Origin of the sequence: Paenibacillus sp. FSL R10-2782 (assembly GCF_038592985.1) — a bacterium.
Classification (GTDB): Bacteria; Bacillota; Bacilli; order Paenibacillales; family Paenibacillaceae; genus Paenibacillus; species Paenibacillus terrae_C.
In genome coordinates, this window is record NZ_CP151951.1 from 5,212,699 (window position 1) to 5,270,369 (window position 57,671).

Here is a 57,671-nt window from a genome sequence, read left to right on the forward strand (position 1 = left end):
AATCGGGTAGAAATAGCAAAACGATAATTATAAGTCGCTAAATGTCTGGAAAGCTGGATTATTGTTAATAAAAAGTGGTAAAATGGAAATAAGATTTGTATTAGAAAATCTTCTGCCGTTAGAGGAGACATGCCTTACAATCGACATGGGGGGTGAGCTTTTTGGACCTCGAACAATTGGAAAAACTCATGGAAAAAGAACGCTGCGAACTAAATCGTATGGCAACCTTACATGGGCTAAAGGATGAACGTGTATTGGTCAAATCCTCTCGGCTTGACCGAATTATGGACAAGTATCTCCACACCAAGCGAGCGATAAATGGTGACAATCAGGCACATCCATAGAAAAAAGCTACACCGCTGCCCTTTACGGGCAGCTTTTTTGTCTTCCCTTACTTCCCTACTTCCTCGCTTACTACTTTCTTCGGTACTCCGTCCGCAGTAGTTCCTGCGTAAACGTAATCCATTCTCTCGCGGCAAAGGACAGATACCGATCCTTTCGCCAGATCATCCCTAGATGCCAGGGAATGACGGGATCAACGAGTGGAATAACACGCAATCGTTCAGAATCAAGTTCACGGCAAATCGCTTCCGGCAGCAGCGCTACCCCCAGGTTCGCAGCAACCATTTCGCTGATCAGGTCCCACTGTGAGCTTTCATAGACGACACGCGGCTGGAAGCCAGCCCGGACACACTCTGCAATAATACGATCATGCAGTGTAAAATCCTCGCGGAACAGCACAAATGATTCCTCCGCCAGTGCTGCCAGCGGTACCTCTGTACGTTCTGCCAGTACATGCGTGGGATGAACCAGCAAGTTCAGCTTTTCCTCCACGAACAGAAACGTCTCGAATATATCCCCACTCGCTGGCAGCACAATGACGCCGATATCCAGTGCACCCGCACCTACGTCCTGTTCTACTTTTTTTGCCCCATCCTCAAATAGCTGAATGGTCACATCGGGATATGCCTTGTGAAATTCCCCAATGACACGCGGAAAAAAGCTCGATCCGACCATGGGGGGCAGACCGATACGGATGTGCCCTTTTTTCAGGTTCATCAAATCACTCAGCTCGGAGGACAAGCTCTGGAAGGACTTCACAATCGCTTGCGCCTGAAGCTCAATCACCTTGCCCGCGTCCGTCAGCTCGATTCTTTTGCCGATCCGGTCAAACAAAGCGACACCCAATTCATCCTCTAGGCTTTTAATCGTCTTGCTGATCGTCGGCTGTGTAATGAACATGCTCTGGGCCGCCTTCGTAAAGCTGCGCAAGCGCGCGACCTCCAAAAAATACTGCAAATGTCGGATATCCATCCCATCACCTTCTTCCATAGACAAATGGAATACATCGTATTCTTTATATGCATTTTACTCATGAAAACTTGTGATGTAAAATTTCATTACAGTTTGAAAAATAACGGAACTCATAGATAGGAGCCATTATATATGAAAAGCTTCATACGCGGTGTCCTCCAGATCGCCGTCCTGATGGCCTTTTCGCTCATCCTGAACGCGGTGGTCTCCTGGCTCCACCTGCCTGTACCCGGTAGCATTATCGGCATGCTGATTCTCTTTATTCTGCTACAAACGGGCGTGCTCCGTCTAAGCTGGATTGAGATCGGCGCAAACTGGCTGCTGGCCGAACTGCTATTATTCTTTATTCCCTCCGCTGTCGGCGTTATGAATTATTGGCCGATGCTGGAGCACGATGGGATGAGCATTATGCTGGTCGTACTGCTTGGTACCTTTCTCGTGATGGCCTGCACGGGCATGATCGCCAGTCTGCTCGGCAAACGAAAGGAGCACAAATCATCATGATCGGTCTTCTATGTATTGTATTGACGCTCGCTATTTACTGGATGGCCAAACGCATGTACCGCACGCTCCCCAAGGTGTATATGTCTCCACTACTCATTACACCGATCATTATTATTTTAGTTTTGACGCTTTCAGGTATAAATTACCGTTCCTATAATTCGGGTGCCCACTTGCTCTCCATGCTGCTCCAACCAGCCACGATTGCATTTGCCGTCCCTTTGTACCGATATTTCCCTGTGCTGAAAAAACACGCGGCCCAAATCGTACTTAGCGTGCTGTCCGGTTCAGTCGTAGCCGTAATATCCTCCATGGTACTCGCCAAATGGATGCATCTGGATTCCTCGCTGATGAGCAGCCTGATTCCTCGCTCCATTACGACACCGATTGCCATGAATGTTTCACAGACGATTGGCGGTAATCCGACAGTCACGGCTGTGTTTGTTATTTTAACCGGATTGAGCGGTCTCATTATCGGTCCGATGACCGTGAAGCTGTTCCATATCGAAAATGAAGTTTCGCGCGGTGTACTGCTCGGTACCGGAGCTCATGGTACAGGTACCTCCAAAGCGTTCGAGTTCAGTTCGCTGACGGGCACTATTTCCAGCATCTCTATGGTGCTCGCCGCCCTCTTTACCTTGGCGGCTGCGCCGTTCCTGTTCCACTTGATGCTGTAAGCTCAGTAAAGCGCAAGATATTAAATGGACACTGCCCCTGATATACAAAACGAAGAAGCTCCGTTCCACTAGCCGTAGTGGGACGGAGCTTCTTCGTCTATTTGGAAGTAAGGCCCCTCATCTTTCATGCAATCAAATTGCTTTAACAGCGCCGGGTTTATCATCTTCTTCAACAGGTGTCACGGCTTCACGTAAATAAGCGTCCAGTTCTGCCGCATATTGTCGCTCTTGCGCGGCGCTCCAGCCTGCATGCTCAGACATCAGCGCAATGACGGGCTGCTTCCAGCGCTTTACTCCGTCAATCTCAAAAAACAACGCTCCGGTGCGGCGTATGAAAAAATCAGACGGTGTCACCGTCATTTCCTGCTCCATGGCATACAGGAGCGGGACACGCATTTCCACAGGCAGCGCCGCTTCCGTCTCGCTGGCCTCCCTCATGCTGCGTGCCGCTATGGCAAACAGCCGCTCCGCATTGGAGCCGTAGCGGGTGGCCCACGCTCTGGTGGTTTCTGGCGGCAATCCGAGCGCAGCACCTGCTGCCGCTTGCCCGCTCACGAAGGCATCCCAACCGGCGGAGCCGCCTACGTTACCGCCCGAGATCGGGATGTGCCTGGTGCGGCATGCCCGGAAGGTCTGCCCATGCAAACGCCCCAGCTCCCGTACCGCACGGTCTACAACCAGCTCGGACATTTTCCGGTAGCCTGTCAGCTTGCCGCCCGCAATCGTGATCAGGCCCGAACGGGATTCCCAAATTTCATCCTTGCGCGAAATTTCCGAAGGGCTTTTGCCGTCCTCATAAATGAGCGGCCGTACACCTGCCCAGCTCGATTCCACATCCTTGACGGTCAGCTTCACATCAGGGAACATACCGTTGATCGCTTGGAGCACATAGGTCCGATCTTCAGCGGTCATTCGGGGATGAGCTGTATCCCCTTCATATACCGTGTCGGTCGTACCTGCGTACGTTTTCCCGTCACGGGGAATGGCGAATACCATCCGTCCATCCGGTGTATCAAAATAAACGGCCTGTCTGAGCGGGAATCGCTTGGCATCGAACACCAGATGGACACCTTTAGTCAGACGAAGCACCTTGCCTTCTTTGGACCGATCCATCTCCCGCAGCGTATCCACCCACGGTCCGGCAGCGTTAATAACTAGCGAAGCCCGGATTTCTAAAGGTTGCCCCGTTACCCGATCCGTTACACTCGCGCCGCTGATTCGTCCATCATCATACAGCAGCTTGTCGGCCTTGGCGTAATTTACAGCCAAAGCCCCTCGTGCAACAGCCTCCTTCATAACCTCAATCGTCAAGCGGGCATCGTCCGTACGATACTCCACATAGCTGCCGCTTCCCTTGAGTCCTTCCCGCTTCAACAAAGGCTCCCGCTCCAGCGTAGCCCGAATATCCAGCATTCGGCGACGTTCGCTATGCTTAACCCCGGCCAGAAAATCATATACCAGCAGTCCCACAGAAGTGGTAAATGCGTTAAACGTGCCTCCCTTGTGAAACGGAAGCAGCATACGCTCTGGCGTGGTCACATGCGGGCCATTTTCAAATACAATTGCCCGCTCCTTCCCGACCTCGGCTACCATTTTAACCTCAAACTGCTTCAAATATCGAAGGCCGCCATGCACCAGCTTCGTGGATCGGCTGGATGTGCCTGCTGCAAAATCCTGCATCTCGACCAGAGCTGTCTTCAAGCCGCGGTCAGCGGCGTCCAGCGCAATCCCTGCCCCTGTAATGCCGCCGCCAATAATTAAAATATCAAAATGCTCACGCCCCATATGCTCCAAAACAGCCGTTCTCTTCTGCGCAGCAAATCCCTGTTCTCCCATCATCTATCCCTCCAGCTTTATAATCATCCACCGACCCTATCATCAAAAATACAAAAAAAGACCACGAACATCGCTACGGCACATGCCGAGCGGTTCATGGTCTCTCCAAGTCTCCTGACGGGTATTAACTTAACTATATCCTAGCACACACCGTACTCCGTGAAAAGGGGTTATTAGCTATTGCCTATAATGCTCAAAAAGCTGTTTGTTGGATGTCGTAACTGCTGTAGCTCCCGCGGCGAGAGCCGCTTCCACATCCTCCGGGGTACGAATCAGTCCTCCTGCCAAGATGGGAATCCCTGTGCGTTCACTGACCTCTGTAATCATGGGCGGAACAACGCCGGGCAGTACCTCGATGTAATCGGGTCGCGTTTTTTCCACCAGTGCGTAGCTTTTTTCCAGCGCAATCGTATCTAGCATGAATACCCGTTGTACAGCGAGAATCCCCTTCTTTTTGGCGGTCGCAATCACACCAGATCGAGTCGAAATAATACCGAACGGCTTAATCTCCTGACACAAATATTCAGCGGCATATTCATCATTCTTCAAGCCCTGTACCAGATCGGCATGCAATAGCATCTGCTTGTTGCGACTCCTGGCTAACTGGTAAAGGCTGCGTAGCTGCGCTACATGCGTATCCAGAAAAACCGCATACTCATAGGAGCTGTCCAAAATTCCCTCCAGCTGCTTCATGTGCTTGGCAGCAGGCAAAATGCGTTGTCCCTGAAATGGCATGGATACCCCCCTTAAATCCCTAAGCTAAAATGTCGATCAAATCTTTCAAATTTTATATTATCACTCTGTTCAACGAACGTGAAGCGGCTTCATTTTAGGCATATGCCCAGCACAAGGCTTGACTTTCATTTTATTTTGTAACTATAATAGTTACATATCCAAGTTTGTGAATGAACAGGATGAGCTTACGATCAAACTGACGAATCATCCAGATCATATTTATTAGGAGGCTATTTATTATGAAAATTGCAGTTATTGGTGCAAGTGGTAAAGCAGGAGGCAACATTGTTAAAGAGGCATTGGACAGAGGCCATGAAGTAACGGCGATCGTTCGTGACCCTGCCAAAGTCACAGACAGCCGCGCGACTGTGGTACAAAAAGACGTTTTCGATCTGAAAACAGACGACCTGAAAGGCTTTGACGTTGTCGTTAACGCTTTTGCCGCTCCACTCGGTCAAGAGCATCTGCATGTAGATGCAGGTAACGTTCTGATTGAAGCACTGCGTAATGTGTCCGGTACTCGCCTGATTGTTGTGGGCGGCGCAGGTAGCCTGTTCACAGATGAGTCCCAAACCTTGTTGGTAAAAGACACGCCCGGTTTCCCGGATTTCGTATACCCAACGGCTAATAATCAAGGAAAGAACCTGGAAATTTTGCGTGGAACCAGCGATCTGAACTGGACTTTCATTAGTCCTTCCGCTGAATTTGCTCTCGGCAAACGCACAGGCTCTTATAAAATTGGCAAAGATGTGCTGCAAGTCAATTCCAAAGGCACAAGCTATGTCAGCTATGAAGATTATGCGGTGGCTGTAATTGACGAAATCGAGAAACCACAGCATCTGAACCAACGCTTCACTGTGGTATCCGAGTCCTAATCCCTGCCAATTATTCGAATATACACGAATGAAAAAGACCCTTCGATCATTTCCCATAGGACATGGAAAGTCCGGTTTTGCTACAAATCGGACTTTCCATACACACTGTGAGAATATGAACCCGATGGGTCTTTTAGGTATGACTAGTTATATTATCAGGCCTCGGCTTCCTTCTTCTGCTCATGGCCGGAAGACTTCTTATCGCTAAAACACAGCTTGAGGATTGGGGGTGCAGCCAAAGTCGTCAGAATGACAGCAATGATGACGGATGTAAAATATTGCTGTGCCAGCAGACCCGTTTGCAGCCCGGTAGCTGCGATAATAAGCGCGACTTCGCCGCGAGATATCATACCGGAGCCAATCGCGAGCGAAGAACGGTTATTAAAGCCGGTCAGACGCGCCCCGATCCCGCCACCGATCAACTTCGTCACCATTGCAACCAGTGTCAATGCAACGACAAATCCGATCTGCTGCCCTACACCCTCGAAAGAGACATTTAATCCAATGCTGACAAAAAACACAGGGACAAAGATGGAATAAGCGATAGGCTCCACTTTTTCTTCCACGACATGCTTAAAGCTCGTTTGCGAAATGGCAATCCCGGCAGCGAAGGCTCCGATAATGCCCGCCATACCCAACATATCTGCAAAATACGCAAACCCGAAGCAAATGATCAAAGCAGCGGTAATGGTGGCCTCTGTCACCTTGAGCGGAGCAAGTATTTTCATGATCCAGGGAACCACAAACCAACCTCCGAATATAGCGACGACAAAGAAAAGAAGCTTTTTGCCGACAAGAAGCCCCAGAGAGGTTCCCCCTCCTACCCCGAATATACTCATCAGCACTGCCAGCAGCACCACAACAAGCACATCATCCAACACCGCTGCGCCTAAAATCGTCGAGCCTTCTCGGGTGTTAAGCTTGTTCATATCCTTTAACACCTGCACCGTAATGCTGACGGAAGTAGCGCTCAGGATAACTCCGAGAAACCATCCTTCATGCACCGAAAATCCAAAGGCTTCTCCGACTGCAAAACCGCAAATGAGCGGCAAAATAATTCCCCCGACTGCTACGGCTACCGCAGGTTTCCAGTTACGACGAAGCTGATCCAGATCCGTCTCTAGCCCAGCAATGAACATCAGCAGCAGCACTCCGATTTCAGACATATCATGAATAAGTGTATTGTCCTGAACCCATCCCAATACCGCCGGACCCAGTACAATACCGGCAATCAGCTTCCCTAGCACCGAAGGCTGACCGAGCCTTACCGACAGATCACCAGCCACTTTAGTAAACAGCAGAATCAGCAAAAGATACAATATAAATTGCATGGCTCATATACCTCCTTTAATCAGCAAATGGTAGACATCTAATATTGATAAAATGCTAAAACTTTGCGCAAAATATGTGTCTGACGTGCCCTGAACACAACAAAAAAGGAACCCGTAATTACAGATCCCCTTAAAAAAGACAAAGAGGAGCCTTGGTGACAGGCTCCTCCGGTAATCATTTTCATTTTATGTTGTTGTTCAGTAACCTACGTTAGTTGCACATAATATGCCTTTATTATACCTTTTCATTAAACCCCTGTAAATGCTTTGAATCAGTTCTTTGCTTTTTCTACATAGCGGACACGGTATTCAGAGGACAGCATACTCATCAGGATCGAGTCATGGTATTGATGATTATAAAATAACGCGTCCCGTTGCACGCCTTCACGTTGAAAGCCTATTTTTTCATAGCAGCGGATAGCCCGTTCATTAAAATCATACACATTCAGCTCGATTCGATGCAGATTACAGATACCAAATCCATAATCAAGCATAAGAACAAGTGCTTCGGTTCCGTAGCCTTTTCCCATATTCCCCTGTTCATTAATGGCAATGCGGATGTTGGCACTTCGGTTCAGGCTATCCATATCCTGAAGGGCGATGTCACCGATGATACGATCATCTTCCTGAAGGGCAATCAGCAGCAGAAGGCTGGACGTATCCTGCCCTTTGGATTCAATGTAACGACCAATTTGATTCTTGGTAAAGCTGCGCTGTGTGCCTGTCAGCCTCCTCACATCCTGATCAAACAACGTATTATAGTATAATTCGGTGTCCTCTACATGAATCGGACGCAGGTACACCCGCGATCCCTCCAGTAACCGTGCCACTGGTGTTGTGTGCAAAGATTTTTGAGTCATAATCATTCTCCCATTCTGGAAATATTTATTCAAAAAAGGAAGCCAGCTACTGCTGCGCAGGGTCGGCATTTTTTACTGCAGAATTGTTAAAATCAGCAGGTGACTCACGCCAAATGAAGGATTGAAGCATGAGTCCGACTAAACCCAAAGCCCCAATCGTCACTCCAATCCAGACAAAGGTAGTGCCTGGTCCCGTCAGACGAATCATTGCACCCCCGATAAGCGGTGAGACGATCATGATCGCTCCGGTCACGGTACTTTGGATACCGAAGACGCGCCCTACCATATCGGGTGGAGTTCCGGCTTGCAATATGTAATTCTGGGTGATGATGTACAAACCATTGCCCACGCCCAGCATGGCGCCAAACATAAGCAGCACGGGTAATCCTACGCCAGGTTGTGACCACCCCAGAGCAGCAATAGCTCCACCAATCAGCACACAGCCTCCACCGAGGCCCCAGCCCGCGCTTATCCGGTTCAAACGGTTCAGCACTAGCATACAAACGACGGCACCAGCGCCTATGGCTGAAACCAGCCAGCCGAGCAGCGATTCGTTACCCGGAGCGAGCACACGCAGCAGCGTCGGGAACTGATAGTCAATCATAAGGATGGCGATCATGCCGAAAAGTCCGAACACAAGCGTATTTATAAGCATCCGGCTACGCCACAGAAAAGCCCATCCCTCGCGCCATTGGCTGAAAAAATGGGACGAACCGACGTGTTCCTTCCGATTAACGGCTCCATCAGCCTCAGCCTTGCTTGGCGAATCCTGCGTTCCTTGCAGCACAGCAGTAGTCGCATGCTGCTCTACGTTGTCGAGGACGGGGCCGATTCCGCGCAGCGGCCACAGCACCAAACCAGAGCACAGGCGCAGCAGCGCATTAAGGATAATGCACGCTTGGGGCGACATCACAACCAAGGTCATGGCTCCCAATAATGGCCCCGCCACTTTGGAAGCCTGATTGACCAGCCCATTCAGCGAGGTTGCCCGAAACAGGTCGCCGCTGGCGACTACAGTGCGTGTCAAGCCTTGCTGTGACGGCATTTGGAACACGCCAGCCGCCGCACGCAAACCCAGCAGAGGCAACAGCCACGCCGGGCCCGGAACAGCGAGAATCGCCAGCGTCAGCAAGGCAACAACGACATCGCAGCCGATCATCAGCCGGGCCTTATGCACCCGGTCGGCTAACGTACCTGCGATAGAACCGAGCAGCAGACCCGGCAGCGCCATCACGACCGGAATCAGCGCAATTAGCATGGGATCGGCTTCCCAGCGGTAAGCGACGAGCACCTGAATAGCGATGGCATCAAACCAATCGCCAAAGGAAGCAGCCGTGTGCGCCGCAAACATCCGGCGAAAACGGCCGTTGCGCCAAATACTGGGCGTAGATTCTGATTCTTTTTTTTCCTCCATACCTATTCACCCTGCTCTCATTTTCTGCATTAGTAGCATAAGAACATTCTAACGGGCCTATATCAGAGGAAAATCAGACAGTGAAAAACATCAAATCGCAGAAAGTGTTTGCTCCAACCAACGCCTTAGTGCCAAACGATGCATCGTTAAGCCATTGTCCCGATCAAGTCGTTCATATTGAGTAGCATATTTCTCTTCCAACGCAGGAAAAGCACCATAACGCTTCAAAAAACCGCGGATTTGACAGACTGCCTTGATTTTAAGCAGCTCCTGTTTAGCCATATCAAGCGTGTTCAGCCCCTCATCCAATAGCCGCTCGGCCTCGTCCACTCCCCCGGTAAGCAGGAGCATGAATCCCTGCATCATCCGATAACGCCCCAGCTCCCGCAAATACGGAGCCTCTGATAGCATCCCTTCCAATCGAACGGATAGTACCCTAGCCTCCTCTATACGGTTGGCGGTCAGATGCATGTGCATTTCCATCAGCGCAACAGGCATCACAAATTTGTCCAGCTCATCCCGCTCCATCACTGCAAAAGCCAGCGGAAGTCTCTCCTGTGTGCGTTCAGGTTGTCCATTCTCCACATAAGCCTCCAGGATGTTGAGGATACGCAATTCCCGCTCCTGCTCAGCGGACAGTAATCCACTGGCAAGCGCCCGCTCACACAGAGCAAGTCCTTGATCCGTTACCCCTGCTGTACCTAAATATAGCAGTAACATCCAGTAAAGTCGATCTTTAGGAGCAAAGTCCTCCCGTTCCAAAAACCACAATATATCGGCCTGCACAAACCGGGTATACATCTGATAAAAAGGAGACAGTGCGAACCCCATCTGCTCCTGCTGGGCGGCCAGCGCCACGATGGAATCCCCCTGTCCGAGCAACTGATATTTTCGAAATAGTCCATGGACAGCGTCTTGTACCTCCTGATCTTGCAGGGACGGATGATTCTGTCGTTGTGCATCTGCAAGGGTCAAGCTGTAGCCATACCCTCTGATCGTATGAATACGAAAAGCAGTCCATGGCTTGAGCTTTTTGCGCAATCTATAGATATGATCGTCGACCGTGCGCTCCACCGGATATTCCAGCGGCCATACACGATCCAGCAGTTGTTCCCTGGTAAACACCTGATTGCGGTTATCGTACAGAAATCGCAGCAACGCAAACTCCTTAGCGAGCAGGGTAACACGGTCCGTACCACAGATTACACTGTAGCCGTCTCCATCAAATTGCAGCCTGATCATCCACCTCGCCTCCAACATATCGTTTCTTGGCTGCACCAAGCCCTGTAAGCAGAAGCAATACGCTCAGGGACAAAAGCAGCAGCAGCGGAATGGTCCAGCCATGTGTAGCATCATGCAAATAGCCAAACAGTGTCGGCCCCGTCGCCGCCAGCAAATAGCCAAAGGATTGCGCCATACCGGACAGCTCCGCTGCCTGCTGCGGTGTTCGGGTCCTCAAATTAAAGAACATCATCACGAGCGGAAAAGCAAAACCACCCGCTATACCGATGCAAATCACCCAAATTACACTCCACTGCGTAGCCCCCAGCAAAAATCCACCCAGACCAATAAAATACAGGGCAGCCATAATCAGAACCAGTATTCGCTGATCCTTTACCCGAGCTGCCCAAATAGGCACAATAAAAGTAAATGGCATTTGCGAAAACTGCAGCACGGACAGCATCCATCCCGCAGTCTCTGAATCCATTCCCTGTCCAACCATCATCTGGGGAAACCATGCGGCAGGGACGTAGAACAAGGCAGATTGCAGCCCCATAAACAACGTCACCTTCCAGGCCAAAGACGATGTATACACACTCACAGTTCGGGCGGACACTGCCGCTTTATTGACTGTTTTGCGCGTCTTGAGAAGCTGGGGAACCCAGAGTAAAATACCCACCACGCCCACAATACTCCATATCCCCAAAGAACCGCGCCAACCCAAACCTGCGTTTAGAGCCAAAGGCACGCTCAATCCCGATGCCGTTGCAGCGACCACATTCATGGATACTGAATATACTCCAGTCATCAGTCCGCTATTGCGGGGGAACTCTTCCTTGATCAGACTGGGCAGCAAAACATTACACACTGCAATCGCCAGTCCCAGCATGGCTGTCCCGGCAAATAATGCAGTCACTCCTAGCGTAGAACGCACTACAATACCTGCGGTCAGCAGCAGTAATGCCCCAAAAATGACACGGGCGGACCCGAAGCGGCGCGACAGATTAGCTACAAAAGGCGACAACAGCGCAAAAGCCAGCAGCGGTAATGTCGTTAACAAGCCGCTCAGTGTATTCGAAATATGCAAGGAATCCTTAATCATGCCGACAAGTGGCCCTACCGAGGTAATAGAGGCACGCAGATTGGCACCTACCAGAATGATTCCTGCGGCAAGCACCCAAGGACCGGCATGCCACAAGGATTTGTATACCAAAGCTCGTTGGTGTTGCTGTGAACTCATCTCTCCATTCTCCAATCTATCTGTGTTATGCTCAAAGGCTCCAACCGAGTGTACGGCTGGAGCCTAGGCAATTTTGATCTCATTAAATTATAATGGCATTTATGCCATATGCATAGGACGGATAAGCGTAGCACTCCAAATCTTCAATTCAGCGTACAACCACAGCTACAGCCAAACAAACAAAAGCTGCCTGAAAGGATGCTTTCCTTTTGAGGCAGCTTTCTGTCCATGATTTAGATGCATCCAGTGCCGCTTAACCTTAACGTACCAGCCAGCCGCCATCCACTGCCAAAATATGACCGTTCATGTAATCGGAGCCCTGACTTGCGAGGAAAACAACAACTCCCATCAAATCGGACGGATCACCCCAACGACCCGCAGGAATACGGGACAAAATTTCCTGATTGCGGCTCTCATCCGCACGGATTGGAGCAGTGTTCGCCGTAGCAATATAACCAGGAGCAATCGCATTAATCTGAACATTATGAACCGCCAGCTCGTTGGCAAACGCCTTGGTCAAGCCAGCTACTGCATGCTTACTTGCTGTATACGGCGGAACGAACTTTCCACCCTGAAAAGCAAGCATGGAAGCGACGTTGATAATTTTCCCGCTTTTTTGCTCAACCATCACCTTTGCTACTCCCTGACTCAGGTGATAGACAGCATTCAGGTTGATTTCCATCACCGCGTCCCAATCCTCATCTTTGTACTCCAGCAAAGGAGCGCGACGGATTGTCCCCGCATTGTTTACAAGAATATCAATTTTACCAAATTCCTTGATGCATTCTTCTACAATTTTCTTAATAGATGCTTTTTCCGTCAGGTCAGCTTGATAAAAAGCCACCTTCACACCTGTAGGTTCCAGTAAACGTCTTGTTTCTTCATACTCATCATTGTTAGCTACAATGAACAGATCTGCGCCCGCTTTGGCCAAAGCTACTGAATATCCCTGACCCAAACCCGTGTTGCCTCCCGTTACAATTGCCGTCTTGCCTTTCAGACTGAAAAAATCCAACGAAAAAGTATCCAGACCCATACTTACGCCTCCATCATATTTTAGTGTAAAGCATATACCTTAGGATTTATGCAAAATGCTCACCTCAATGAATCTTACAGCGCTGCACGAACTTCCTTATATTTAGCTACATAACGCGCGGCGTTCTCTGTAATCAGATCGTAGCGGCCATCCTTGGCCGGAGCCGTCAGGTTCCCCCCGATGCCCACTGCGACACTTCCGTTGCGCAGCCATGTTTCCATGTTATCCAGATCGACGCCGCCCGTTGGCATAATTTGCACATGGGGCATTGGCCCTTTGACCGCCTTGACAAAATCCGCACCCATGGCGCTACCGGGGAACAGCTTCACAACATCACTACCCAGCTTCATCGCTTCCTTAATTTCATTCAGCGTCATGCAACCAGGCATATAGGGGATCGCGTATAAATTGCACAGCTTCGCCGTCTCTTCTTCAAAAGAAGGACTCACCACGAACTCTGCTCCAGCCAAAATAGCAATTCTCGCTGTCAGCGGCTCCAGTACAGTTCCCGCACCAATAACAGCCCGATCCTTAAATTCGTCTCTCAATCTGCGAATCGCCCGATCCGCATCCGGCGTGGTAAACGTAAGCTCAATATTGTCCAAACCGCCTTCAATACAGGCTTTGGACATTTGGTACGCTTCCTCCGCTGTGTTTCCCCGAATGACTGCAACAACACCAACCGAAGTGATATGCTCCAAAACTTTCTTTTTCGTCATGTTCCTGATCCTTTCCACGAATGGGATGGCTATGTTCCATTAGCCGCTTGCAAGTACCCCGCTCCAATATGCCGGATTAACGCAACTCGCTCATGGCTACCTGATCCATGTCTTTGTACGTTTTATTTTCGCCGGCCATGCCCCAAATGAAGGTATAGCTGCCAGTAGCCGCACCACAGTGGATAGACCAAGGTGGCGAAATAACCGCTTCATCATTCTTCATCACCAGATGGCGCGTCTCGTTCGGCTCACCCATCATGTGGAACATTCTGGCGTTCTCATCCAGCTCAAAGTAGAAATACACTTCCATACGACGGTCATGAACATGTGTCGGCATGGAGTTCCATACACTGCCGTTTTCCAGTGTCGTCATCCCCATTACCAGCTGACAGCTCTGAATGCCTTCATCATGGATAAAGCGACGCAAGGTGCGGTTGTTGGCTGTTTCCTGCGCGCCCAGACTTTCAGACGGAACATCGGCAAATGACTGCTTCGCTGTCGGATATGTGGTATGAGCCAGCGCCGACACAATGTAAAATTTTGCAGGTTTTGAGCTGGAATCGCTTTCAAAGATCAACTCCTTGCCCCCTCTTCCTACGTAGAGACAGTCTTTCGTGTTCAACTCGTAGGTTTCGCCGTCTACCTTTACAGTTCCGCTACCTCCAACATTAAAAATGCCCAGTTCCCGGCGCTCCAAAAAGGTTTCCGCCTTGATTTGATCGCTGCCTTCCAGCGCAACGGATTTATTTACGGGATGAATGCCCCCGATAATGACACGATCTTCATGCGTATAAACCAGCTTAACTTCCTCAGGCACAAACAGTTCCTGTATCAAATAGTGCTGACGCAACTCTTCAGTCGTAAAATGCTTGGCATGTTCGGGATGAGTTGAATAACGCATTTCCATAAAAACATTCCTCCTGTTTAGATAAACTTTTTTATCAATGGAATTGTTATAAAAGCGGTTTCTAACTCTACTTCTTAGCTAGAATTGTAATAATTATCAATGGGGGTGTCAACCCAATTCTTCACCATTCCTTGAAAAATCCTTAATATTCAAGAACTTTTACACTCTTTTTACCGTTTGATAAACAAATTCATATTTTTTTATCTACATTATCCAAAAAGTTTTTAACAATTATATCAACTTCCTCATTGTGAAAAACCGATTTATGTGATAATTTCAATTTATTCAGTTAGTGCATGCGCTTACAGATTTAGTTTACTAAACAAAGGAGGAATTTTGAATGACCGCAACATTGGATGCTGTTACCTTCGGAGAACCGATGGCCATGTTTTATGCCAATGAAGCAGGCTCTCTGGATGAGGTGCGTTCGTTCACCAAAGCGCTGGCCGGGGCGGAGACAAATGTTTCGGCCGGTTTGGCACGATTGGGGCTACGGGCGGGACTCGTGACCAAACTAGGTGAGGATGCATTCGGCAAATTCATTGCCGGGGCGCTACGTCAGGAGGGGATCGACACCCAGAACGTCATGTTTACCAAAGACTACTCTACCGGGATGCTGATTAAATCCAAAGTCACCAGTGGAGACCCGGAGGTCGAGTATTTTCGCAGACACTCTGCCGCTTCCACGTTAAGCATCGCCGATTTTAACGAGGCATACTTTGCCGGGGCACGCCACCTGCACTTTACAGGTATTTCTGTCGCCCTGTCTCCCGAGTGTCGTGACTTCGCACGACATGCGCGGCAGTTTATGAAAAAGGCAGGGAAAACCGTCTCCTTTGATCCGAACCTTAGACCCAAGTTATGGCCTGATACGCAAACGATGGTGGAGGCTATTAACGAGGCATCTGAGGGTTGCGACTGGCTCCTGCCAGGCATTCATGAAGGTAAAATATTGACAGGCTACACCTCACCTGAGGATATCGCTTCCTTCTACCTTGACCGCGGTACTTCGCTGGTCATCATCAAGCTGGGGACGGAAGGCGCGTATTATAAATCCGCCGATGCAGAAGGATATGTGAAACGCTTCCGAGTGGAGCATGTCGTCGATACCGTTGGGGCGGGCGACGGCTTTGCCGCTGGCGTCATCAGCGCACTGCTGGAGGGCTTGCCCCTGGCCGAAGCGGTCAAGCGCGGCAACGCCCTTGGCGCGCTGGCTGTCATGTCAGCCGGAGACATGGACGGCTATCCTACGCGATCGGAGCTGGAGTCCTTTTTGCTCAGCGCCAGCACGAATTAGGCAGGTTTCTTACCTTGCCTTTTCCTTCAGCGCTGGTTCCGCAAGCTCAACAAGGGTGAGCTAGGAAGCTTTGGATATAACTCAAATAACCCGTATTCACTTATGCGCGGCCTGAGCAAGTATATGCAGGCTTATAACGCAGACAGGAATACGGGTTATTTTTTTATAATGTGGTATTAGAAGTTCACCTACAACGTTTTGACGGACTCGCCCCGGTTTAAATCAGGTACAAAGCGGTAAATGATCGGAACCGATTCGCCGTCCTCCTCGATGCTGGACAACAACGTTTTCGCTGCCTGCTTTCCCATATCCGCAATCGGCTGCGTAATGGTCGTAATCGGCGGATTGTAAATATGCGCAAACTCTGCATCGTCAATTCCGATAATGGATAGCTCGGACGGAATACGTATACGTCGGGCATTCACATATTTCAGTACCTCTGCCAGCACGATATCGTTCCCGGCCAACAGCGCAGTCGGCGGCTCCGGCAACTGAAATAGCTCCTCCAGCGTCTGCTGGATATCCTCCTTCGACACACTGCGCATGTACTCTTCCCGAAAGGGCAAGCCACGCTCCTCCAGCGCCTTTTTGTACCCGCTCAACCGCTCTAGCCTTGGAGTAATCCGGTTCAGTCCCAGCGGCAGGGTAATCAGCGCGATCCGCTCATGCTTATGGACCACCAGCTCCTGAATCGCCAGCTTGACCGCCATTTCGTTATCCAGCAACAGGCTGCGCGTGTTCACACCATCTACCAGACGATCCAAAAACACCAACGGGTACTTTTCACGAATGAGCTGGTTGTAAATATCCGCATGCTTGCCTGTCGGGAAAATAATCAATCCGTCCACCTGACGAGCCTTGAGCATCTCAATATACTGTCTCTCCTTGTCCGGGTTTTCGTCGGCGTTACAGATGATTACCTGAATGCCAAAACGCTGCAATTCCTCCTCAATAGCCCGAATGGACTGGATCGACAGCGTGTAATCAATGTTGGCTACAATGACACCCACCATAAACGTCCGGTTCTGTTTTAAACTGCGGGCCAGCCCGTTGGGCTGATAATTTAATTCCCGAATGACCTCGGCAATCCGGTCTCTGGTCTGGTCGCTCATGTATTTATATCGTTTGTTCAGAAACTGCGAGACGGTGCTTTTAGACACTCCCGCCTTCTGGGCAACATCTTCAATCGTCGGTTTCTTCATGAATACGCTCCTTGTCCCTCATGTACTGCATGCACTGCATTAGTGCAACAAAAGTATATCTTTTTTTTAGTAAATTTACCATACTTCTATTTATGAATACCATGATTATATAATCTGAACTTAAAACTTACCTATCGTGCCACTGCGCAGACGGATGGTGCTTCCCATCGCCACCGCTCCCGGATTTCTGGAATTTAAGCCTATGATCAGAGTAGAAATCCGGGGATGTGATGCTTCCATTATAAAACTACCATTTACTCTCAGCGCAGCAAAAAGAGGCAGTTCAAGATGCTCTCTTGAACTACCTCCACATCATCATAAATGATCCTCGAATCAGTGTACCGGAATCGGGGTTGCTGGCTGATCCGGTGTATCGTGCTCCACCAGCGCATGCTTTTCCCACAAACGGCTTCTCCAGCGGGCATACATAATGAAGGCACGAGTCCATTCATCTGCGGCAATCGCCAACCACACACCAGCAAGTCCCATATCCAGCTTGAACACAAGCAGATAACCGAGCGGCAAGCTCATGCAGACCATGGAGATCAGTCCTATAAAGACCGGGAACTTGGCATCTCCAGCAGCACGCAACGAGTTAATAATAACGATATTCGTCGTCCGACCGGTTTCCAACAGAATGCTAAGTAAAATCACCTGCGCTCCCAAGCGAATAATCTCAGGGTTTTCGGTGAACAGGCTGAGCAATGGCACACGGAAAAAGATAATAATCACATCAATAATCACAGTCACCAGAAGCGCCCATTTTACACTACTCATTACACGTTTATAAGCGGTATCCTTCTGTCTGGCTCCGACCAGCCTTCCGACCACGATGGCTGTACCCATGCCAACCGCCATACTGAACAAGTAGATATAGCTCGAAATGTTATTGGCATATTGACGGGTTGCCATCGCTTCTGCACCCAGATAGGTCACGTACAGTGTGAAAATGAGCTGACACGACTGATACATGATGGACTCCAGCGCGGAGGGTACACCAATGCGCAAAATTTTAGCGATAAACTTTTTGGACAATTGGACGTAATATTTCCACTCGACCCGCACCTCAGTTACGCGGTACATCAGCCAGAAGAAAATCAGGAGACAAATAAAGCGGCTTCCTACCGTAGAAATAGCTGCCCCCTCTACGCCGAGCGCAGGCATTCCCCAATGTCCGAAAATCAAAACATAGTTACCGATGACGTGAATCACGTTCATCAGCATGGATACATACATCGTTTCCTTGGTAAAACCATGTGTACGAATCGTCGCCGCCAACGCGTTGATCAATGCCTGAAGGAAAATGGCACCCCCGACGATACTCATATAGGATTCCGCATAAACCAGAATATCTCCCTGGACGTTAAGCCATTGCAGCATATGAGTACCAAATACAAGAAAAATCACGCTAAGCAAAAGACCTACCATCAAATTCAAGGTAATGGCCGTACCCGTAACCTGGGCCGCTTCCACAAGCTTTTTAGAACCGATATATTGAGCTACGACGATAGCAGCGCCGTTGCCGATAACCTCCAGTACAAGGATAGCAATTGAAATAATTTGGTTGGACGCACCTACACCCGACACGGCGTTATCAGATACAGAACTGATCATGAACGTATCGACGCTGCCCATCAGCATAAACAGGAACAATTCAAGGAAAATGGGCCATGTCAAATGGAACAAATTCAGTCCCTTTGCTTCGGACAATACCGACCCTTTTTTTAGTGCTCTGGTTGTCATTCATTCACCTTTCTTCATAGAATTATTTAACGAACAAAGGGTATGTTAGCACAGTCTTTCTGAAAATACATCCCGTTTGTGTAAAATGATTTGCAAAATGCGTAAGATTTCATTTATCACCCTCTTCACAACTGATTATCGAACTTTATTGAAACGCAGAAGGATATCATAGAATATGGGCCTGTGAGCATTGCCGCTGACAGGCTGCGCGGATGATTGTATACTGCTTGTGCATGATTTGTGAAGTATACTAAAATGTTTGCCGTCACAGGCTTATATTGCAATAAAGGAGGCTATACAGATGACTCAATCATTTCAAGCCCTAGTCGTCGACCAGATACAGGACGGTGAAGTTCAAGCAGAGGTACGCTCTTTGGAGGCTGGCAGTTTACCTGCTGGAGAAGTATTGATTCGTGTCGCTTATTCCAGCATCAATTATAAAGACGGGCTTGCCGCCCGCAAGGATGGAAATATTGTCAAAGCCTATCCGTTTGTGCCGGGTATAGATTGCTCGGGAACCGTCGTCTCTTCAGAGGATAACCGTTTCAGCGAAGGACAAGCCGTTCTCGTTACCGGATACGGGTTTGGTGTGTCTCAATTCGGAGGCTTCAGCGAATATGCGCGTGTACCTGCGGACTGGGTAGTTCCGCTTCCGGACGGACTCACACCAAGAGAGGCCATGATTTACGGGACAGCCGGGTTCACCGCAGCCCTGTCGTTGCATCGGCTGGAGCAAAACGGCGTTAAACCCGATCAGGGCAAGGTGCTCGTCACCGGAGCAACGGGGGGCGTAGGCGGAGCCGCGATTGCCCTGCTGGGCAAGAGGGGCTACCACGTCGTAGCGAGCAGCGGCAAAGCCGAGGCGCACGACTACCTCAAGGCGCTCGGAGCGGCTGAGGTGATCTCCCGCGATGAGGTCTACGACGGCGCGGAGAGCATCCGCCCGCTGAGCAAGCAGCTTTGGCAAGCGGCTATTGATCCCGTAGGCGGAAAACCGCTCGCTTCGCTGCTCAGCCAAGTCGCCTACAACGGCTCCGTAGCCGTGAGCGGTCTGACGGCAGGCACCAAGCTGCCTGCCACAGTGCTGCCGTTTATTTTGCGCGGTGTCAGCCTGCTGGGCATAGACTCCGTCTTCTGCCCTTATGAAACCCGCGTAGCGATTTGGAAGCGGCTCGGCAGCGATTGGAAGCCGAAACAACTGGAGCAGCTCGTCGAGCGCGAAATCGGGCTGGCTGACCTACCAAGCGCGCTGGAGGACATCTTGGCGGCTCGCTCCCAGGGCAGAACGCTCGTGCGGCTGGCTGACTAAGCGGAGGTGTGTCCGCAAGCTATCTGTCGATGACGTTCTACGTAAAGGTCTGTTCATTCCTTCGTGTCTAACTTCGGAAATTGTAAGAAGCCTGTAAATCTGCCGTTTTTGAGATTTACAGGCTTCTTTTTCGTTCGATAAAACATGGTACATTTGAGGAACAGCAAAATACAGTCAACACGAACGTTTACTTTCCACAACACAGGATTTTGCAAAATTCGATTCCAGTCGCTCCAAGGTACAATATATAGACGAATAAAATTACTTCGATCTATATATTCCTGATTACACGTCGCTTTGTGGATTTTTGCAAAATCCTCAACCATGAACCTTTTTGGAGCTCCAGTTGTTATATAGATAACCCGCACAAGAAAGGAGAGCGAATATTGGAAAGCAATCGAGAGTTGTTTGACAGGTATCAACGGGATGTATATCGAACCTGCTACTATATGGTTCATGACCCGTCGGATGCAGAAGATTTGACACAAGAAGTGTTTATCACCCTATTTCGCAGCAATCGTGAACACATCGAACACCTAAAAGCCTGGATTATGAAAATTACAGTAAACCATTGTCTGAATTACCTTAAACGCCGGAACAGCTTGCATATGAAGGTGTCAGCTAATCCTCATTTATTTGCCGGGATCGAAAGCAAGCCTGTAGACAGGCTGGTGGAGGAGCGCGAAGCCGCAGAGGAATGGGCTGTTTATATGAATCGTCTTCCGGCCAAAATCCGCGCTGTGCTGACACTTCGCTATATGCATGATTTTACTTTAGGGGAAATATCCGAGCTGCTGGCAATCCCACTAGGGACTGTCAAATCAAGGACGCACAAAGGACTTCGGTTAATGGAGCGAATACTGCGGGATGCAGGCGTACAGATTTCCGAGTTGGAAGGAGACAGCTATGAGCAAAATAGAAGAAACCTTGAAGCATAAACTAAATGATGATGCGGGAGTTCCCTATCCCGATTTTGAGAACATGTGGAGCCGTATGGAACAGGCAGGGTATACTGCGCCTACCACGACGGACCATTCCGAAGCCATTGCTCCACGCCGACACAAAAATTGGCGCAAAATAACGATAACCGCTTCTCTGAGTGCACTTCTGGTTGCAGTTCCCGTCTATGCCGCCATCCATTATAATTGGGACAATTTGTTACACGGAAGAAGCGGCATTCAGACAGCTCTAAATCAAGACCTCGGGCAACTACTGGAGCAGTCTGTGACCAGAGACGGTGTGAAGCTGACGCTGCATACAGCTATTGTCGATGAGAACCGGACCGTGATCCTGTACAGCCTGGAGGTCGGAAAACGGGCAGACAACGAGTTTTGGAATGTCAAAGGCATATCACTTAAAAACGCCACGGGGAAAAACAGTGAAGGGGAGTATAACTTTCAACAATGGGACCCGAAAAATCAACGGTACAATGGGTACTTTGAAAGTGACTGGACACCGCAGCAGGACACAGAGAACATGCGGCTGACCGTAGGACATGTAGAGCTTGACAGCATACAGGAGCTGGATTTACCGCTTGATACCCAATCTCCCAAAATACAAACTTTCACACTGAATCGTGACGGTTTACAAGATATGAAGGTGCAGGTATTTGAACAAGGCAAGGATAAACTGATGCTGTCCTCGGCGATTACCTTCGATTCGTCGATACCCAAGAGATGGGATAATCCGCAAATCATTGCCTACAAAGGCGGAGAGCCTGTGATGTCGCAGCCTGGAGGGGCTTTTGGCAAACCCGGAGATAACGGGGAGTATACAGCACAGCAATATTTTACCCGGGAACATATACCGGAAGGGCAAATTACTTACAAGCTGCAATATGCCAAAACCGAGAAAAGTATAGATGAACCGATAAATTTTGATCTGCAATTAAGCAAAAAGCGGATGGAAAGCGGAACAATCAAGTCAGCACTGAATATCCCGCTGGAGAAAGGAAATCCGAATTTCACAATGGAACAGATGGTTGTCACACCTACGCAAATCCGTCTCACGATCAGAGGCAAGAAGAAATTCGCCGATATCCCTTATCAAAAATACTTCCTTTCCGTGAACGGTAAAACGTTAGAGGGTAACAAATGGTCACCACCCAGCAGCACTCCTGATCTGACCACCATCCGTTTTGAACGACCCTCTGATCTTGTGATTACCAAGGACACACCGATTACGTTTACAGGGAAATATAAGGTTACGATCCATTCGGATGACAAAACGCCGCAGCGTTTAACGGATATTTCTGAACAAAAACAGACGCTAACTACACAAATCGGCGGTTATCCCGTGAAGTGGACCTACTACAAGCAAGGGGCAGACTTGTTCGTAGAAACTGAAAGCGAGGACGCTCGATTTGGCGGGATCAACCAGACTCATATTGGCCTGGGTAAAGAACGGATTTTGGGCAGACCAATCTCGGCTAATTTTACAGGGGACGGCATTAACAAAGCGGTTGATGTCTATAAGAATTTCAAGGGAACCGAGGCTTCTATCTATATGTTCTTCTATACAACGGACGAACCAGAAGCAGAGATTACTGTACCCATACAGCCTCTGACGACCCAAAGCGAAGCATCCAAATAGCAATCCTATAAAAAGAGTGTCCCATATACCTGTGTGAGCTGCGGTATATGGGACACCTTTATTTTTTCCAGTAAGCTGCGATGTGGTTGGAGTTATTCTATTCTCACTACTTCACAGAGCCTTGCGTAACGCCGTTGATGATCCATTTTTGTGCCATCAGATAGACGATAATCATCGGCAGCAAGGCCATCAGATACGAGGCAAAGGCCAGATTGAAGTCTGTATTGAACTGTCCCTGGAACACATACTGAACGAGCGGCAGCGTATACTGCTCCGGGTCGCTGATAATAATGAGCGGCAGCAGAAAGTCGTTATAAGTGGACAGGCAGGTGAGAATCCCCACGGTAGCACTGATCGGTGCCATTAATGGAAAAATAATTCGCCAGAACGTGCCCCATGTCGTCGCCCCGTCTACCGTAGCCGCTTCTTCCAGCGCCACCGGAATGGAACGGATATAGCCGACATAGACGAACACATTAAACGCCAGCCCGTACACCGTATGCAGCATAATCAGACCAAACAGATTGGTCATGTGAAGTCCCGAGGCCAATTTGACAATCGGCAGCATAATGATCGGGAACGGAATGAACATCGCGCTCACAAAATAAAAATATAATCCCTTAAAAAAGCGTCGCTGCATATTACGCGCAATCGCATAAGCGACCATGGAATTGGTCAACAGCGTCAGCACTACCGTTGATGTCGTGACCATCACACTATTCTGAAAAGCGCTGAAAAAGTTGGTCATGTCCACCGCACGACTAAAATTTTCCCAGTGCAGCTCGGTCGGAAAGGCAAAGGCAGAATACGCCATCTGCTCGGGATTTTTAAGCGCAATCGTCACCGTCATATAGAGGGGAAACAGGATAAATATCGTTCCCAACGCCACCAGAAGCAGTACAGGCCAGTTGGTATGTCTGCTCGTTCTCATCAGTTATCCATCTCCCTTCTCTGGAGGAATCGCAGCTGCAAGATGGAAATCATCGCAATCACAATAAAATAAATGACAGAGTTAGCCGACTGATAAGCAAATTCCCCGCCTCTAAAGCCCCCTGTATAGATCAAGTGTGATATCGACTGTGTCGCCCGCCCCGGCCCTCCGTTCGTCAAGGCCACGATTTGGTCGAACACCATAAGAGAATTTTTCATCGCCAATACCATATTGATCGTAAAAAACGGGGCAATCAGCGGAAACGTAATACTCCAGAATTCACGCCACTTGCCTGCACCGTCCAGATTGGAAGCCTCATACAGACTTGTTGGAATGGTTTGCAGCCCGGCCAGATACAGAATCGTATTGAAGGCAATCCCCTGCCATACAGCTACGATCACAACCCCCACCCAAGCCAACTGTTCGCTGCCCAAAATGTTCGTCGACAATGAGGTAATACCTAAATTTCGCCCCCAAATCGTAAACACGTTCGAAAACAAGTAATTGAATATGTACCCGACAATCAGCACGCTCAAAATATTAGGCAGAAAATAAATACCCCTGAAAAAGTTACGGAACCGAATTTTAGCATTCAGCCCCAGCGCAATCAGTAAACTGAGGACATTAATCGCAATCGTAACTACAATGGCAAATTTGAAGGTAAACCAGTATGCGTTCCCCACATTATCGTCCTGAAACAGGTTGATATAGTTTTTGAACCCGACAAAGTGATATTGATGACCAAAGCCGTTCCAGTTTGTGAGCGAATAATAAAAGCCCTGCAAAGCAGGCAATGTCAAAAATATAAAAAACAACAGGACAGCCGGCACGGTCATCCAATAGAAAGCCGTTAGTCGCTTGTTCATGTCTTATCCTCCTCCCCTATCGGCGGTTAGCTACCTTATCCCATTCACTGTCCAGCTTCGCCAAATAAGCGTCGATGCCTCCGTTTTGCAGGAAGGCCTGCACAATAGAGTTTAACTGTACGGCTTTCGGAATATAATGATCGGCAAAATCAATGACACGCCCGGATTTAAAATACGGCAGCAGCTCCGCTACACTCGGGTCATCCTGCGTGACTCCCTTCACCGCTGAAAACAGCGTCTGCTCTGTAATGTACTGCTTGCTGTTCTCCGGCTTCAGCAGGAAGGCAATGAACTCCTCGGCCTCTTTTTTATGCGGAGTGCTCTCCGAAACGGCTAACAGTGTATCTATACCAGACACCAGCTTGACCGCCTGTTCATCGTTCCCTGTTGGTAACGGGAAGAATCCAAGCTCCACCTTCGGATTCGCCTTGCGGATTTCAGATATCGCCCATGAGCCCTGGATATACATAAACCCCTGTCCATTAGCAAAGGCACGGTTCCCGTCCGCATAGTTTTTGCCAAAATTATCGCCATGTCCGTATTTCAGCAGCTCTAACTGCTTCTCCGCCACCTCGCGGTACTTGTCCTGAAAGGTGACCTGATTTTCACGTCGTTGCAGAAAAAAATCAATGCCCACCAGATTCGGGCCAAGTGCATTGAAGGGAAGGTTCGTCTGCCAATCATCTTTATATGTAAAATAGAACGGGATTTTGCCTACGGCCTTGATCTTTTGTGCCGTTGCGATCAGTTCGTCCCACGTTTTGGGCACCTGTAATCCCATTTCCTTAAAAAGTGTTTTGTTGTACATCACACCATTCGCATTGGCGGCATAAGGGATTCCGTACACGGGATCGGCCCCGGTCACATCCTTAAGCATTTTGAGGTAAATTGGGTCCACGGTACGTGGCAATTCTGTATTCGCTAGATCCGTAAAAATACCGCTCTGCGCCAAAATGGAATAGGTATCCGTGGCCCCAAGCCCCACAATGTCAGGTACATCATTTTTGACCACTCGGGTCAATAGTACCGTCTCTGCCTCCGGCGGATTCACCTGTATCACTTCAATAACGGGATGCTCCTGGTTGAATCGGGAGATCAGCTTATCGAAGGAACCCTTGGCCTCCGGCTTGTTCTGGAAAAATTCAATCTTCACCTTGCCTGGCGCGTCATCCCTATTGCATGCGCTTACAATAATCGCCATTAGAAGTATCGAAGCTAGTATTGACAGCCTCTTGCCCCATTTCCACATACTCATACCTCCTTTTCCCCTATGTCAATCTATTGCGTGACTAGACAATTAATACCCGAAGTCTATGTAAAAGAAACGATATACTATTCCAGCATCACAACAGGTGTAATATATGTGCATTTTCAACATAGGATTAACTTGACTATAGAAGAGGAGGCGTTGGTTTGTGAGAGATTGGCGGTTATATGCCAAAAAAGTATTGGTATTCACTGTAGTGCTTCTGCTTTGTTCCGGCATGGGTTTGTTGAATGGAGGTACATCATTTGCAGCCTCGGGGTTTTATGTAAACGGAACCAGTCTGAAGGATGCGAACGGAAATACCTTTGTCATGCGTGGAGTGAATAACCCTCATATCTGGTTTGATACACAGGCCTATCAGGCATTGGATACCATTGCAGCGACGAAGTCCAACACCGTTCGCATTGTGTGGCAGACGAATGGATCGGCACAAAGACTGGAGGAAATTATCAACCGTGCCAAACAGCTCAAGCTGATTTCCGTCGTTGAACTGCACGATGTTACGGGCAGCAATGATGCCAATCGTTTGAACGATATGGCCCGTTATTTTGCTCAACCAGCGGTGAAAAAGATACTGGCCGATAACCAGAAATACGTACTCGTGAATATCGCGAATGAGTGGGGTGACCACAACCTCACCGATGCCGCATGGCGGGACGCTTACAAAACGGCCATCACCACGCTGCGCAACGCAGGCCTGCCGAATACGATTGTGATCGACGGCTCCGGTTGGGGACAATATGCTTCCCCGATTAAGGCCCATGGCGTTGAGCTGTTGCAGCATGATCCCAACCATAATTTGCTGTTCTCCGTCCATATGTACGCCAACTACAATGATTCCAGCAAGATCGGCTCCGAGCTGCAAGCTATGAAGGACAAGGGGCTGGCTGTCATCGTGGGCGAGTTTGGCTACAACTACAATAATGGCAACAACAATCTGGGCACCACCGTTAACCCTTATGAGGTCATGAAGCAATCCCAAGCCAAAGGCATAGGCTATCTGGCCTGGTCCTGGACGGGCAACAACAGCGAAAACGCATGGCTTGACCTTGTGAACAGCAGCGACTGGAAAACGCCGACGGCATGGGGCAATATCATATTGAACGATGCCAACGGCATCAAGAACACCTCGCAAACAGCTTCGGTGTACTAGAGGTAGAGTCTCAGGAGGAATTAGTGTTAAAAAAAGATCCAACTGACCCTCAAGCGGTCGATTGGATCTTTTCCACTTTTATATGGAGAAATACCCCTAATACAAATAATCATCGGCCACAAAGCGGCGGTATGCCCCCCAAGTAAAAAAGATAAGATATAAACTAACAGCAGTAGCAATCGCTCCATTCACGGACAAATTGCCCATTGAAGATCTATCTAATCCTGTACGCTGCATATACGGAATAATCATAAATGTAATTACGTTGTATAAGTATGGGATATGAGAAACAAAAGAGGCCAATTTTAAGTACAACGAATCAAACAACAGAGAGCCCAGATTATATACCATACAAACACCGATGGCATACGTTACACTCTTGCTGTGCATAGCGACAAAGCAGTACAAGGAGCTTATTGCTACTAATGAGGCAAGCGCCCAACCATAGTATTCAAGCATCTGCAGTCCTTGAGATCCAGACAGCCCCGCATCACTTACGTCATATGAAAGAGTCCATACTTCAACGATCACCTGCGAGGATACTGCAAATGCAATGAGAAGAAGCAAGATAGAAGCATTCAAAACCAGCAGCTTACTCCAGAAAATCTGACCACGGGTATATCGGCGCATAAATAACAAACGCAGTTGCCCGCTTCGAAATTCCTCAGTGTATACAGCAGCAGCTAAAGCAGCCACAGCTATATTGCATGCTAAAAACAAATTCTCACGCAGACCAATAACGACAAAGTTTAAGGATAATACCTCTACAGGAACCTTCATCGTGCGCAAAAAATATACGCCTGTCGAACAGGCTAGCATCGGTGTACATAAAACCATGAGCCAGAACCACTTTCGTCTCCATAATCGCTCGAACTCACTGTATATTAATAGCTTCATAGTCCCATTAATCCCATAAAAGCATCCTCCAGCCGTTGACCGTCCTCCACCAGTTGATCAGCAGATCCCTTCCAAACTAGCCTGCCCTCTTTGATTACAATGAGTTCATCACACATCTGTTGCAATTCATCCAATAGATGACCGGAGATAAAAAAGGCATAATTCGCTGAATCACGCAGACGGAGCACAATATCTCTCAGCTCCCGCATCCCCAAAGGGCCAAGGCCGTTCGCCGGTTCATCTAGCAATAGAAGCTCTGGAGCCCCCAGCATAGACTGCGCAATCCCGAGCCTTTGCCTCATACCCAAGGAATAGGTTTTCACCTTGTCATCCCCCCGTGTTGCAAGCCCGACCTTTGTAAGCAACTCTTCAATATGTATCTCTCGACCTGAAGGGGGAATTTCAGAGTGCAGCCGTGACAAATTACGTAAAACCTGCCTGCCCGTCATATAATCAAAAAAGACCGGAGATTCAATAATAGCACCCACCTTGGACAGCGCCTTTTCCCGATCCGTCTGTACATCATATGAAGCTATCTTTACAGAGCCGCTGGTTGGTTGCATCAATCCGGTCATGATTCGCATCATCGTCGTTTTTCCAGCTCCATTCGGACCGATGAATCCATATATCTTTCCTTTCTGAAGCTTAAATGAAACTTGATCTAACAAATTCCTTTTCCCCATTTTTTTCGTTACCTGACTGACCTCTAGTAAGGAGTCCGACATACTATTCCCTCCATTCACAAGCAAATCACAAAATAGTTCCGACGTGCACATTTGATATGTAAGATCTTTATTGACAACACAAACTTCACTTAACAGTGATTCATACTGTTGTACAGATTAAAAAATATCACATGTTGCGAAATGTAAACGACTTTCTTTATATAAAATAAAATGATGAGGGTAGCCCTTCAGTAAACGTTCTACCTCAGGGCTACCCTCTATATAAAATAAATCGTTGTCTATTTAGTAACTAGCCTGTCAACTACTCCAGTTCAATCCACTCGCCAAGCAACGTGTCCAGCTCCGCTTGCAACCGCTCACGCGCATCCCACAGCTCCGCCATATGCGACGTGTCGTCGCTCGCGCCGAGCTGCTCCAGCTCGGCATCCGTCGCCGCCAATTCCGCTTCCTTGGCGGTAATCGCCCGCTCCAGCCGCTCGCTGGATACGGCGGGCGTACGGGACGACTTCGTGGCCTTCGCTCCGCGTGCCCCCGTGCCAGCGGACGACCCACCTCCTGCGGCGGGCGAGTCCAAACGGCCTGCCGCACCCGGACGCGTGCGGCTCGCATCAGCCCCGGCAGGCGCTTCTGTCCGCGCAACCGAAGCCGTCCCATTGCTGGCTGCACGGACAGATGCAGCCCGGCCCAAGCCCGAGCCGCCACCTGCTGCGGCTCTGCTTCCAGATGCCGTGCGCGCCCCGGCATCTCCTGTGCTCAGGAAGCGGGCGTGTTCCAGCTCCCGCTTCTTCGCCCGGTATTCATCGAAGCCGCCCAGATAAGAGGCCAGCTTTCCGTCCTCCAGCTCCCAAACGCGCCCGGCCAGCTTATTCACAAAATAACGGTCGTGCGAAATCGCCAGCACGGTTCCTGTGTAGCTGTTCAGCGCTTCCTCCAGCGCCTCGCGTGAGTCGATGTCCAAATGGTTGGTCGGCTCATCCAGCACCAGCAAATTCGGCTTTTTCATGACCAATAGTGCCAGCCGCAAGCGGGACCATTCTCCACCAGACAGCATACTAACGGGCTTAAACACATCTGCTCCGTAGAACAAATACTTCGCCAGCAGCCCTCGCGCCTCGCCTTCCTCCACACCTGCTTCTTCCTTGAAGTACACAAGCACGGTCGCACGGCTATCCCGCTCTCTTTCCTGCTGGGCCAAATATCCATACTCCACGCGTGCTCCCCATTGCACCATGCCTGCATCCGCGCTCTCCTGACCAAGCAGCAGCTTGAGCAGCGTCGTTTTTCCCGAACCGTTATCTCCCAGCAGCGCCACCTTTTCACCAAACTCCAGACTGCCTGTAGCCCCTTTTAATATCTGGCGCTCTCCATAGGCTTTGGCGATTTCTTCAAATTGCAGCACCCTGCGACCCGAGCGATCGTCCAGCTTCAAGTGAAACTCGGCACCCTGAGGGTCCAGCACAGGCCGCTTCACCAACTCCATACGCTCCAGCGCCTTACGAATCGAGTTCGCTTTTTTAAAAAACTTTTCGTTATCCCCATTACGTCCCCACTCTTCAAAACGCCGAATGGCCTCTTTCATCTTCTTGATCCGCTTTTGTTGTTCCTTGTAGTCCTCGAATTGCAGCAGCAGTCGTTCTTCCTTTTCCTTGACGTAGCCACTGTAGTTTGCATAATAAGTAAACGCCTCGCCATCCTCCAGCTCAATCATCTTGACGGCAACGCGATCCAGAAAATAACGATCATGGGATACAACCACACACGCGCCCGTATAGCTCTGCAAAAATTGCTCCAGCCATTCCAAACCTTTTAAATCCAAATGGTTGGTCGGCTCATCCAGCAGCAACAGATCCGGTCGTCCGATGAGTTGGGACGCGAGTGCAATTTTCGTTTTCTCCCCACCAGACAGGGAACCGAAGCTGCGCGTATACATGGCTTTGGCAATGCGCAGCCCGTCGGCTACCTGATCGATATTCGCATCCATTTTATAGCCGCCGCTTCGCTCAAACCGTTCTTGCAAGGCGGCATACGATTGCAGCAGCTTTTCCAAACGATCCGCATCCACAGCTACAACCGGATCGGACATTTCACGCTCCAGCTCGCTCATCTGATTGCGGCAATCCTTCAGCTCACGATAGGCGTAAGCCAGCGTTTCGTACACGCTCAAGTGTTCAAACTCCGCCGGAATTTGCGGCAAATAGCCGATTTTCGTATCCTTGGCGATGACGAGCTGTCCTTCATCCGGTTGGGACAAACGCGCAATGAGGCGTAACAGGGTGGTTTTACCGCTTCCGTTGCGACCGATGAGTCCCACCTTTTCCCCCGTATGAATATCAAACGATGCACCGTCCAGAATCAGATTGGCACCGTGGTATTTTTTCAATTGTTGACCGTTCACAATATACATGTCTAGGCTCTCCTTTATTTAGGAAGACCCTTACCCGCGCAACACAAAAAGAGCCGCAGGAGCTAGTAGCCCGCGACTCTTTGGATGATACACAATCCGTTCGAGTTAAGGTAGGCGTCTTCTCGCGATGTTTACAACCGTATGATTAAAATTGGACAGACTTCTCCCGTTGTACGGAAAAGTATGCATAATGCCAGCCATAGCAATCGGCAGCTGGCTAATACGGTTGTTCAGCATCTCGTGATTCACCTACCTCACCTCCTTCTTCATAATTGCGTGTAGTATAGCATATTTTCTCACCTTATAAAAGAGGGGAATGCCGTATCGAGCTATAAAATGGATTGGTGCCCGTGCCCTCTGGCGGCCTGCGATGTCCCGCTTCTCGTAATCGAAAATACGCCGCATACAAAAGCAACCATCACAAAAGCCCCGCCTACCCAGGCATTCGTGGCAACCGATTCACTATTCTCAATCACCGCACCTCCCAGGGCTGAGCCGAGGGCAATCCCGATCTGGAGAGCAGAGAAATTGAAGCTTTGCTGAATGCTACCCGATTCGGGGGCATTTTCGATGAGATAGCTCTGCATCGGCGGGGACAAGGCCCAGCTCAATATACCCCAGATGATCAGCAACGGCGCAAATACATACAACGAGTGAACCGAGAATGGCAGCAAGAACATTACGGCGATAAATACGCCCACAATGATCAAAATACTTTTCGCTGTGCCAAAACGATCCGCCAAAGAGCCGCCAATAAAACCGCCCCCAACGGCCGAAAGTCCAAATACAAAATAGGCGACACTAATCCACGATGGATTCAAACCCATCATATTCTCCATAAATGGAGTGAAATATGCATACAGTGTGTAATGACCCGCCAACGTTAGCGTAGTCACCAGATGCGCACTGATCACCTTCACATTTTTCAAGGATTTCAGTTGCTCGCCCATCGGCACGACATGCTCCGTCGGAATCCGCTCCATAAACAGGTTCATGACGATCATAGCAACTACCGTCAACACGGCGATAATGAGGAACAGCACCCGCCAACCAAACGCATTTCCAATCAGCACCCCGGCTGGAATACCAAGCACGATGGACGAGCTAACCCCCATGGAGATCACACCGAGAACCCGGGCCTGATAAGCCTTGGACACCACTTTGACGGCAATCGTCAGCGATAACGTCACAATCAATGACCCACTTGCGGCGGTAACGATACGGGATATAAATAAGACCGCATAATTCGGACTCCAGAAGGCCAACAGGCTTCCCAGAATAAAAATAAACATCGACCACAGGTATAGCCGTTTTCGTTCAATTCTGGCAGTCAGCGCCAATAAAGTCGGCCCGGCGATGGCGTATACGAGCGCATAGATCATAATAAGCTGTCCCGCCGTGCTTACGGAGACATTCAAATCCTGCGCAATCTGGGGCAGAACGCCACCGATAATTAACTCCACCAGTCCCACCGTAAAGGTCGCAATCGTTAAGATAACTACTTTAAAGTTCATTACATAAGCTCCTTTGCTGTCATGTAAATCCCTCGATATACGTAAAAAAATCCTGACCACAAGAAATGTACAAGACGCACATTTTTGTAATCAGGATTTATCGGTTCCTGGTAGAGACCCTCAAACCATATTATTGAGGTTATACAAATGGGACATTCATTGATCACGCATCACGAGGTTATAAATATTACTATAAAGGAGGCTAACCCGAAGTTCAACCCCCTAAAGCTGTAAAAATTCACTCATGGCGCGATCCGATAGATACGGTAAGTATTCATGGCCGTATTCGTGATACAGGAGCATTTCCTTGTCCGATACGATTTTATTGTACACCGCATACTGTGTGGAGGGCGGACAAACCGTATCCGACAGCCCCGTCACAAATAGCACCCGACCACGAATACGATCTGCCAAATGTTGAATGTCGATGTAGCCCAATCGGTGAAATAACTCCTCCTCGCGCACATGATTCGGATCGAACCAGCGAAAATAATACACCAGCTCCTCATATGCAGACGTGGTGGCATCCAGCGCCCAAGCTCTTTTATAGTCCGACAGGAACGGATATACTGGCACCGCAACACGCACACGTGGCTCCAATGCAGCACAGGCAACTGTCAATGCTCCCCCTTGGGAGCAGCCGAATGCGCCGATTCGATCAGGGTCTACCTGCTCCATCGACATCAGAATGCGAACCGTCTGCACGGTATCCAGAAATACATTGCGGTAATACAATCGGTCCGGGTCCGGGTCGTCGATTCCCCGGATGATATGCCCGCGAATCGTCGTTCCCTGAACCTGCAAGTTGTCCTCAGACAAACCGCCTTGCCCACGACAGTCCAGAGCCAGCACGGTAAATCCATGTGCCGCATAGCTCACTTTATCGAACCAGTCCCCACTGTCACAGGAATATCCGTGAAACATCGCCAAAGCCGGACCTTTTTCTGTAAAATGCTTGGGTCGGACGAGCTTTCCATGAACCTTCGCTCCGCCTACCCCTGTAAAATACAGATGAAAGCACTCCACCAGCGGTGAGACAAAATCGGCTGGCTCCAGCGTGTAATCCAGCGGCTGCCGTTCCAACTCCTGCAACGCCCGTTCCCAGTATGCGTCAAAATCCGACGGCTTCGGGCTACTGCCCGTATACGACTGCAATTGCTGTAAAGACATATCCTCCGGCATTCGAGTTCCCTCCTACATCCGGCCCGACTCATGGTCGTCTGCGACCACTTCATCCGTTGCGATGACATACTTCATCATGTCGGATACTGTCGTGTATGCAACACCTACATACGTATCGGCGGCTCCATAATAAATCGCAATTCGTCCGGTGTCCGCATCATGCAGCGTAGCACACGGGAATACCACATTCGGCACAAAGCCCCGTTCCTCGTACCATTCCTCTGGGGTCAGCACGAAATTGGAGGAACGATATTTAACCTTAGATGGATCATCCAGGTCAAGGACGGCTACTCCCATGCTGTATACCAGCCCATTACACGTGCCCGTCACCCCGTGGTAGAACATGAGCCAGCCCTCGGTCGTCTCAATCGGAGCTGGCCCGCCGCCAATCTTCACCGATTGCCACCAGCCCTGTCCGCCCTTGCTCATCACATGACGGTGCTTGCCCCAATACACCAGATCCGGGCTTTCACTGAGAAAGATATCGCCGAACGGCGTATGACCACTGTCGCTCGGACGGGATAGCAACACATAGTTTCCGTTTAATTTGCGGGGGAACAGTACACCGTTTCGATTAAACGGCAGGAACGGATTTTCCAATCGCACAAAGCTTTTAAAATCCTTCGTTTGCGCCATACCCAACGCCGCACCGTAAAAATCGGTACACCAGATGATATAATACGTATCCTCCACTCGAACCAGACGCGGATCGTAAGCATAATTAGGCTGGTAATCGTTTCCTTCCTCATCTACCAAATGCAAACGTTCCGTTTCAATGTCCCAAGCCAACCCGTCGTCGCTCCAGCCCAGATGCAAATGCGGGCGTCCATTAATCGTTTCGGCCCGAAACACCCCCACAAATCGCCCCTCATACGGAGCCACCGCGCTGTTGAAAATACGGGCAATGCCCGGCACCGGATTTCGTCCAATGACCGGATTCTCCGTATGTCTCCATACCGGAGCCTCACTGCCTTTAGGCTTATCCTGCCACGGCATTTTAGCCAGACTGTTTCCCACAATTCGTACGCTACCTACATCCAAATCCACGTTTAATTTACTCATACATATGCTCTCCTCTCACCGAGACACTTGATTTTATCGTTTTTTCTATTTCACTGAACCCTGTGCAAATCCGTTATAGATATATTTTTGTAATGCCAAAAATGCAATTAACGTTGGAATAATAGCAATGATTATACCCGCGCTAATCACTTCCCATTGCGAGCCATACGGCCCTTTAAACTTGAACAACGCCGTCGAAATGACCTGAAGGCTTGTTTTGGGCATATACAGAAACGGGGTGTAAAAATCGTTGTAGATATTAACCCCTTTGATAATAATGACCGTCACAATGGCGGGCTTGAGCAGGGGCAAAATAATGCGCCAGTAGATGGTCAGATAGGACGCGCCATCCAGCATGGCCGATTCATCCAGCGCCACCGCAATGGAATCCAGAAATTGCAGAAAAATATACACCGCAATAATATCGGTTCCCAAATACAGCAAAATAGCTGCCCAAGGCGTGTTAAACAGCTCCAGCTTGTTGATAATCTGGAATGTGGATACCTGTGTCGTTACCCCCGGAATGAGGGTTGCGAGCAGAAACGCACCCAGCATAAGGCTTTTCCCCTTAAATTTAAAACGATTCAAAATATACGCGATCATAGAGCCGGTCAACGTCGCGCCGATGATCGAAATGATCAGAATAAAGGCCGTGTTCACAAATCCGGTCAGCATGTTGCCGTTCACAAAGGCTTTGGCATAGTTCGCCCAATTCAGCCAGTTCACCGGGGGAGTCAGAGGACTGGTTGTCGCATATTCAGCCTTCGTCTTCAAGGAAGCAAACAAAATCACGACAATCGGCAGCAGTGCGACGAACGCACCCAGCAAAAGCGCGGCATACTTGATGCCGTTCGCCAGCGTTCTTTTTAGCGTATACACGGTTAATCCTCCTCTCCCCGAATCAGCAAACGTTGCAGTAGCGTAACTACAATCACGATCAGCAACAAAATAACCGCCATCGCCGAGGCCAAACCGACCTTACTATATTTGAACGCCACATCAATCGTTTGGATGACGAATGTTTTACTGCCGTTGGAGCCGCCAGTCATAATATACGGAATATCGAATGCACTGATCGCACCGCTAATCGCCAGGATGAGATTCAGCTGCAAAATTCGCTTGATACTCGGCAAAATAATGTACCGGAACTGATGCCAGCGGTTGGCCCCGTCCATATCAGACGCTTCATATAGATCACTTGATATGGAGGAAATCGCACCGAGAAACACAATAAAGTTAAAGCCCATGTATCTCCAGATCGACGTGCCAGCCAGTGAAATATTGATAATCTCCGGGTTTCCCAGCCACAGCTTGATATACGAGCCCAGTCCCAGTGCCTGAAGTAGTGTATCCAGCGTGCCGTCCGGCTTGAAGAAGAACAGAAAAATAAAACCAATGGCCACCCCATTCATCAGTGAAGGAAAAAATAAAATGCCCTTAAACACATTTTTAAACCAGGTTTGAAAGCTGAGAATGGTTGCAAAATAAAGGGCCAGCCCCATCTGTACAAACGTAGCGACAAAGTAATACAGACTGACCTTAAACACCGAGAAATACTCGGGGTCGGTAAAGATTTTGATATAGTTTTCAAAGCCCACATATTCCAGACGCTTACTATAGCCGTTCCAGTCCGAAAAGCTGTATTTGAACATGTTGATCACTGGCAAGTACGCAAAAGTGACCAGCAGCGCCAGCGGAATAAATGAAAAGGCTGCAATTATCGCCAATCTTTGTTTGGAGTAGCTGAGATTCGAAAATTTAAACATGCTGCACCTCCTGGCTATCCGTCCATCGACTACTACGTCGATCCCCTCTTATCGTCAGTTCAAATGACTATTTGGCTTCCTTCGCAGCCACTTCAGCACGCGCCTTCACCCATGCGTCGTTCAGATCCTTCATAATGGTGTCATACGATTCCGGGCGGTTGCCGATTGCTGCCTCAATAATGCGTTTCTTGAAGTCCGGCTGCCACAAACCGATTTCTCCCTTTTTGTCAATTTTATCAACAATCCCTTCCTGTCCTTTTGGCGAAGGAGTTAGCGTTTCAAAGACGACTCCCTGATCTCCGTATTGCTTCAAAATCTCAGGTAATTTCGAACCCTGTAGCGGACTGATGCTGCCCGCCTGCTCTACGGCATAATTGGACTTGTCAGTAAACCAGTCCACCCAGGCACGAGCCGCCGCTTTGTTTTCACTGTTTACGTTAATACCGAGGTTGTAATCGCCTGCCAGCGGAACAAGCACCTTGGAGGCATTCGTCGGAAACGGCATAAAGCCGATATCATCCTTGTTGGTGGCTGTGCTTTTGATCTGATCAATGGCCCAGGAGCCTAATACCATCGTACCGATTTTGCCTTGAGACAAATCCGCCTTGGAGGTCTCCCAATCCGTGGTGGTCGGGTCTTTTTCGATCAGACCCTTTTTAGCGGCATCGTACATGATCTTATACAGCTCATAGTGAGGCTGACCCTTCGTGAAATTGTCGTCTGTACTCGGCTGTGTGACATTCACATATTCCTTCGTACCCGCCACTGTAGCCAAATCAGCTTCCCACTGGGTCAGTGCCCACCCGGAGGCATAGTTCGTAAACAGCGGCACGGCCTTGGTTTTGTCCTTAATCTGCTGTAGCGCTTTCAAAAATTGGTCCGGGGTTTTGGGAAGTTTCGTGATCCCCGCATCCTTGAACACATTTTTGTTATAAATCACACCGGAGTACGTCATCGCTACCGGAATACCGTAGACATTGCCCTCCACCATACGTTCTTCAATGCCGGCATACTTGCTTTTCATATCCTCGTAAGTGCCCAGCGGCTCGAAAAAGTCGGGAAGCTCTGCAATGGGAATACTGGTTGGAATAAGCAAGACATCTCCGTAATCCCTGGTCCCCATCCGAATTTTAATTTGGCTCTCATAATCGGCTAATGCCTGAAAATTGACCTTCACCTTCGGATAAAGCTTGTTAAATTCCTTGGCGTAGTCCTGAAACACCGTATCCACAATGTCCGTCCGTTGTGTAATGACCGTGATTTCACCTTCCACATCCTTCGGATCAGAGCTGGCTGCTGGCGTATCTGATCCTTTTGGGGCGCACCCTGCAAACAACCCCGCTAACAATAGCACCGATAGTAACGGCACCAAAATCTTGGACAACTTCATAAAACGACCCCTCCTGCTTTTTGAAATAAGGTTATCGTTAAACTAACAAAATCATTTTATTATGATAACGCTTACTATGTCAATTTCATTATTTTAGAGTATACAAGCAGAGCTGAAAAAGTTTCACACAATACTAATTTATAACCACTAGGCATAATAAATATAGCAGCATAGCTGCCCTGAAACATAACCATTAGCCTTGGGGTAACGGTTATGTTTCAGGGCAGTTGACAGCTTTAAGATACGTGATTATGATTTTAGATAAAGTTAACGATAACCTAATAGAAATTACAAAGGAGGATTTTGCCTCTTGGACACGCTGCTACATGAGATCAGGCAAGAATGGAAGGATCACATACTCCCGTTCTGGCTAGGGTTGAAGGATGAAGTACACGGTGGATTTTATGGTGCGGTGGATGTCGATCTGCACATCCATAAGAAGGCGGACAAGGGCGGGATTGCTACTGCACGGTTGCTATGGTCATTCTCGGCAGCAGCTCGTGTGACCGGGGAACGCATCTATGAGGATGCCGCACGACACGCTTTCCTGTTCCTGCAAGAGCACCTGATAGATCCGGTATATGGAGGAATGTACTGGATGGTAAATCATACGGGCCATCCAGCCGACACCTGCAAGCACGTCTATGCGCAGGCATTCGCTATTTATGCCTTATCTGAATATGCACGAGCAACGGGCGACCCGGATGCGCTATCCCTAGCTAAGGAGCTGTTCCACCTGCTGGAGCAAAAAGGATATGATCGCACCCGCCAGGCATACGGCGAGCAATTTGACCGGATGTGGAACACGCAGCCTAATGAGCTGCTCAGCGAAAACGGAGTAACCGCGCATATCACCATGAATACACATATTCATGTTCTGGAAGCGTATACTGGGCTGCTTCATGTATGGCCGGATGAAGGCGTGCGAGATGCGCTGGCGAATGTATTGGACATTTTATACAGTCGTGTTTACGATGCTTCCGCCCGGCGGTTGGGAGTATTTTTCGACAGTGACTGGCGCTCTCTGCTTGACCTGACCTCGTATGGTCACGATATTGAGGCCAGTTGGCTGATTGAGGAGGCTATGAACGTACTGGGGCACCATCCCCCGGAATATGTAGACATGGTTGTGAATATCGCCCAAGCAGTAGCCAAGCGTGCTGTTCAGCCAGATGGTTCACTGATCAACGAACGGGAAGGCGATCGGGTAGACACCTCGCGCATATGGTGGGTACAGGCAGAAGGAATCGTCGGCTTTTACAATGCGTATCAACGAACACAGGACGAACGTTTCTTACAAATTGTACGGGATTTGTGGGCCTACACCCGGCAGTATATCGTAGATCCACGACCCGGAGGTGAATGGTTCTGGTCCGTTCAAGCGGATGGCAAGCCTGATCCGAGAGAAGTTGCAGGACCTTGGAAATGCCCTTATCACAACAGCCGATTTTGCATCGAAATGCTGGAAAGGACGGGAACGAAATGATTCATACCCAATACCATAAGCTGCTGGTGCAGCAAGAGGAACTGATTACACGTCCGAATGAGATCAACACCACCTTTTACAATGGCATCTACGAACGCTACCACTACCCTGTGCTCACACGTCATCACGTTCCGCTTCACTGGCGGTTTGATTTGAACGTACAGACGAACCCGTTTTTCATGGAACGTCTGGGCGTGAATGCAACGCTAAACCCAGGGGCGATCTATCATGAGGGCAAATATATACTGGTTTCCCGCACCGAGGGGCTGGATCGAAAATCGTTTTTTGCCCTGGCCGAGAGCGATAATGGTATTGACCAGTTCCGGTTCATCGATGCCCCATTGGTATGGGACGATATCGACCCAGACGAAACGAACATGTACGATATGCGGCTGGTGAAGCATGAGGACGGCTGGATCTACGGCATTTATTGCTCGGAGAAAAAGGACCCGGACGCACCAGCACATGACACCTCCAGCGCTGTCGCTCAGGCCGGACTGGTCCGCACCCGCGATCTTCGCTCTTGGACCCGTCTACCGAATATCTCCACCCGATCACCGCAACAGCGTAACGTTGTCCTGCACCCCGAATTCGTGAACGGCCAATATGCCTTTTACACGCGTCCGCAGGACGGATTTATTTCCACCGGCTCGGGCGGCGGCATTGCCTTCGGTCTGTGCGAGGATATTACACAGCCTGTGATTGAGAGCGAAACAGTGATTGACGAGCGCTGTTATCATACGGTGTATGAAGCCAAGAACGGACAAGGCCCTGCCCCGATCAAAACTAGCCGCGGCTGGATTCATATCGCTCATGGCGTACGCAATACCGCCGCTGGTTTACGATATGTGCTGTACACCTTTGCCACCAGCCTGGAGGACCCTTCGCGTGTCATCGCCAAGCCCGGCGGGCACTTTATAGCCCCCTATGATGAGGAACGCGTCGGTGACGTTTCAAACGTGATTTTTTGCAACGGGGTCGTCGTGAACGAACAAGATGAAGTCTTCATCTATTATGCCTCCAGCGACACCCGTATCCACGTGGCAACAACCAGTCTGACCAGACTGGAGGATTACACGTTCAATACGCCGCCCGATCCGTTGAGGTCACTCGGCAACGCCGCTGTTCGCCGCGAGCTTATTCAGCGTAATGAGGCATTGCTGCAGGCAAACTCCCGGCCTTAAGCAGCAGAAGCAAGCCGCAAGCTTTATCCGGCTCAAGGAACGATGTTATACTATCCTGAGAACAACTGTTACCCGCAGGCTAATAGTTGTTCCCCAAGGCGGCTATGCTGCAAACATCTTTTATTTTTGAGAACAGCTACGCCGCAAGTGTTGATATCTCTCAGGGTAGCCATATCTCTTTAAATTTGGAAGGCGGAACAGGAAATGAAGAGCAACGTTACGATGCGGGATATTGCGGATAAGCTGGGAGTCAGCAGCGTGACCGTGTCGAAGGCGCTCAATGACAAGGACGGGGTTAGCGATGAGCTAAAAGAGCGCATCAAGACGCTCGCGGGCGAAATGGGTTACCGTTTCAATACCGTTGCCAGGTCCATGAAGGAGGGCCTCACCTATAACATTGGTGTCGTCATCCCCGAGCGTTTTACCGGCCCCGGCCAATCGTTCTATCTGCACATCTACCAGCATATTTCACGGGCGCTGGAGCAATACGGCTACTATGGCATCCTTCATATCCTCCATCGCGAGGACGAAGAGCAGCTTAATCTGCCACGCATCTATTACGACCGCAAGGTAGACGGCTTCATTCTCCTGGGCCAAGTGAGCAAGCCATATATCGAGCTGGTCCAATCCATGGAGCTGCCCAAAATGTTTCTGGATTTTTATGATGAGCATGCCGATATTGACTCGGTGGTTACAGATAATTTTTATGGAGCCTACGAGCTGACCAACTATCTGATCGCCCAGGGACACCGGGATATTGCATATGTGGGTAATCTCTACTCCACCAGCAGCATTCAGGACCGTTTTCTCGGCTACTATAAATCCCTGCTGGAGCACAGATTGCCCCTTCGTAACGAGTGGGTACTTAGCGACCGGGACGACGAAGGTACTTATGTGGAAATGGAGCTGCCGCAGCCGCTACCGACTGCCTTCGTATGTAACTGCGATCAGGTCGCACACAATCTGGTACAAAAACTGACGTCTCTGGGGTATCGCGTGCCAGAAAACTGCTCTGTAGTCGGCTTCGACAATGATGTATATGCCACCCTTATTGTTCCGCAACTAACCACGGTCGGAGTGGACATTGAACAGATGGCACGCACAGCTATTGATTCGATGATGAAAAAAATAAGCCATCCCGGCAGTCGTTTTGGCCGGGTCCTCGTGCAAGGCCATATCGTATATCGTGACTCCGTGCAACGTATCGAGAGGTCATAATCAAACGTATACCCGTCTTCGGTCAAAGGCCCTGTATTCTTTTGCCACTCGACAGCCAAAAGCCGCTCAGCATGTCGCTGGAGCGGCTTTTGGTGTTCATAGATTCTACACACGTGGTCAACGTACTCGCCTTTACTCAGGAGCGTTGAGCCACAAAAGAGTTGCCCGTTCGATTGAGAATCGGGAGCATCCGAGTTTCCTGTCCCATGGAGGCTTGGCAGAACGGACAAACCGGTTCGCTCAAAAAGGTGAAATCCGTTCGCATCCAGCCGTTGCAACCCTCGTTGGTACACGACCAAATCGCCGTATCTTCCTCTGGGATAATCTCCGGAGCCTGGCGTCTGTACATCTACATTCCCCCCTCGGTTTTATGGGGTAATCCCCTACATTAGAAGGGAGCCCCGCCCAACAAAGCGACAAAGAGGCTCCTCTGATCCAGCTCGTCCTGACCTGTTTTAGCTGGTCTTGGTGACATGCTCCGCCTGCGGCCCGCGCTGGCTTTCCACTACATTAAATTCCACATGCTGGCCTTCGTCCAGCGTCTTGAAGCCTTCGCCGTCGATAGCGCTATAGTGGACAAAAATATCCTGGCCCTCTGTCTCGATAAAGCCGAAGCCTTTATCTGCATTAAACCATTTGACTGTTCCTGTTGGCATATTGTTAAATCCCTCCTGTGCGGGTATTAATATGCTCCATCCTCTGAAAAATATGCGTATTTTTCCAAAATGTTTATTTGCGGATCGCCTTGGTCCAGAAGCCGCCATGAAACTGTTTCGGCTCCACTGTAATGACAAAGGCCTTGGGATCAATATCCAGAATGGATTGGTACAGCTTGTTCTGATTTTTTCGCTTAGCCAAAATTTCCATCACCAGCCGATCTCCATCCCGCCCGCTGCCCAGCCAGGCTGTAACACCGTACCCTTTGTCACGCAGCGCATTGGCGATACCTCCGTTGACCTCATTGCTGATCACCTTGACGGTTACGTAGCCAAGCGCTATTTTCTCCTCAATCCATGCTCCAATGAGAATACCAAGCGCATAGCCGATGGCATAAACCGCGAGACTTGCCACCTGATCCAAATACTTAAGCACCATGTTCAGGCCCAGTACGTAGATCGTAACCTCTACAGTGCTTATGAGTGCAGCAACGTACTTCTGTCCTTTCAGCGTCAAAATCATACGCAATGTATACGCAGACACGTAAATAATTTGAATAACAAAAATAAATAACAAAATTTTAAGCATACGCCCACTCCTCATTTCACGTTCTGATTTGGCCTGTATCCATCATTATACCCTTGTATGTCGCACAGCTTTCCGTTTCGCATCACCCTCGCTCGGGTAAAGACTAACTACAGCATGCTGAATGAAATTTCGATCACATAAGGAGGGCTATAACATGAAGGATAACGGAATCAGCGATAAAATCAAAGGTAATGTTAACAAAGCAAAAGGTGAGATCAAGGATCAAATCGGGAATGCCACGGATAATAAATCCCTTCAAGCCGAAGGTAAGCTGGATAAGGCCAAAGGCCATCTTCAGGAAACAGCAGGCAAGCTGAAGGACGGCAAATAATTCGCGCTTTGGATGTGAGCTTTGACGCAATATTTTCCCATCAAGCCTCGCTGTCTTGTGCAGCAGGCTTGTTTTATTTGACTTGTTTTATTTGACGACTTTTCAAAAAACTTTTACGAAAACAGGGCAACTTTTACTCTTGCTGTTGCGTCTAACCAATATAAGCACATCTGCTAATATCCCTCCAAACGTGTTGGAATTTGTAGGCATTAATGTTACTCTAGTCTATGAACTAGGCTATAATTCTTAAATAAAGGGGTAGACCAACGAATGAAATCATTGAAATCTATGAAAAAGCCTGTCATCATCACTGCCGTATCCGCCTTGGCCATATCGGGGGCTCTTTTCAGCCAATCCACATATGCGGCGCAAGTGACTAAGCCGATCCAAGCAGTTTATAACAATATCAAAATCATCTACAACGGAACTGAGGTTCCTTATGATGCAAAAACAGAACCATTTATGCTGGATGGCGTGACTTATCTCCCGCTTCGTCTGGCAGGTACAGCTTTGGATAAAAAAGTAGAATGGGACGGCACGAACAAACGCGTAGTCATTGCTGACAACGGCGTTCCGATTGATCAATCTACAGTTACAGCATTGAACAACCAGATTACGACGCTGACTCAGGAGCTGAACACGGCGAAAGCAGCGAACACAACCAAAGACGCTACCATCGCTCAGTTGCAAAAAGACAATCAGACGCTAAAAGATGACGCAAGTAAAAACAGTTCTAACTCCTTGAAGGATCTTCAAAAGGAGTTGAACGATGATCACAGCGATGACTACAACACCAACTCTGATATCTCGCTCAGTGGCAATAAAAACGATATTACCGTGACTATCGAAATGACAAAATCCAGATGGACTGACCTATCCAGCAGTAAACAAAAGAGCTACCTGGAGGACATCGTTGAAGATATTTTGAAAGAGTATAAAAATGCCGATGTTGATGGTACGGTTAAGAATTCCAGCAATAACGATAAATTAGCGAGCTTTACAACCAACAGTAGAGGCGATGTTACGATTAAAAAAATAGGTACATCTTTCGACGCAAGCACGATCCAACGTTCTTTGTTTGATAGATACAGCAACTACGCTGGGTACGGCTTTGATTTCAGCGTAAGAGGCGACAGCAGTAAAGCTACGGTGGATGTGTATGTAAATTCGGATGATTGGAATAAACTCTCGAACAATCAAAGAAGTACCCTGACAGATGGCATTATTGATCAGCTAAAAGATAGAGAATCCATTGACAGAGTGGAAGGGTACATCCGTAATAAAGGGAACAGTAGCCAAATCGCTACCTTCTAAGATATAAATTAAAAAACAAGCGACAAAGGCTCAGAGCCCTTGTCGCTTGTTGTTATTGGTTTACTTCTTCCCCCTCTTCTTTTCATAACTGTAATTTTTGAAAGTCTGAACAATTATTGAATCAATCTGCCTACGGAAGTAATATATTTTATATAATCTTTATCCGCATCGGTTGTATCGATATTTTGGGTATAAATCAAATTACCGTGGCTGGTGATTTTAACTTTATAATTCATATTGAATTTAGAATAAGGATTTACACTATAGGTCCCTTTGCTATAAACAATCATAGGATTAAAGTCGATTTGCCTGGAAGCAGGTGATAAGCCACCCTCGTACATAGCATAAATATCCAATATGCCTTTCTTGCGATCCCAATCAAAGGAAGTAAGATCAAACGCATTCGCGTCCATGACCTGGGCCAAGTCTTGTCCCTTAAATTTCATAAAAACTGGACTTTCCGTAAAGCTATCATGCTCTAGTTTCAATAAGCCCCGCTTGGAATCCCACTCCATCTTCGCATCTGTATCTTTCAACAGGATGGATACCGGTAAAAACATCGCATTGTTTTTCATGATGGGGACTGTATCCAATGTCACCGACTCGCCGTTAACCGATATTTCGGGTGATCCGATCGTTGCCGTTACATTACGGCCCAACAGATCAACAGAAGCGGTTTTGCTCGCTGCATTGTAAGTTACTTTACCACCCAATATATCCTCAGCCGCTTGGAGCGGTATAAGCAGTCTGCCCTTCTTATCCACAAAGGGTGGTGCAGGGTAGGTATATAAAACGTAGTGATCATTGACCTTCAAGTGTATGTGCGTTTGTCCTTGAGCCTGCGCTGATGTCAAATTCGTGTTAGTAGCACCCAAACTTAATACAATCATAAGGCATATTAATAACCTGATTTTCATAATGCCCTCCTAGTTATTTTTTTCTTAAGTAGTCTACTCCCATAAACATATAATTTCAACCATAATTTAATATATTTATCCAAATAAAGAACATCATATTTACACATAATGGTACATAAAAGGTTCTATTACATAACAAAAAGAGAGCGCAGAACAGCGCTCTCTTCCAATCAAGCATATAAAAAGTAAGAAATATTAATAGGCCAATGCAAAAAGTCCTTTGATGTGGGACAGGTAACGGATGTTACTGCCTTCCTTCATCAAAGTAGCTACAGCGCCTTTCAGTTGGGTGCCATTCGCACCTACCGTACCGATCGCGTCTGTTCTGCCCAAGCTGCCCAATGTACCGGAGAATACGGGGTTAAAGCTTTCCATTTTCGCTCCGTTGAAGTAAGCGAAGATGTTGTAACCAACCGTTTCACCCATTTGCCAAGCCAACTGAGCAGTTGGAGGGTATGGACGCTCGCCTTCACCCGGGAACACCACTGCGCTGTCGCCAGCGAGGAAGATGTCTTCATGGGAAGTGGATTGCAGTGCGCCGTTCACGGTTGCGCGGCCACGGTTCACTTCGATACCAGATGCGCCAACCAGTGCGTTGCCTTGTACGCCGCCTGTCCAGATCAGGGTGTTCGTTTGGATCGAACGTCCATCTTTGAGCAGAACTTCGTCGGCTTTCATTTCCGTAATGGGAACACCAGCTACGATTTGAACGCCACGTTTTTCAAGGCTTGTTACTGCACGATCAACCAGTGCTTGAGGGAAGCCTGCCAAAATAGATGGTCCAGCTTCTACGCAATACAGGTTAATATCTTCGTAGTTAATGCCTTTTTCACGACAAACCGCAGGCAGCTTGTCAGCATATTCGCCCACCAGCTCGACACCCGTCAGACCGCCACCACCGATAACGATTGTAGCGTCCGCTTTGTTGCCGGATTGCTTGTAAGCATCCAGACGAGCTTCTACGTGCGCGCGAATGCGATTCGCTTCTGCCACTGATTTCAGCGTGAAGCTGTGTTCTTGCAGACCCGGAATACCAAAGTAAGCCGTTTCGCTGCCCAGGGAAATAACGAGAGCGTCATAGCTCAATGTAGCGCCACTGGCTAGAGTTACTTTTTTATCGTCCGGTTTGATTTCCGAAACGGTATCCACTTTCAGGATAATTTCTTTGTTACGCAGCAGTTTCTCCAAAGGAAGCGCAACAGCTTTCTCGGCAATTGTACCTGCCGCCAAACGGTGCAGCTCCGTAATAATTTGGTGCGACGCAAAGCGGTTTACCACTGTAATGGTTGCTTGGCTAGCGTCCAGATGCTGGCGTGCTGTCAGAGCGGCCAGCAAGCCGCCGTATCCGCCGCCCAAGATCAAAATTTGCTTCGACATGTCCATCCTCCGTTCTTGATCAGGTAATTATTTGCTCTCGCGTTGGCGCTCATTCAGAATATCCAGGAAAGCCTGGCTGAAACGCAGCGTTTTTTGTACATTTGGATCTTTAAGCATTTTGAGCAGGCCAAACAGACCTACACTGCCGTCTGTAGTTTGTACGCGGTCTCCTGCTTCAATGGCAGCAGAAGCCAAGCCTTTAGCCGAATCTGTAACAGGCTTCACAAACTCCCCCATGGAGCTTTTCATATCGCCGATAAATACAGGGTCGGTTGCCAAACTGCGGGCTACATCATAAGCATCGGTCATCAAAGTAACCATCTCAGTCAACTTGGGCAGATTCTCAACCAGTACGGTCAGCGATTGCTGAACCTCCGGTTTCATCAATTGGTCCAATACATCCCGAGACTCTTTGGTAGCTTCTTGTGTTACAGCCACCTCTTGTTGGTTTTCAGACATGCGTGAACGTCCTCCTTTACTGTGAAAATAGAAGTCCATTCCTTTCTCGTAACCTGTATCGATAAACTCTAGCAATAAAACGTTCAATGAATTCACGCCCTCAGACATACAAGAAGCACAGCTAAAACCGGCCTATACCCAATAGGGCAAGACTGATTCATCGCAAACACTAATTGTATATTGTTCAGACGGTATTCTGTTGTTACTGCTGCGGAATATTACACGAAGCGCTTCTCCGTGACAACAACAGGCCGAAACGGAACCCTATACCTCTATATTACACCTTTCACAACACAATCGTCGAAGAAATTTTAAATTTGCACAAATTCCTACAAAATTTTTATTGTTATTTTAGATAAAAATTAGAATAAAATTAGATTTTGTCCAATTTCCTGCAAAAAAAAGGTCATTTCATAGCATGGAAGGGTAATAGAAAGAGTGAATTTCATAGCGCGATCAAACGGAAATCACCACAAAATATGCATATGAGGTTTGATACGATGGCTAAAACATATTCAGATATGGTTCAAGAAGCGAGACAACATGTTCAGGGCATTGATTCACAGGAAGCACGCCAACGCATTGAGGCCAATCCCGATACGTTCGTCATTGATGTGCAGGACTCCCACGACGCGGGAGTATCCTAGGTTCATAAGGAGTCCTCTGGAGCATCTGTATCACCAGGAGATGGCAACGGCACACCAGATTCGATAAATTCATCGACATCACGGGCCGCCTTGAATTGATTGCATTCGTTGCAAGCACATACGCAATTGACAGGCGTCGTGTGTCCCCCTTTGGCACGGGGCAGCAAATGATCAATAGTATCGCCGTAACCCCCGCAGAAAAAGCAGGTATAGCGATCACGCTTGAGCACATATTGACGGAATTCCTTATTGCTGTAAAGTCTGCGGATGGCGTACGGATTAATAACCACTGCCATGCGCTCTCTGACCAGGGTAACCGCCAAATCAAATTCAATCTCTTGATGCCAACGTCTTCCCTGATCGGTTTTGCCCCTTAACCGAATCATCCCGTTACGGTTGAGCCGCAGGGCCTTCGTATCCGCAGGCTTCAGCCTGCTGAGCAAATGCCGAACCCGTTGTCGATGACGCTCGCGGGCTTTATCCGTGACTGGCTTCCTACGTGGCGGCTGAGGCTGCACGTCAGGCTGTGCGGACGCCTCCATGCTTTGCACAACTGCATCATGCACACCGCCATGCGATGCCAGGGAAGCCGTGAGAGGCTGTGTCCCCTCGACGGAAGAAGGAGCGGATGCAGACGTACGTTCTTGCGCCGCTAACCCCCGGCAGGAACGGCAAGGACCACGCCGGGAATAAGGACCAGCCCGGCGACCGGTTCTACGCTGAAATTCCGTTAAAGGCTTCCATTCCTGACAATACGTACATTTTTTCATCAGCGGTTCGCCCGCTTCGTTCCTGATTGGCTGCGATTCCGTCATGTTTGCCCCTCCTTTCCCCGTTACTCACGTTTACTGAATGTCTGAAACCCGAACTCTGGTTAAGTTAAATTCATTCTACCGTTTTCACGTTCCCTTTTCTAGCCATCGAATATATACCCCTACAAGGTATAACAAATTTTAAGCATTTGGCATACGTTATACAGCGATCCCTGTTCTCCATTCGGCAGCTTATTGACCGTCTGACGTTTAGCCCCCCTTGCTTGGTGGGTAACTTGTTATATATGAAGGAGGGACGCAAGATGAAAAGGAACCATACGATGATGCAGTTTTTCGAGTGGAACGTCGAGGCTGACGGCTCCCACTGGAAGAAACTTGCCCGCCTGGCACCGAAACTGAAGGCCAAAGGAATTGACGCGATATGGATTCCACCTGTCACCAAGGGCCAATCCCCCGAGGATACGGGATACGGCGTCTATGACCTTTACGATCTGGGTGAATTTGATCAAAAAGGTGCGGTACGCACCAAATACGGTACAAGGGAGGATCTGCTGGGGGCTATTGCTGCCTGCGTTCGCCACGGTGTAGCCGTCTATGTCGATCTGGTCATGAACCATAAAGCCGGTGCGGATGAAACAGAAGTATTCAAGGTCGTCGAGGTCAACCCGGATAACCGCAATGAGGTCATTTCCGAGCCGTTCGATATCGAAGGCTGGACTAAGTTTACGTTCCCCGGTCGTCAGGGTCAATATTCCACATTTCAATGGAATTTTGAGCATTTTAACGGGACCGATTACGACGCAAGTCAGGGTCGAACGGGAATTTATCGTATTTTAGGCAAAAATAAAAGCTGGAGCGAGCATGTAGATGATGAATTCGGTAATTATGATTATTTGATGTTCGCCAATATTGACTATAATCATCAGGAAGTGCGCAAGGAAATGATCCGTTGGGGCAAATGGCTGGTGGATACCCTGCAATGCAACGGATTCCGTCTGGATGCGATCAAGCATATCAATCATGAATTTGTACGCGAGTTCGCAACGGAAATGATTAAAAAGCGCGGACAGGACTTTTATATGGTCGGCGAGTTTTGGAAACCGGATCTGGAATCATGTCAAAAATTTCTGAACACCATTGATTATAAAATCGACCTGTTTGACGTATCTCTCCACTACAAGCTACATAGCGCTTCCTTGGGTGGCAAGGATTTCGATTTAAGCACCCTTTTCGAGGATACGCTGGTCCAGACTCATCCCCTGAACTCCGTTACTTTTGTCGATAATCATGATTCCCAGCCGCACGAGGCTCTCGAATCGTGGGTGGAGGACTGGTTTAAGCCCAGCGCCTACGCGCTCATTCTGCTGCGCAAGGACGGTTACCCCTGCGTATTCTACGGCGATTACTACGGCATTCAAGGGCAAACGCCCGTAAAAGGCAAGCAGGCCGCGCTCGACCCGCTCCTGTACGCCCGATATCATAAAGCCTATGGTGAGCAAAAGGATTATTTGGATGATCCCCATACGATTGGATGGGTACGTCAGGGCGTGTCTGAATTGAAAGGCTCCGGCTGCGCCGTGGTGGTCACCAACGCCGACGACGGGCAGAAGCGTATGTTTGTGGGAAAACACCGCGCAGGAGAGCAATGGACCGATCTAACTGGCCGTCACGACCATATCGTACAGATTGAACAGGATGGCTACGGCGTATTCCCGGTTCGTGCCGGAAGTGTATCGGTATGGGCGCTTCCCGGCGAGGACGACGGCCTGGAGGAAGCAGAAGACGACGTGGACGCTTAATTTATCTCTTTTTAACTTATATCCAGCACAAAGAGGACAGGATGCAACGAAGCTCCCTGTCCTCTTTGTTATCGAAAATCACTCCGTTACCTTGCTTTGGTTGGCCACGGCCTGCTTTTTCGCCTCCACATGACTTGGATCACCGAGATAGAAGCGCCGGATGGGATCTATATGCTCATCCAGCTCGTAGACCAGCGGCACACCTGTCGGAATATTCAAATCCAGCAGTGCGGTTTCGTCCAGATTCTCCATGTACTTGATTAATGCCCTCAGGGTGTTGCCATGCGCGGAAATAATGACCCGTTCCTTTTTTTGCACCAAGGGTACAATCCGCTGCTTCCAAAACTCACCAACCCGATGCACCGTATCCTCCAAACTTTCTCCGAGCGGCAGCTCTTCCGGCTTAATGTTGCGGTATCGTTCCTCTCTGCGAGGGCTTCGTTCATCCTGTTCATCCAACATGGGAGGTCGCACCGTCAGGCTGCGTCGCCAGATATGTACCTGTTCCTCGCCGTATTGGACGGCAGAATCCAGCTTGCTCAGTCCCTGAAGAGCACCATAATGGCGTTCGTTCAGCTTCCACGACTTCTGCACGGGTATCCACAAATGATCCAGCTCGTCCAAAATATGATACAGCGTACGAATGGATCGTTTCAGCACTGAAGCGAACGCCAGATCAAACGTATACCCATTCTCCTTGAGAATACGCCCTGCCTCTATGGCTTCATGGGTTCCCTGCTCGGTCAGGTCTACATCCGTCCAGCCTGTAAACAGATTTTGGCGGTTATACACGCTCTCTCCATGCCTCACCAGCACCACTTGATACATTGCCCCACTCCTTACTTACTGTCGTTATGTTTTACCTAACTTCTATGTATTTAACGTAAAATGCAGTTTTTAAACAGGTTATTCTTCATTTATATATAAAAAAGGACGGCATTAGCCATCCCAATCTTCGTATCCTGCACATATCTGCACAGGAAAGACTACATAATATAGATTAATTGCAGGCACTTAGTCTCTCTTACTGAATTTGGACAACAACTCCAATATCCGTACATACAGCCACACTAAAGTCACTAGCAATCCAAAAGCGCCATACCACTCCATATATTTCGGTGCGCCCTGATCTGCTTGCTCTTCAATGAAATTAAAATCCAACAGCAGATTCAAAGCCGCAATCACAACGATAAACAGACTAATACCGATTCCAAGCCAGCCTGTCTCATGAATATAAGGAACGTTCATCCCGAAAAAGTTCAAAATAAAGTCAACCAGCGTCACCAGGAAAATCGCCAACGTACATAAAACAACGAAGGAGATAAAGCCCCGGGTAACCTTAATGATTCGCTGTGTATACATAAAGAGCATCAAAAACAAAATACCCACCGTCAACAAAATCGCATTCGCCACGATACCCGGATAGTCATATTCCATGAAAGCTGAAATCCCGCCTAAAGCAAAGCCGCTCAGAATCGCGTAAACAGGCGACAAAAACGGGGCTGATTTTGGGAAAAAGGATATAGCCAGCGCTATGCCGACCATGCCAATGGAGCCTGCGGTTATAAAGGATAAGACCTCAACTGTACCATTGTAAGTCATATACCAGGTGATACTGCCCGCGATGATCAGCAGAACCAGCAGGAGCAGTGTTTTGTTGATCGTGCCTCCGATGGTCATGCGCTGTTCGCTAACTTCTCTTTCATCTTCGCGCACGAAGATGTCATCACGTAAAACCGGATTGCTAAAGCTCATAAAGGGGATGCTCCTTTTCGATGTGTATTTACTATGCCATATGTATATATCGGCACAGCCCAAAAAAAGTTTCATAAAATTTTCAAAGCAAAAAAACTCTAGCTCACCTTGCGGCAAACTAGAGTTAGAGGATCAGGTCGTTACAGCTTAAAAATCAGCCGTCGCAATTTGGATCGTACCAAATGTGGCGCCGGCTGCAGTAGTCAACAGACCAGCTACCAGCAATAAGGCAACTTCCAGCGTAAGGCTAGTAAATTCAGGGATAACATAAGTGATCACGGGTGCGTTGACACGAGTAACGACAAGATTGATCGGAGCCGGACCGTTATTATTAACGGTAATTGTAGCATTTGCGCCACCGTTCAAGTTTTCAAAGTATGATTTACCGATACCAGCCGCAATCGTGAAGTTTTGTTGAGGTAAAAGAATCGCCATAGGATTCACCTCCCTTGTGCTTGATAGTGTATTCTATGCCTTCAAATCTATGAGCGTAACGTTAAGTGACTCAGTAGGAAGACACAAAATTCACAGATTCATAGATTAAAGTCCCTATCACAAGCCAAAAAAGGGATGTCCGATCAGATCCTTTGCAGAATCTGATCGACATCCCTTCTTAAATAAACGAAGAAATAACCTACATCATATAACGTTAAATGTTCTATTTTAACTCTACTGAACGAGAATACTTACTTTCTGCGGATCGAAACGGGATGGCGCGGAAACCTTCACGCGAATATTACCAGCCTCACCCTTCGTACGAATCCAGAACGCAATACGCCCACCAATTAGCGATAGGCTGGACGGACCGATTAATTCACCTGCTCCCTCCACCTCCACGGAAACCGGATCAGCATAGAAAGGCAGGACATTCCCGTATTCGTCCAGAGCATCCACCACAACTCTCGTCACGTCCCAATCGCCTGCCTCCAGCGCTGTATCGTCGGCAGCTACACGCAGTTCCGTCGGCACCGGATTACGAGAGTAGCGTCTGCGAATCACTTCTTGACCGTCCACGTACCCGATGAACACAGCATCTTCCCACTTCATGCCCCAGTGACCTGTCAGTTCGTCGATAACGACCGGAGGATGCGGAAGAGCCGGATACTTTTCCTGGTTTGGACGATAGACGCCCTTGCGTTCGTCGCCATAAATGAATTCCACCTCATCACAATTGGTGAATACAACCAGCGGTACGATGCCCCCAATGTTCCGTTCGCCACGTGACCAGTAAGTGACCGGCTCCAGAATGATTTCCTGCTCGACCCGCTTCTGACTGCGATACACGTTCGCTGCGAATTTGGGCAGGCGGAACATATCCATCACACCGTGGTAGCAGATTTTATCGCCAGAGCCAAAATCTGCATGCGTATTGTAGTCAAAAGCGCACCAGCCAATCGCCCCGGCAATGCCTTCATCGGCATAGGAAGCGTTCTGCACCCGCGTATGGCGCAACGCATGTTCCATCACCCGTTCCTCCTGGTCAAAGCGCTTGGTCGGGTACATATGCCCGTTATATTCCGTCACCAGATAAGGAACCGGATGATCCAGCTTGGTGACGAGGGACGGCTGGCGCAAACCTGTCGTTTCCCCATCTACACCTTCTGTATCGTCATACGTATCGAAATTGCGGATTTCCTTCGCCAAATATTTTTTATGCCCGCCGTCATGAACGAAATCGTTCATCGTATACACATCTTCCAGCAGCTCGCTCCCTACAATATAGCGCACGCCACCCGTCGCACGAATCGGATCAAGCTTGCGTGCAAGCTCATTGGTACGTGCGTACAGCTCATGATCATCCTGCGACTCATTAATCCGCACGCCCCAGATCACGATTGACGGATGATTACGATCACGGATAATCATATCCTCCACGTCCCTGACCACCTGCTCCTTCCACGCTTCGCCGCCAATATGCTGCCAGCCCGGAATTTCCTCAAAAACGAGCAGCCCGATCTCATCGCAACGGTCCAGAAAATGACGGGACTGCGGGTAATGCGATGTCCGCACCATATTCAGGCCCAATTCCTCTTTGAGTACATCGGCGTCACGGCGCTGCGCTCTTTTCGGCATGGCATAGCCGACATACGGGTAAGACTGATGGCGGTTCAAGCCAAGCAGCTTGATCTTTCGCCCGTTCAGGTAAAACCCGTCCGGCTGAAATTCGGCTTCGCGGAAGCCAAAACGCACGGTCAGACGATCTATCTCAGCCCCGTTTCGCAGCAACGTTAGTTCTGCTTCATACAGCTTGGGATCATCTATATCCCATAGCTGCAAGCCGTTCAGTTCTTTCAGCTCCAGCGTCACTTCCGCCCCCGTCACTGCTGTTGGTTCGGTCTCCGCCTTCACGCTCGCTCTGTCCAGCAGTCGCAAAGCGACCGTCAAATCGTTCTCCTGATCGCTAGTCCCCTCCAGCTCCACAACCACGCGTACCGCCTTGCTTGCCGCAAGCGGCTCCAGTGTCTGCACGAATACTGTGCCGAGATGCACCGGCTCGACAATTCGCAGCTGCACCTCCCGGTAAATACCGCCATAGGTCAGATAGTCAATGACTGCCCCAAAAGGAGGAATGTCGTCCCGCTCCGTGGAATCGACGATGACCGTCAGTACATTGGAACCGCCGTATTCGGCAAGTCCGGTCAATTCAATACTGAACGGTGTGTAGCCTCCCTTATGTTCTCCCGCTTTTACCCCGTTCAGATATACCTGCGCATAAGTCATGACCCCTTCAAAATCGACGTACACCCGTTTCCCCTTGGCATTGGCCGGAATGTCCAACTCTCTTTTATACGTGGAAACAAACTGGAAAGCCTTGTCGTCAAAATAGTTATAAGGCAGCTCTACATTGGTGTGTGGCAGCAGAATAGACTCATACCGACTTACATCGATTCCTGCGCTTATTTCGCTCTCAACATATTCAGGACGGTAAAACCACTGGTCATTCAACGGCAAAATGGTACGCATGGGCAGTCACCTCAAACTTTTATTTTTCAATCTGATATCATAGTAAAATATTTAAGTAAAAATAATGAGTAAAACTTAGTAAAATAAATATATTTTTAATGTAAGCATTTACAAAGCATTTGTCAATTCCGTTTTTTCTTCTGCCCATACAAAAAACAGCCCCGGCATCCGGAGCTGTGAAGACCATGAAATACACAATGGAGCACATTTCTATATCGAGTCGGTAAACGGCGGTCCACTGCTGTTACGAATCATCAGTTCGGTTGGAATGGTGACCTTGCGACCAACCTCATTCGGACCGTTGCGCACCGTATGCAGCAAGAGCTGAACGCCTGTTTCTCCCATCAATTCGGTATACGTCTTGACCGTCGTCAGCGACGGTGTCAAATATTCCGCTGTCGGAATATCATTGAAGCCGACGATTGAAATACGTTCAGGAACGGCGATTTGATGCTGCTCCAGCGCCTTTAATACGCCAATCGCTACCGAATCGCTCGCAACAAAGAAGGCTGTAGGCAGGGTCTCTGACCCTGCCAGAACTGCCGCTTCCATCGCACGAAAGCCGTCTGCCGCCGTTCCGCCACATACATGAATGTCGTTCGACGTGCATAGCCCATGCTGCCCTTTATACCGCAAAAAGGTCTCATAGCGTGCATCCATCTCCGCTTGATCGGAATCATGGGCCTGCTCATCCTTGCCCATGCCTACATAACCGATGTGACGATGGCCCGCGTTCATCAAATAATCCAGCGCGTCTGCCGCAGCACGAGCGAGGTCAATGACGACATAGTCCGCACCTGTACGCTCTACCGGGTGATCCAGAAAGACGCAAGGGATGGAAAGCTCCAGCATGTGCTCTATTTCCTGGCTGCTAAAATGCCCGAGCACGATTAGCCCGTGCAGCCCTTCGGATAGCGTCTTCAGTGCGGACAGGTCTTCCCGCCGGAAAATCCGCTCCAATTGCGCTCCGCTCTGGCGGCATTCCTTTTCCACGCCGAACCGGATGGAGAGATAGTACGGGTCCTCCAGTTCCTCATACGCGCTAAACCAATGAACCATCCCGAGCCGGATCGGCCCCTCGGCCTTTTTACGGGACTGACGCCCGATGCCTCCATTTTTACGTTTAACGGTCGTATATTTCATTCGCTCGGCAACCTCAAAAATTTTACGCCGTGTTTCCTCCGAAACGGACAATGTTTCATCATAATTTAAGACTCGGGAAACTGTTGATATGGAAACTTCCGCCTCCTGAGCAATATCTTTTAACGTAGGCATTGCAGACTCCTTTGATGGTTTTACTCCATTTTTACGTTCTTTTACTGTTATCTTACTCGTCGTCTCCGTGCAACACAAGCTGTCGTTTTAGAAACGTAAGCCAAATTTTTCATATAACAAGTCCAATCATGATAAAATATGTAGCATATCAGAAATGACACAAGGAGGAAATACGCATGAAACAGGAACTGATTAAACGCCTGACCACTTATGTTCAGGTAGATACCCAATCCGATGAAAGCAGCAACACTTGCCCGACTACACCCGGACAGCTCACACTGGGCAACCTGCTGGTCAACGAACTGAAAGCCATTGGTATGACAGACGTAACCATAGACGACAACGGTTATGTCATGGCAACTCTTCCTTCCAATACGGATAAAGAGGTTCCGGTTATCGGCTTTTTGGCCCATCTCGATACCGCTACCGAAATGACTGGCGCAGGGGTAAAGCCTCAATTGATGGAAAACTATGATGGGGGCGACATTACGCTGAATACATCGCTGGGTGTGAACCTTTCTCCGCGCGAGTTTCCCGAGCTGCCTCAATATAAAGGTCATACCCTGATCACGACGGACGGCACCACGTTGCTTGGTGCAGATAACAAAGCCGGGATTGCAGAAATTATGACAGCCATACATTATCTGCTGGATCACCCGGAAATTCCGCATGGCAAGATTCGCGTCGCCTTTACACCGGATGAAGAGATTGGAAGAGGACCGGAACGATTTGACGTAGCTGCTTTCGGTGCCCAATATGCCTATACAGTAGATGGTGGACCGCTTGGAGAACTGGAATATGAAAGCTTTAACGCCGCAGCCGCCCATATTACTATTCACGGTGTTAATGTCCATCCCGGTACAGCCAAAAACAAAATGATTAACGCCGTCAAAATTGCCATGGAGCTGAACGGACGATTGCCTGCGAATGAAGCTCCGGAATACACGGACGGATACGATGGCTTTTATCATTTGCTGGAATTTGAGGGTACGGTAGAACA

56 protein-coding genes and 1 riboswitch (2 of these 57 only partly in view) are annotated in these 57,671 nt (G+C 48.8%); of the genes, 18 read left to right on the forward strand and 38 right to left on the reverse strand.

Annotated elements, in window-relative coordinates; translation table 11 throughout:
- Both NST83_RS23770 and NST83_RS23775 read left to right on the forward strand, forming a co-directional pair.
- Nucleotides 1-27, forward strand: the end of a protein-coding gene (locus NST83_RS23770; RefSeq protein WP_342415891.1) for a diguanylate cyclase. Its footprint begins 1,047 nt before the window's first position; 27 of the gene's 1,074 nt are visible here — the last part of the coding sequence; its start codon lies beyond the left edge, outside the window; its stop codon occupies nt 25-27.
- 134 nt (nt 28-161) lie between these two features.
- Nucleotides 162-344, forward strand: coding sequence for an aspartyl-phosphate phosphatase Spo0E family protein (locus NST83_RS23775; protein WP_137060713.1), 183 nt, complete (start codon nt 162-164; stop codon nt 342-344).
- A 70-nt stretch (nt 345-414) separates the two neighbouring features.
- Here NST83_RS23775 and NST83_RS23780 read toward each other — a convergent pair whose 3' ends face one another.
- Nucleotides 415-1,314, reverse strand: coding sequence for a LysR family transcriptional regulator (locus tag NST83_RS23780; protein ID WP_342415892.1), 900 nt, complete (start codon nt 1,312-1,314; stop codon nt 415-417).
- Nucleotides 1,315-1,446: 132 nt separating this feature from the next.
- Between NST83_RS23780 and NST83_RS23785 the strand changes: the two genes are divergently transcribed.
- Both NST83_RS23785 and NST83_RS23790 read left to right on the forward strand, forming a co-directional pair.
- Nucleotides 1,447-1,818, forward strand: a complete 372-nt coding sequence (locus NST83_RS23785; protein ID WP_137060714.1) for a CidA/LrgA family holin-like protein — start codon at nt 1,447-1,449, stop codon at nt 1,816-1,818.
- A complete protein-coding gene (locus tag NST83_RS23790; protein WP_137060715.1) occupies nt 1,815-2,492 on the forward strand; it encodes a CidB/LrgB family autolysis modulator in 678 nt (225 codons plus the stop codon). The genes NST83_RS23785 and NST83_RS23790 overlap by 4 nt, the downstream gene beginning before the upstream one ends.
- Before the next feature lie 132 nt (nt 2,493-2,624).
- On the opposite strand, the gene NST83_RS23795 is transcribed toward NST83_RS23790, so the two are convergent.
- Both NST83_RS23795 and NST83_RS23800 read right to left on the reverse strand, forming a co-directional pair.
- Nucleotides 2,625-4,328, reverse strand: coding sequence for an FAD-dependent oxidoreductase (locus tag NST83_RS23795; protein ID WP_342418032.1), 1,704 nt, complete (start codon nt 4,326-4,328; stop codon nt 2,625-2,627).
- A gap of 177 nt (nt 4,329-4,505) precedes the next feature.
- On the reverse strand, nt 4,506-5,063 hold the full coding sequence (locus NST83_RS23800) for a glycerol-3-phosphate responsive antiterminator (RefSeq protein ID WP_134912039.1): 558 nt from the start codon (nt 5,061-5,063) through the stop codon (nt 4,506-4,508).
- Nucleotides 5,064-5,302: 239 nt separating this feature from the next.
- Between NST83_RS23800 and NST83_RS23805 the strand changes: the two genes are divergently transcribed.
- On the forward strand, nt 5,303-5,938 hold the full coding sequence (locus tag NST83_RS23805) for an NAD(P)-dependent oxidoreductase (RefSeq protein ID WP_342415893.1): 636 nt from the start codon (nt 5,303-5,305) through the stop codon (nt 5,936-5,938).
- Between the two features lie 155 nt (nt 5,939-6,093).
- Here the strand turns inward: NST83_RS23805 and NST83_RS23810 are convergent, their stop codons facing one another.
- The 8 genes from NST83_RS23810 to kduI form a co-directional block, all read right to left on the reverse strand.
- Entirely contained in the window at nt 6,094-7,269 is a 1,176-nt protein-coding gene (locus NST83_RS23810; RefSeq protein ID WP_342415894.1) for a cation:proton antiporter, read from the reverse strand.
- Between the two features lie 272 nt (nt 7,270-7,541).
- Entirely contained in the window at nt 7,542-8,129 is a 588-nt protein-coding gene (locus NST83_RS23815) for a GNAT family protein (protein WP_170970741.1), read from the reverse strand.
- 46 nt (nt 8,130-8,175) lie between these two features.
- Complete coding sequence (locus tag NST83_RS23820; protein WP_342415895.1) at nt 8,176-9,543, reverse strand: MFS transporter; 1,368 nt, start codon at nt 9,541-9,543, stop codon at nt 8,176-8,178.
- Nucleotides 9,544-9,633: 90 nt separating this feature from the next.
- Entirely contained in the window at nt 9,634-10,785 is a 1,152-nt protein-coding gene (locus NST83_RS23825; protein WP_342415896.1) for a winged helix-turn-helix domain-containing protein, read from the reverse strand.
- Nucleotides 10,766-12,004, reverse strand: a complete 1,239-nt coding sequence (locus tag NST83_RS23830) for an MFS transporter (RefSeq protein WP_137060722.1) — start codon at nt 12,002-12,004, stop codon at nt 10,766-10,768. The genes NST83_RS23825 and NST83_RS23830 overlap by 20 nt, the downstream gene beginning before the upstream one ends.
- A gap of 259 nt (nt 12,005-12,263) precedes the next feature.
- The gene (gene kduD, locus NST83_RS23835) at nt 12,264-13,040 is read right to left on the reverse strand and encodes a 2-dehydro-3-deoxy-D-gluconate 5-dehydrogenase KduD (protein ID WP_342415897.1); all 777 of its coding nucleotides are present in this window, start codon (nt 13,038-13,040) and stop codon (nt 12,264-12,266) included.
- Nucleotides 13,041-13,114: 74 nt separating this feature from the next.
- Nucleotides 13,115-13,759, reverse strand: a complete 645-nt coding sequence (locus NST83_RS23840) for a bifunctional 2-keto-4-hydroxyglutarate aldolase/2-keto-3-deoxy-6-phosphogluconate aldolase (RefSeq protein ID WP_137060724.1) — start codon at nt 13,757-13,759, stop codon at nt 13,115-13,117.
- A 76-nt stretch (nt 13,760-13,835) separates the two neighbouring features.
- Complete coding sequence (kduI, locus tag NST83_RS23845) at nt 13,836-14,666, reverse strand: 5-dehydro-4-deoxy-D-glucuronate isomerase (RefSeq protein WP_137060725.1); 831 nt, start codon at nt 14,664-14,666, stop codon at nt 13,836-13,838.
- 340 nt (nt 14,667-15,006) lie between these two features.
- Here kduI and NST83_RS23850 point away from each other — a divergent pair, with 340 nt between their 5' ends.
- A complete protein-coding gene (locus NST83_RS23850) occupies nt 15,007-15,963 on the forward strand; it encodes a sugar kinase (protein WP_342415898.1) in 957 nt (318 codons plus the stop codon).
- 188 nt (nt 15,964-16,151) lie between these two features.
- On the opposite strand, the gene NST83_RS23855 is transcribed toward NST83_RS23850, so the two are convergent.
- On the reverse strand, nt 16,152-17,165 hold the full coding sequence (locus NST83_RS23855) for a LacI family DNA-binding transcriptional regulator (RefSeq protein ID WP_342415899.1): 1,014 nt from the start codon (nt 17,163-17,165) through the stop codon (nt 16,152-16,154).
- A gap of 333 nt (nt 17,166-17,498) precedes the next feature.
- Nucleotides 17,499-18,908: an MATE family efflux transporter gene (locus tag NST83_RS23860; RefSeq protein WP_342415900.1), complete on the reverse strand. Its 1,410-nt coding sequence runs from the start codon at nt 18,906-18,908 to the stop codon at nt 17,499-17,501.
- Between the two features lie 301 nt (nt 18,909-19,209).
- Between NST83_RS23860 and NST83_RS23865 the strand changes: the two genes are divergently transcribed.
- The 3 genes from NST83_RS23865 (at nt 19,210) to NST83_RS23875 (ending at nt 22,809) form a co-directional block, all read left to right on the forward strand.
- Complete coding sequence (locus tag NST83_RS23865; RefSeq protein ID WP_342415901.1) at nt 19,210-20,217, forward strand: acryloyl-CoA reductase; 1,008 nt, start codon at nt 19,210-19,212, stop codon at nt 20,215-20,217.
- 386 nt (nt 20,218-20,603) lie between these two features.
- Nucleotides 20,604-21,155, forward strand: coding sequence for an RNA polymerase sigma factor (locus NST83_RS23870; RefSeq protein ID WP_137060730.1), 552 nt, complete (start codon nt 20,604-20,606; stop codon nt 21,153-21,155).
- Complete coding sequence (locus tag NST83_RS23875; RefSeq protein WP_342415902.1) at nt 21,124-22,809, forward strand: DUF4179 domain-containing protein; 1,686 nt, start codon at nt 21,124-21,126, stop codon at nt 22,807-22,809. The genes NST83_RS23870 and NST83_RS23875 overlap by 32 nt, the downstream gene beginning before the upstream one ends.
- A gap of 106 nt (nt 22,810-22,915) precedes the next feature.
- On the opposite strand, the gene NST83_RS23880 is transcribed toward NST83_RS23875, so the two are convergent.
- Genes NST83_RS23880 through NST83_RS23890 form a run of 3 tightly spaced genes read right to left on the reverse strand, consistent with a single transcriptional unit; the run spans nt 22,916 to nt 25,855 of the window.
- Complete coding sequence (locus NST83_RS23880) at nt 22,916-23,740, reverse strand: carbohydrate ABC transporter permease (protein WP_342415903.1); 825 nt, start codon at nt 23,738-23,740, stop codon at nt 22,916-22,918.
- Nucleotides 23,740-24,606, reverse strand: coding sequence for a sugar ABC transporter permease (locus NST83_RS23885; RefSeq protein ID WP_342415904.1), 867 nt, complete (start codon nt 24,604-24,606; stop codon nt 23,740-23,742). Before NST83_RS23885 ends, NST83_RS23880 begins: the two co-directional genes overlap by 1 nt.
- Nucleotides 24,607-24,622: 16 nt before the next feature.
- Complete coding sequence (locus tag NST83_RS23890) at nt 24,623-25,855, reverse strand: extracellular solute-binding protein (protein WP_342418033.1); 1,233 nt, start codon at nt 25,853-25,855, stop codon at nt 24,623-24,625.
- Nucleotides 25,856-26,021: 166 nt separating this feature from the next.
- Between NST83_RS23890 and NST83_RS23895 the strand changes: the two genes are divergently transcribed.
- Entirely contained in the window at nt 26,022-27,026 is a 1,005-nt protein-coding gene (locus tag NST83_RS23895; protein WP_342415905.1) for a cellulase family glycosylhydrolase, read from the forward strand.
- A gap of 96 nt (nt 27,027-27,122) precedes the next feature.
- Here NST83_RS23895 and NST83_RS23900 read toward each other — a convergent pair whose 3' ends face one another.
- The 10 genes from NST83_RS23900 to NST83_RS23945 all read right to left on the reverse strand — a co-directional run bounded on the left by NST83_RS23900 (nt 27,123) and on the right by NST83_RS23945 (nt 37,927).
- Nucleotides 27,123-27,923 carry an ABC transporter permease gene (locus tag NST83_RS23900; protein WP_137060736.1) on the reverse strand — a complete coding sequence of 267 codons (801 nt, stop codon included), beginning with the start codon at nt 27,921-27,923 and terminating at the stop codon, nt 27,123-27,125.
- On the reverse strand, nt 27,920-28,648 hold the full coding sequence (locus NST83_RS23905) for an ATP-binding cassette domain-containing protein (protein ID WP_342415906.1): 729 nt from the start codon (nt 28,646-28,648) through the stop codon (nt 27,920-27,922). Before NST83_RS23905 ends, NST83_RS23900 begins: the two co-directional genes overlap by 4 nt.
- Before the next feature lie 262 nt (nt 28,649-28,910).
- The gene (gene abc-f, locus NST83_RS23910) at nt 28,911-31,013 is read right to left on the reverse strand and encodes an ABC-F type ribosomal protection protein (RefSeq protein ID WP_342415907.1); all 2,103 of its coding nucleotides are present in this window, start codon (nt 31,011-31,013) and stop codon (nt 28,911-28,913) included.
- A gap of 105 nt (nt 31,014-31,118) precedes the next feature.
- Nucleotides 31,119-31,262: a hypothetical protein gene (locus tag NST83_RS23915; protein ID WP_170970742.1), complete on the reverse strand. Its 144-nt coding sequence runs from the start codon at nt 31,260-31,262 to the stop codon at nt 31,119-31,121.
- Nucleotides 31,263-31,342: 80 nt separating this feature from the next.
- Nucleotides 31,343-32,527, reverse strand: a complete 1,185-nt coding sequence (locus NST83_RS23920) for an MFS transporter (protein WP_342415908.1) — start codon at nt 32,525-32,527, stop codon at nt 31,343-31,345.
- Nucleotides 32,528-32,594: 67 nt separating this feature from the next.
- A riboswitch (purine riboswitch) is annotated at nt 32,595-32,694 on the reverse strand.
- 55 nt (nt 32,695-32,749) lie between these two features.
- A complete protein-coding gene (locus NST83_RS23925; protein WP_342415909.1) occupies nt 32,750-33,709 on the reverse strand; it encodes an alpha/beta fold hydrolase in 960 nt (319 codons plus the stop codon).
- Between the two features lie 12 nt (nt 33,710-33,721).
- Nucleotides 33,722-34,771 (reverse strand): glycoside hydrolase family 130 protein, encoded by a 1,050-nt coding sequence (locus NST83_RS23930; RefSeq protein WP_342415910.1) that lies wholly within the window; start codon nt 34,769-34,771, stop codon nt 33,722-33,724.
- Between the two features lie 45 nt (nt 34,772-34,816).
- Nucleotides 34,817-35,650 carry a carbohydrate ABC transporter permease gene (locus tag NST83_RS23935; protein ID WP_342415911.1) on the reverse strand — a complete coding sequence of 278 codons (834 nt, stop codon included), beginning with the start codon at nt 35,648-35,650 and terminating at the stop codon, nt 34,817-34,819.
- Between the two features lie 2 nt (nt 35,651-35,652).
- Entirely contained in the window at nt 35,653-36,537 is an 885-nt protein-coding gene (locus NST83_RS23940) for a sugar ABC transporter permease (protein WP_134912010.1), read from the reverse strand.
- Between the two features lie 67 nt (nt 36,538-36,604).
- Complete coding sequence (locus NST83_RS23945; RefSeq protein ID WP_342415912.1) at nt 36,605-37,927, reverse strand: extracellular solute-binding protein; 1,323 nt, start codon at nt 37,925-37,927, stop codon at nt 36,605-36,607.
- A gap of 310 nt (nt 37,928-38,237) precedes the next feature.
- Here NST83_RS23945 and NST83_RS23950 point away from each other — a divergent pair, with 310 nt between their 5' ends.
- From NST83_RS23950 to NST83_RS23960, 3 genes are all read left to right on the forward strand, one after another.
- Nucleotides 38,238-39,413 carry an AGE family epimerase/isomerase gene (locus NST83_RS23950; protein ID WP_342415913.1) on the forward strand — a complete coding sequence of 392 codons (1,176 nt, stop codon included), beginning with the start codon at nt 38,238-38,240 and terminating at the stop codon, nt 39,411-39,413.
- Nucleotides 39,410-40,597, forward strand: coding sequence for a glycosidase (locus tag NST83_RS23955; RefSeq protein ID WP_342418034.1), 1,188 nt, complete (start codon nt 39,410-39,412; stop codon nt 40,595-40,597). The genes NST83_RS23950 and NST83_RS23955 overlap by 4 nt, the downstream gene beginning before the upstream one ends.
- A 204-nt stretch (nt 40,598-40,801) precedes the next feature.
- Nucleotides 40,802-41,815 carry a substrate-binding domain-containing protein gene (locus NST83_RS23960; RefSeq protein WP_342415914.1) on the forward strand — a complete coding sequence of 338 codons (1,014 nt, stop codon included), beginning with the start codon at nt 40,802-40,804 and terminating at the stop codon, nt 41,813-41,815.
- A 136-nt stretch (nt 41,816-41,951) separates the two neighbouring features.
- Here the strand turns inward: NST83_RS23960 and NST83_RS23965 are convergent, their stop codons facing one another.
- From NST83_RS23965 to NST83_RS23975, 3 genes are all read right to left on the reverse strand, one after another.
- Nucleotides 41,952-42,164, reverse strand: coding sequence for a cold-shock protein (locus NST83_RS23965; RefSeq protein WP_014278674.1), 213 nt, complete (start codon nt 42,162-42,164; stop codon nt 41,952-41,954).
- 106 nt (nt 42,165-42,270) lie between these two features.
- A complete protein-coding gene (locus NST83_RS23970) occupies nt 42,271-42,471 on the reverse strand; it encodes a cold-shock protein (RefSeq protein WP_044644292.1) in 201 nt (66 codons plus the stop codon).
- 73 nt (nt 42,472-42,544) lie between these two features.
- Nucleotides 42,545-43,060, reverse strand: a complete 516-nt coding sequence (locus tag NST83_RS23975) for a DUF2179 domain-containing protein (RefSeq protein WP_025683910.1) — start codon at nt 43,058-43,060, stop codon at nt 42,545-42,547.
- 154 nt (nt 43,061-43,214) lie between these two features.
- Between NST83_RS23975 and NST83_RS23980 the strand changes: the two genes are divergently transcribed.
- Complete coding sequence (locus tag NST83_RS23980; protein ID WP_068939077.1) at nt 43,215-43,391, forward strand: CsbD family protein; 177 nt, start codon at nt 43,215-43,217, stop codon at nt 43,389-43,391.
- Between the two features lie 270 nt (nt 43,392-43,661).
- On the forward strand, nt 43,662-44,705 hold the full coding sequence (locus NST83_RS23985) for a stalk domain-containing protein (RefSeq protein WP_342415915.1): 1,044 nt from the start codon (nt 43,662-43,664) through the stop codon (nt 44,703-44,705).
- 113 nt (nt 44,706-44,818) lie between these two features.
- Here NST83_RS23985 and NST83_RS23990 read toward each other — a convergent pair whose 3' ends face one another.
- The 3 genes from NST83_RS23990 to NST83_RS24000 form a co-directional block, all read right to left on the reverse strand.
- The gene (locus tag NST83_RS23990) at nt 44,819-45,622 is read right to left on the reverse strand and encodes a copper amine oxidase N-terminal domain-containing protein (protein ID WP_342415916.1); all 804 of its coding nucleotides are present in this window, start codon (nt 45,620-45,622) and stop codon (nt 44,819-44,821) included.
- Nucleotides 45,623-45,817: 195 nt separating this feature from the next.
- Nucleotides 45,818-46,999 (reverse strand): NAD(P)/FAD-dependent oxidoreductase, encoded by a 1,182-nt coding sequence (locus NST83_RS23995; protein WP_342415917.1) that lies wholly within the window; start codon nt 46,997-46,999, stop codon nt 45,818-45,820.
- A 27-nt stretch (nt 47,000-47,026) separates the two neighbouring features.
- Nucleotides 47,027-47,458 carry a DUF1641 domain-containing protein gene (locus tag NST83_RS24000; protein ID WP_137060749.1) on the reverse strand — a complete coding sequence of 144 codons (432 nt, stop codon included), beginning with the start codon at nt 47,456-47,458 and terminating at the stop codon, nt 47,027-47,029.
- A gap of 500 nt (nt 47,459-47,958) precedes the next feature.
- Here NST83_RS24000 and NST83_RS24005 point away from each other — a divergent pair, with 500 nt between their 5' ends.
- Nucleotides 47,959-48,105: a hypothetical protein gene (locus tag NST83_RS24005; protein ID WP_252361567.1), complete on the forward strand. Its 147-nt coding sequence runs from the start codon at nt 47,959-47,961 to the stop codon at nt 48,103-48,105.
- Nucleotides 48,106-48,107: 2 nt separating this feature from the next.
- Here NST83_RS24005 and NST83_RS24010 read toward each other — a convergent pair whose 3' ends face one another.
- The gene (locus NST83_RS24010; protein ID WP_137060750.1) at nt 48,108-48,920 is read right to left on the reverse strand and encodes an HNH endonuclease signature motif containing protein; all 813 of its coding nucleotides are present in this window, start codon (nt 48,918-48,920) and stop codon (nt 48,108-48,110) included.
- Nucleotides 48,921-49,180: 260 nt separating this feature from the next.
- Here NST83_RS24010 and NST83_RS24015 point away from each other — a divergent pair, with 260 nt between their 5' ends.
- The gene (locus NST83_RS24015) at nt 49,181-50,677 is read left to right on the forward strand and encodes an alpha-amylase (RefSeq protein ID WP_342415918.1); all 1,497 of its coding nucleotides are present in this window, start codon (nt 49,181-49,183) and stop codon (nt 50,675-50,677) included.
- A 78-nt stretch (nt 50,678-50,755) separates the two neighbouring features.
- Here NST83_RS24015 and gpmA read toward each other — a convergent pair whose 3' ends face one another.
- From gpmA to NST83_RS24040, 5 genes are all read right to left on the reverse strand, one after another.
- Nucleotides 50,756-51,505, reverse strand: coding sequence for a 2,3-diphosphoglycerate-dependent phosphoglycerate mutase (gpmA, locus tag NST83_RS24020; protein ID WP_137060751.1), 750 nt, complete (start codon nt 51,503-51,505; stop codon nt 50,756-50,758).
- A gap of 186 nt (nt 51,506-51,691) precedes the next feature.
- Nucleotides 51,692-52,432, reverse strand: a complete 741-nt coding sequence (locus NST83_RS24025) for a Bax inhibitor-1/YccA family protein (protein WP_342415919.1) — start codon at nt 52,430-52,432, stop codon at nt 51,692-51,694.
- Between the two features lie 147 nt (nt 52,433-52,579).
- Nucleotides 52,580-52,867 carry a hypothetical protein gene (locus tag NST83_RS24030; protein WP_342415920.1) on the reverse strand — a complete coding sequence of 96 codons (288 nt, stop codon included), beginning with the start codon at nt 52,865-52,867 and terminating at the stop codon, nt 52,580-52,582.
- A gap of 234 nt (nt 52,868-53,101) precedes the next feature.
- Nucleotides 53,102-55,396 (reverse strand): glycoside hydrolase family 2 TIM barrel-domain containing protein, encoded by a 2,295-nt coding sequence (locus NST83_RS24035; RefSeq protein ID WP_342415921.1) that lies wholly within the window; start codon nt 55,394-55,396, stop codon nt 53,102-53,104.
- Between the two features lie 210 nt (nt 55,397-55,606).
- Nucleotides 55,607-56,671, reverse strand: a complete 1,065-nt coding sequence (locus NST83_RS24040) for a LacI family DNA-binding transcriptional regulator (RefSeq protein WP_342415922.1) — start codon at nt 56,669-56,671, stop codon at nt 55,607-55,609.
- A gap of 176 nt (nt 56,672-56,847) precedes the next feature.
- Between NST83_RS24040 and pepT the strand changes: the two genes are divergently transcribed.
- Nucleotides 56,848-57,671: the 5' portion of a peptidase T gene (pepT, locus tag NST83_RS24045; RefSeq protein ID WP_342415923.1), read on the forward strand. Its footprint extends 412 nt past the window's final position; only the first 824 of its 1,236 coding nucleotides appear in the window; it begins with the start codon at nt 56,848-56,850; its stop codon lies beyond the right edge, outside the window.

What these genes read in the sequence shown, in the direction of transcription:
- NST83_RS23995 (WP_342415917.1), bottom strand. Translation starts at nt 46,999, where the DNA reads ATGTCGAAGCAAATTTTGATCTTGGGCGGCGGATACGGCGGCTTGCTG.
- NST83_RS23790 (WP_137060715.1), top strand. Translation starts at nt 1,815, where the DNA reads ATGATCGGTCTTCTATGTATTGTATTGACGCTCGCTATTTACTGGATG.
- NST83_RS23980 (WP_068939077.1), top strand. Translation starts at nt 43,215, where the DNA reads ATGAAGGATAACGGAATCAGCGATAAAATCAAAGGTAATGTTAACAAA.
- NST83_RS24010 (WP_137060750.1), bottom strand. Translation starts at nt 48,920, where the DNA reads ATGACGGAATCGCAGCCAATCAGGAACGAAGCGGGCGAACCGCTGATG.
- NST83_RS23925 (WP_342415909.1), bottom strand. Translation starts at nt 33,709, where the DNA reads ATGCCGGAGGATATGTCTTTACAGCAATTGCAGTCGTATACGGGCAGT.
- NST83_RS23880 (WP_342415903.1), bottom strand. Translation starts at nt 23,740, where the DNA reads ATGAGAACGAGCAGACATACCAACTGGCCTGTACTGCTTCTGGTGGCG.
- NST83_RS23865 (WP_342415901.1), top strand. Translation starts at nt 19,210, where the DNA reads ATGACTCAATCATTTCAAGCCCTAGTCGTCGACCAGATACAGGACGGT.
- NST83_RS23785 (WP_137060714.1), top strand. Translation starts at nt 1,447, where the DNA reads ATGAAAAGCTTCATACGCGGTGTCCTCCAGATCGCCGTCCTGATGGCC.
- NST83_RS23875 (WP_342415902.1), top strand. Translation starts at nt 21,124, where the DNA reads ATGAGCAAAATAGAAGAAACCTTGAAGCATAAACTAAATGATGATGCG.
- NST83_RS23940 (WP_134912010.1), bottom strand. Translation starts at nt 36,537, where the DNA reads ATGTTTAAATTTTCGAATCTCAGCTACTCCAAACAAAGATTGGCGATA.
- NST83_RS23840 (WP_137060724.1), bottom strand. Translation starts at nt 13,759, where the DNA reads ATGACGAAAAAGAAAGTTTTGGAGCATATCACTTCGGTTGGTGTTGTT.
- NST83_RS24025 (WP_342415919.1), bottom strand. Translation starts at nt 52,432, where the DNA reads ATGAGCTTTAGCAATCCGGTTTTACGTGATGACATCTTCGTGCGCGAA.
- NST83_RS24030 (WP_342415920.1), bottom strand. Translation starts at nt 52,867, where the DNA reads ATGGCGATTCTTTTACCTCAACAAAACTTCACGATTGCGGCTGGTATC.
- NST83_RS23815 (WP_170970741.1), bottom strand. Translation starts at nt 8,129, where the DNA reads ATGACTCAAAAATCTTTGCACACAACACCAGTGGCACGGTTACTGGAG.
- NST83_RS23825 (WP_342415896.1), bottom strand. Translation starts at nt 10,785, where the DNA reads ATGATCAGGCTGCAATTTGATGGAGACGGCTACAGTGTAATCTGTGGT.
- NST83_RS23890 (WP_342418033.1), bottom strand. Translation starts at nt 25,855, where the DNA reads ATGTGGAAATGGGGCAAGAGGCTGTCAATACTAGCTTCGATACTTCTA.
- NST83_RS23920 (WP_342415908.1), bottom strand. Translation starts at nt 32,527, where the DNA reads ATGAACTTTAAAGTAGTTATCTTAACGATTGCGACCTTTACGGTGGGA.
- NST83_RS23960 (WP_342415914.1), top strand. Translation starts at nt 40,802, where the DNA reads ATGAAGAGCAACGTTACGATGCGGGATATTGCGGATAAGCTGGGAGTC.
- NST83_RS23855 (WP_342415899.1), bottom strand. Translation starts at nt 17,165, where the DNA reads ATGAAGAAACCGACGATTGAAGATGTTGCCCAGAAGGCGGGAGTGTCT.
- NST83_RS23820 (WP_342415895.1), bottom strand. Translation starts at nt 9,543, where the DNA reads ATGGAGGAAAAAAAAGAATCAGAATCTACGCCCAGTATTTGGCGCAAC.
- abc-f (WP_342415907.1), bottom strand. Translation starts at nt 31,013, where the DNA reads ATGTATATTGTGAACGGTCAACAATTGAAAAAATACCACGGTGCCAAT.
- NST83_RS23810 (WP_342415894.1), bottom strand. Translation starts at nt 7,269, where the DNA reads ATGCAATTTATATTGTATCTTTTGCTGATTCTGCTGTTTACTAAAGTG.
- NST83_RS23945 (WP_342415912.1), bottom strand. Translation starts at nt 37,927, where the DNA reads ATGAAGTTGTCCAAGATTTTGGTGCCGTTACTATCGGTGCTATTGTTA.
- NST83_RS23975 (WP_025683910.1), bottom strand. Translation starts at nt 43,060, where the DNA reads ATGCTTAAAATTTTGTTATTTATTTTTGTTATTCAAATTATTTACGTG.
- NST83_RS24000 (WP_137060749.1), bottom strand. Translation starts at nt 47,458, where the DNA reads ATGTCTGAAAACCAACAAGAGGTGGCTGTAACACAAGAAGCTACCAAA.
- NST83_RS23900 (WP_137060736.1), bottom strand. Translation starts at nt 27,923, where the DNA reads ATGAAGCTATTAATATACAGTGAGTTCGAGCGATTATGGAGACGAAAG.
- NST83_RS23985 (WP_342415915.1), top strand. Translation starts at nt 43,662, where the DNA reads ATGAAATCATTGAAATCTATGAAAAAGCCTGTCATCATCACTGCCGTA.
- NST83_RS23780 (WP_342415892.1), bottom strand. Translation starts at nt 1,314, where the DNA reads ATGGATATCCGACATTTGCAGTATTTTTTGGAGGTCGCGCGCTTGCGC.
- NST83_RS23905 (WP_342415906.1), bottom strand. Translation starts at nt 28,648, where the DNA reads ATGTCGGACTCCTTACTAGAGGTCAGTCAGGTAACGAAAAAAATGGGG.
- NST83_RS23955 (WP_342418034.1), top strand. Translation starts at nt 39,410, where the DNA reads ATGATTCATACCCAATACCATAAGCTGCTGGTGCAGCAAGAGGAACTG.
- NST83_RS23885 (WP_342415904.1), bottom strand. Translation starts at nt 24,606, where the DNA reads ATGAACAAGCGACTAACGGCTTTCTATTGGATGACCGTGCCGGCTGTC.
- NST83_RS23795 (WP_342418032.1), bottom strand. Translation starts at nt 4,328, where the DNA reads ATGGGAGAACAGGGATTTGCTGCGCAGAAGAGAACGGCTGTTTTGGAG.
- NST83_RS23990 (WP_342415916.1), bottom strand. Translation starts at nt 45,622, where the DNA reads ATGAAAATCAGGTTATTAATATGCCTTATGATTGTATTAAGTTTGGGT.
- NST83_RS23860 (WP_342415900.1), bottom strand. Translation starts at nt 18,908, where the DNA reads ATGACAACCAGAGCACTAAAAAAAGGGTCGGTATTGTCCGAAGCAAAG.
- NST83_RS23805 (WP_342415893.1), top strand. Translation starts at nt 5,303, where the DNA reads ATGAAAATTGCAGTTATTGGTGCAAGTGGTAAAGCAGGAGGCAACATT.
- NST83_RS23800 (WP_134912039.1), bottom strand. Translation starts at nt 5,063, where the DNA reads ATGCCATTTCAGGGACAACGCATTTTGCCTGCTGCCAAGCACATGAAG.
- kduD (WP_342415897.1), bottom strand. Translation starts at nt 13,040, where the DNA reads ATGGGTCTGGATACTTTTTCGTTGGATTTTTTCAGTCTGAAAGGCAAG.
- NST83_RS24035 (WP_342415921.1), bottom strand. Translation starts at nt 55,396, where the DNA reads ATGCGTACCATTTTGCCGTTGAATGACCAGTGGTTTTACCGTCCTGAA.
- NST83_RS23970 (WP_044644292.1), bottom strand. Translation starts at nt 42,471, where the DNA reads ATGCCAACAGGAACAGTCAAATGGTTTAATGCAGATAAAGGCTTCGGC.
- kduI (WP_137060725.1), bottom strand. Translation starts at nt 14,666, where the DNA reads ATGGAAATGCGTTATTCAACTCATCCCGAACATGCCAAGCATTTTACG.
- gpmA (WP_137060751.1), bottom strand. Translation starts at nt 51,505, where the DNA reads ATGTATCAAGTGGTGCTGGTGAGGCATGGAGAGAGCGTGTATAACCGC.
- NST83_RS23965 (WP_014278674.1), bottom strand. Translation starts at nt 42,164, where the DNA reads ATGTACAGACGCCAGGCTCCGGAGATTATCCCAGAGGAAGATACGGCG.
- NST83_RS23930 (WP_342415910.1), bottom strand. Translation starts at nt 34,771, where the DNA reads ATGAGTAAATTAAACGTGGATTTGGATGTAGGTAGCGTACGAATTGTG.
- NST83_RS24005 (WP_252361567.1), top strand. Translation starts at nt 47,959, where the DNA reads ATGGCTAAAACATATTCAGATATGGTTCAAGAAGCGAGACAACATGTT.
- NST83_RS24040 (WP_342415922.1), bottom strand. Translation starts at nt 56,671, where the DNA reads ATGCCTACGTTAAAAGATATTGCTCAGGAGGCGGAAGTTTCCATATCA.
- NST83_RS23850 (WP_342415898.1), top strand. Translation starts at nt 15,007, where the DNA reads ATGACCGCAACATTGGATGCTGTTACCTTCGGAGAACCGATGGCCATG.
- NST83_RS23830 (WP_137060722.1), bottom strand. Translation starts at nt 12,004, where the DNA reads ATGAGTTCACAGCAACACCAACGAGCTTTGGTATACAAATCCTTGTGG.
- NST83_RS24015 (WP_342415918.1), top strand. Translation starts at nt 49,181, where the DNA reads ATGAAAAGGAACCATACGATGATGCAGTTTTTCGAGTGGAACGTCGAG.